We start from the raw sequence: 57,471 nt of genomic DNA, 5'->3' as shown, positions 1-57,471 counted from the left end.
TGGAGTCCATGCACAAGGTCATCGACAGGGTCCCCGACACCCTGGCGGACCGGGTCGAGGCAGGGGTGAGCGAGTACATCCGTTTCGTCACCGAGGACAGGCGCCGGGCGCGGATCCTGCACCTGGAGGTGCGCCGGGCGGGCGACTGCCTGGTCACCTCCCGGCAGATGGGAGTGGCGGCCTTCGCCGACGCGATCAAGATGAACCTCGGCGACCTGCCGGAGACCACCAAGGCCAACCGGCACCTCCTGGCGCTGGGCATGATCGGAGCGGTCCAGGAACTGCTCATCGAGTGGGTGCTCGCCGACGACCCCCCGTCGGTCGACAGCCTGATCGACGCCGCCACGCACATCTACCGGCGGTCCTTCGTGACCTGAGCGGGACCCGGGATCCGCCGGAGGGCGCCTCCCGGGAACGCGGCCCGGTCCCGGAACCACGGGGCCGGGTCCCGGCACCACGCCGGGTCCCGGAACGGCCCGGGACGCGGGGCCGGTCAGGCCACCGCCGCCTCCGCCGCCTCCGCGACCTCCGCCGCCGTGAGCTCGACGGTGAGGACCCGGTTGAGGCGGGTCACCGCCAGCACCCGCATGATCCTCGGAGGCACCCCCCTGAGGACGAGGCGGCGTTCCGCGCCCATGGCACGGCGGTGCGTGCCCACCAGCACCCCCAGCCCGGTGGCGTCGATCATCTCCAGCTCGGAGAGATCCACGACCAGGTCACCGTGCCCGGAGTCGACCGCCTCGTGCAGCCGCGGCCGCACTCCGGCGACGGTCCCGGCGTCGAGACGATTCCCGACTCCGACCACCTGAGCCCGGTGATTACCAGGGACGCGCATGCCTCCTCCTCCCGCCTGACCGCGCGGCGGACGCGGCCGGGCACAGCGGCGGTGCGTCTCCTCCGTCAGCTCTCACGCACCGCGTTCACACACTGTCACAGCGTACGAGAGGGGGCGAATCTCCCCGCTCACGAACGCGTCCTTCCGGTGAGCATGAGAGTCCCTTGCCCGAATCAACTGAGAAAACGCGGTTTAAAGCCAACCTTTTTGCTGGGCCGCCCGGATCGCAGTGATCCGGTTGGTCGCGCCCAGTTTGGTGATGGCGCTGGACAGGTAGTTGCGGACGGTGCCCTGGGTGAGGTTGAGCGCGGCGGCGATCTCGGCGACCGAGGCCCCCCGCGCGGCCAGCTCCAGGGAGCCGCGTTCGCGCTCCGTGAGGGGGCTCTCCCCCGCCATCATCGCCGAGGCGGCCATCTCCGGGTCGAGATAGCGCCCGCCCGCGTGGACCCTGCGGATCGCCGTCGCCAGCTCGTCGGCGGAGGCGTCCTTGGGGACGAAGCCGCGCACCCCGGCCGCGAGCGCCCGCCGCAGGTACCCGGGCCGCCCGAAACTGGTCAGCATCAGCACCGCGTGGCCCGGCAGCGTCTCGGCGACGCTCAGCCCGTCCATCCCCGGCATCTCGATGTCCAGCACGATCACGTCGGGCCGGTGCTCCAGCACGGCCGCCGCCACCAGGTCCCCCCTGCCCACCTCGGCGACCACCTCGACGTCGGGCTCCAGGCCCAGCAGGGTGGCGATCGCCTTCCTGACCAGGTGCTCGTCGTCGGCCAGCAGCACCCGGATCACCGTGCCGCCCCGGCCGGACGGCCCGGCGCGGCGGCCGTCATCCCGATCATGACTCTCCCTCCAGCGGGACCGTCGCCCGCAGCCTGAACTCCCCGGGGCAGCCGGGGCCCGCCGTGACGGTCCCCCCGGTGGCGGCGACCCGCTCCGACAGCCCGACGAGGCCGGTACCGCCCCTGCCGTCCAGCCCGTTCACCCCGTCGTTGGTCATCTCCAGCACGACGCCTCCCTCACGGACGACGATCGTGATGCGGCACACCGTGGCGGAGCTGTGGCGCAGCACGTTGGTGGTGCCCTCCCGGACCACCCAGGCCAGCAGGGTGGCCGTCCCCTCGGGCATCGCCTCGGGCGGCGTCTCCAGCGTGCAGCGGATGCCGCTCGCCTCCAGCACCGCGGTCATCGCGCGCAGCTCGGCGGCGAGGTCGACCGTCCGGTAGCCGCGCACCGCCGCGCGGATCTCCTTGAGCGTCTGCCGCGCCAGGACCCGTACCTCGTCCATCTCCTCCGCCGCCCGCGTGGCGTCCGTCCCCGACAGCCTGACGGCCACCTCGCTCTTGACGGCGATCGCCGAGAGGCTGTGCCCGACCAGGTCGTGCAGGTCGCGGGAGAAACGGAGCCGCTCCTCGGTGACGGCCAGCCTGGCCCGCGCCTCCTTGCCCTCCTCCGCCGCCCGCACCATCCGCCAGAACCAGAGCTGGAACCGGTTGGCCCACGGCGCCGCCGCGGCCACCCCGAGGTAGACGCCGAGGGCGGGGAAGACGTCGTCCGGGTGCGGCACCAGGAACACCTCGGCGAGCCCCGGACCGGGATCGACGCGCGGAGGCGCGAGAAACAGGCTGACGGCGGTCGCCACGACGGTGACGGCGACCGTGGCGGACCTGCTCAGCAGCAGCGCCGCACCCGACGCCCAGGCCGGGCCCAGCAGCCCCCACGACCACGGGTGGCCGTCCAGGGTCAGCATCAGGACCACCGCGACCACGGCCGAGGCGACGATCTCGCCTCTCGCGGAGGTGCCCGCCACGGCCGCCCGGACGATCCTCATGTAGAGGACGGTGAAGCCCACCAGGCCCAGCACTGCGGCGGCCACCACCAGGGGAGGCCGGGGTTGCCCGTCGGGGTCCCCCAGCGCGCTGAGGGGGCCCACCCAGGCCAGGACGAGGCCCAGGGTCAGGGAGAACACGGTCATCCGGCGGAGCCGCTGGACGGGCGACCGCTGCTTCCGGGGGAACGCGGAGGGGACGAGGCGCGCCAGGCGCCTCATCCCCTTCTCGCTGACGTCGATCGGCATCTCGTGGTGAACGTTAGCCGTGCCGGGGTTCCCAGCGGAACAACCACCGGGCCAGCAACCCGGCCACCACGATCCACACGAGCAGGATCGCGAAGGAGGGCAGCGCGGCCGCCCACTGCCCGCCCGTGCTCAACGCCTCCCCACCGCCGGCGATGTGGTCCCCGCCCAGGAGGGCGGTACGCGCGATCTCCACGACCGGGGTCGCGGGAAGCAGCGCGGAGACGGTGCTCAGCGCGCCGGGCAGCGCGTCGGAGGGGAACGCGATCGGGGCGCCGACCATGACGAGCAGGAGCACCGGCAGCACCGTGACCTGGGCGAGCTCGGCGTTGGGCGTCAGGCCCGAGAAGGCGGCGGCGAACAGGCAGAACAGCGCGACCCCCAGGACGGCGACGACCACGAGCATCGGCACGTTGGCCACCGTGACCCCCTCGTACCGCCACATCCAGACGGCCAGGAGCGCCAGCTGGGCGAGATAGAGCACGAGCGCCCCCAGGGCGCTGCCGCCGAGGATCGCCGGGCCCGACGGCTGGCCCGCGCGCAGCCGCTTGAGCACCAGTTCCTCGCGCCGGGCGGTGAAGGAGTTCACCAGGTTGATGAAGACCGCGAACACCAGCAGCAACCCCGGCACGCCGGCCAGGACGAAGAGTTTCCCGGTCACGCCGTTGATCTTCTCGGCGCCGACGGCCTGGGTGTACAGCCAGGCCATCAGGATCGGCAGCAGGACCACGTTGAACAGGACCATGGTGTTCCTGCTCACCAGGGCCAGGTCCAGCCTGGCGAGCCTCATCGCGTGCAGCACGTCGGTTCTCACGTCACTCGCCCTCTCTCGCCGTTCCCGCCGTCGCCGGCCCGCCGCCGGGCCCTGCGGCCCTTCCGTCCTCGCCGCCCGTACCGCCCGTGCCGCCCGTGCCGCCCGTGCCGCCCGTGCCGCCCGTGCCGCCCGTGCCGCTCTTCTCCCCGTCCGCCGGTATCTCCCCGGCCACACGCATGAAGGCGTCCTCCAGGGTCCCCCGGCGCACAACCAGCCACCGCAGGGTCTCGCCCCGCGCGTCGGCCCAGGCCAGGAGCTGCCGCACCGCCGCGTGCGCGCGGGCCTCGGCCCCCGCGCCGGTCAGGGTGTACGTGACCTCCGTGTCGCCGCCGTAGGTCAGCACGGGGGCCACGCCGTCCAGCAGGGGAAGATCACCGAAGGCCCGGGAGATGCCGGGCAGGCGGAAGGAGACGCGGTCGCCCGACCCGGCCACCACCTCCTCGACGGTGCCCTGGAGGTGGATCCGGCCCTCGTGCATGATGGCCAGCCGGCTCGCGAGGCGCTCGGCCTCCTCCAGATAGTGGGTGGTGAGCAGCACCGTGGTGCCGCCCGCCCGCAGGTCCTCGATCACCTTCCAGGTGGCGCGGCGCGCCTCGGGGTCCATGCCGGTGGTCGGCTCGTCCAGGAAGAGCACCTCCGGCCGGGAGATCACCGCCAGCACGAGGTCGAGCCTGCGCCGCTGGCCGCCGGAGAGCTGCCGCACCTTGGTCCTGGCCTTCCTGCCCAGCCCCGCCGCCTCCAGGGCGTCCACCGCCCGCCGGTCCGCGCCCCCGCGCCGGCCGAGGAGGGAGAACGCCCCGGAGGGCCCGGCGGGGACGTCCCGGCGGCCCGCGTCCCGGCTCAGCCCCTCCCACAGGCGGACGGTCTCGGCGACCGTGAGGTCACCGAGGAAGCCGCCCTCCTGCAGCATGATCCCCACGCGGGGCCGCAGTTCCCGGCGCTGCCTGACCGGGTCGAGCCCGAGCACGCGGACGACGCCGCCGGTGGGGGTCCTGAAACCCTCCAGGACCTCCACGGTGGTGGTCTTGCCGGCGCCGTTCGTGCCGAGCAGCGCGAACAGCTCGCCCCTCGGGACGCCGAAGGAGACGCCGCGGACCGCCTCGAAGTCGCCGTAGGCCTGCCGGAGCGCGCCGACCTCGATCACGTTCTCGATCATGTCGTCGAGGCCGGCGGCCGCGGCCCCGGCCGGTTCCGTCGCCTGTGGTGTTCTCATGGGACGATCGTCGCCGTCCGGCGTCTCACCAGGTAGTCGTCGATATCACCGGAAAGAAGTGATCTTTACGACGTTCTCGATGACAAATGTCATCTACGGCCGGGGCGGCAGCGGGGGACGCCGGCGGGAGGGCCGGGTGGAGGGGTCCGGCGGGGTCGCGGCCGGGCGCTCCTCCAGCGCGGCCAGCGTCAGCCGTACCGCCTCCTCGATCTGCGGGTCCCGGCCGGCCGCCCAGTCGTCCGGGGCGATGTCGACCTCGACGTCGGGGTCGACGCCGTGGTTCTCCACCCCCCAGCCGAGCCCCTCGAACCAGAAGGAGTACCGGGGGACGGTGATGCGCGAGCCGTCGGCTAGGCGGTGGGCGTCGTCGATGCCGATGACGCCGCCCCAGGTCCGGGTGCCCACCACCGGGCCGAGCTTGTGGATCTTGAAGGCCGCGGTGACGATGTCGCCGTCGGAGCCGGCGTTCTGGTCGGTGATCGCGACCAGCGGGCCGCGTGGCGCGTCCTCCGGGTAGGTGATCGGTGCCATGCCCCGGGGCAGGTCCCAGGCGATGACCCGGCGCAGCAGCTTCTCGATGACCAGCTCGGAGGTGTGGCCGCCCCGGTTCCCCCGCACGTCCACCACCAGGCCCTCGAAGGTCATCTCCCGGCGCAGGTCGCGGTGGAACTGCGCCCAGCCCTCGGCGACCATGTCCGGGATGTGCAGGTAGCCGAGGCGGCCCCCGCCGAGTTCCCTGACCCGCGCCCGGCATTCGGCCACCCAGTGCTGGTAGCGCAGCCGGCGGTCGTCGCGGAGCGGCGTGACCACCACCCGGCGGCCACCGCCCAGGGTCAGCTCGACCGGCTTGTCCGCCGCGCCCACCAGCAGGGGCGCCGGCCCGTGCGGCGGCACCGGGCGGCCGTCGACCGCGAGCAGCGTCTCCCCCGGCCGCACGCCCGCCCCGGGCACGGCCAGCGGTGAGCGGGCGTGCACGTCGGAGGACTCCGGCGGCAGCACCCGGTCCACCCGCCAGCGGCCGTCCTCGCCCCGGGACAGGTCGGCGCCGAGCAGGCCGACCGGTTCGGACGCCGCGTGCCCCCAGGGGGCGGCGTCGACGTAGGCGTGCGAGCTGCCCAGCTCGCCCAGGACCTCCCACAGCAGGTCGGCGAAGTCGTCGGCGGTGGCGACGCGGTCCACCAGGGGCCGGTACTCCTCCAGCACGCCCTCCCAGTCCACGCCGGCCATGTCCTCCACCCAGAAGTCGGCCCGCATCCGGCGGCCCGCCTGGGCGTAGGCGTGCCGCCGCAGCGCCCGCGGGTCGGCGGTGACGCGGATCCTGCTCAGGTCGACGGTCGTGTCGTCGCCGTTCTTGCCGCCGGGCTTGCCGTCGGCCGGGCGGACGGTGAGCGTTCCCTTGTCGCTGACGACGAGCTGCGTGCCGTCCCCGCTCACCCGGTACCAGTCGAGCTTGTCGACGACCTCCTCCCACTTGCGCCTGACCAGGTCGTAGCGGTCGAGCGCGGGACGGGGCGGGTCGCCGCCCACCTCGTCGCGGTCCTCGCCGAGCTCACCGGCCAGCGGCTCGCGCAGCCAGACGAACCCGCCCTTGATCGCCCGGAGGTCGGAGTAGCGGCCCTCGGGCACCGGCACCTGGACGACCCTGCCCGCGATGCCCTCCAGGTCCACGACGATCGTGCCCTCCTGCCGCTCCTCGTCGTCCTCCCGGGGGGCCGCCGTGGCCCGGCCGTCGGGGCCGGGCGCGAACGGGGAGGGCGTGGAGGCCGACAGCGGCACCAGGTAGGGCCGGTAGCCGAAGGGGAAGGACATGTCGAAGGAGTGCGCGTCGTAGACCGGGTCGAACCCGCGCCGGGACAGGAACGCCAGGTGGTCCCCGGCGAACGCGGGCGAGACGTCCACGAAGCGGCCGTCGGTGACGTCGGTCACCGCCCGGTCGGCGATCCTGGCCAGCCTGATCCGGCGCAGCTGGGGGCCGTCCGGGTGCGACCAGGCCAGCCAGGCGGAGTCCGGCGACCAGGCGAGGTCGCGGATCTCGCCGTCGGCCCGCGTCAGCTCCACGACCTCCCCGGAGGCCACGTCGACCAGGAACAGCCGCCCGTCCCTGGCCGTCGCCGCGATCGCGTTCCCGTCGGGCGCGACGGCCAGGTCGCCGACCTCGCCCAGCCCGCCCACGGCGATCCTGCGGCCCTCGCCGCCGCCCACCGGGACGATCTCCAGCCCCTGCGCCCGCCCGTCGTCGGCCACCCAGACCACCCGGTCGTCGCCCAGGACGCGCGGCAGCGCGGCCGACAGGCCCTCGCTGAGCTGCCGGGCCGGACCGTCGCGGTGGGTGAGCCAGTGCACGGTCCCCTGGACCTCGACCGCGCTGGCCCGCCCGGTCGCGTCCACGTCGAGGTCGTGCAGCCGCCGGGAGACGTTGACCCGGTAGGGTCGCGGTCCCGACAGCGGGGAGCCGAGCGTGACGTCGAGTCTGCGGGCCTCGGCGTCGAGGTCGTCAAGCAGGTACAGGTCACCGGCGCTCTGGTAGACGATCCTGGTCCCGTCGGTGGTCGCGTGCCGGGCGTAGAAGGCCTCGTGGTCGGTGTGACGGCGCAGGCCGGTGCCGTCCGGCTCGCAGGAGTAGAGGTTGCCGACGCCCTCGTGGTCGGAGAGGAAGGCGATCCGCCCGCCGACGAGCATCGGGGAGGCGAGGTGGCCGTTCAGGCCGTTCAGGATCCGGGTGAAGCCGCCGTCCCCGCGCCGCACCCACAGGCGGCCCGCCGTGCCGCCCCGGTAGCGCTTCCAGACCGCCGGGTCGCGGGCCAGCCCCCCGGTGAGCAGCACCACGGTCTCCCCGGCGTCCCCGGCTCCTCCGGCGATCGCCAGGTCGTTGACCGGGCCGTACGGCAACCGCTCGACGAGGACCTCGGGGACGCCGTCCGGGCCGGGCCCCTCGCCCGGCCCCTCGCCGGGGTCCTCGCCGAGGCGGTAGGCCCAGGTGTGCGACACGAAGGGGCGGCCGGTCGCGCTGACCGCGAGGATCCCGCCGTCCGCGGTCCAGCCGCGGGTACGCGTCCGGGCGTCCCCCCAGTAGGTCAGCCGCTCGGACGCGTACCCGCGGCCGGACTCCAGATCGGCCAGGTAGATCTCGGGGGCCCCGTCCCGGACGCCCGTCCAGGCGATCCGGTCGCCGGCGGGCGAGAGGCGGGGGTGGCTCACCGGGGCGCGGTCCGTGGACAGGCGCCAGGCCCGGCCCCCCTCCGCCGGGGCCGTCCAGACGTCGTCGTCGGCGACGAACGTCAGCGTCTCGTGGGAGATGTGGGGGAATCGCAGGTAGAAACCAGAAACCATCGGCAAATCATATTGTCCGCGTCCGGACCGATCAGGAGCGATCCAGGGTCGATACGCTGAAACGATGACGCGAGCTGACAGAGACAACCCGGTGGTGCTTTCCAAGATCTACACCCGTACCGGGGACGACGGTACGACCTCGCTCGGGGACATGAGCCGCACCCGCAAGACCGACCCGCGCCTGGCCGCGTACGCGGACGTGGAGGAGGCCAACGCGGCGATCGGCGTGGCCCTGGCCGCGGGTTCCCTGGCCGAGGACGTCACCGCCGTCCTGTCCCGGATCCAGAACGAGCTGTTCGACCTCGGGGCCGACCTGTGCGCCCCGGTCGCCGAGAACCCCGAGTTCCCGCCGCTGCGGGTCGAGCCCTCCTACGTCGAGTGGCTGGAGGCGCGCTGCGACGAGTTCAACGAGCGCCTCGCCCCGCTGCGCAGCTTCATCCTGCCCGGCGGCACCCCGGCCGTGGCCGCGCTGCACGTGGCCAGGACCGTGGTCCGGCGGGCCGAGCGGAGCACCTGGTCGGCGCTGGAGGCCCACGACGACGTCAACCCGCTGACCGCCACCTACCTCAACCGGCTGAGCGACCTGATGTTCATCCTCTGCCGGGTCGCCGCCGACGGCGACGAGATCCTGTGGAAGCCCGGCGGGACCCGCTGAGAGCGGTCCTGGGGCCCGCGGGGGCCCACCCGGGAGAGAGAGGTCAGGCCACGTCGAGGTAGGCGCTCGGCGGGGCCGACTCCAGCCAGGCCACGAAGCCCGTCAGGGCCCGGTACCCCATGGCGAGCTCGTAGGCGCTGTCCCCGCTGCGGCACTCGATCGCCGTCACGCCCTCGATGAACCCGTAGAACTCCCCGGGCCCGACCTTACGACGCCCGGAAACGACAAGGCCGCGCCTCACGATGACGTGGCGCGGCCTTGGCAGCAGACCTATGAGCGGGATCCAGTTGAGATGCCCGTCGGCGTAGCGGGCCACACCGACCCGCCATCCTCGCTCCCTGGACAGGGAGCGGAGACAACACAGCACCGATCCTCGCGAGCGGGTCAGGACGAGCACCCGGAGCGCCAGGAGGGCGACGAGGGCGGCGAGCAACCCCACCACGATGAGTACGTCCGGTATCACCATGTCTGCTCGCCCCCAAAAACCCGTACCGCTAAGAAGCAGAATTTATCCGACTTCTTCCCCGGCCGCGCGCAACCTGGCCCTGGCGCGCTTGGCCCCGGCGGTCGCGTCCTCGGCGTTCTCGCCGTCCTGGCCGCCCTCGACCGAGGACTGAGCCCGCTCCAGCGCGCTCTTGGCCCGGGCGACGTCGACCTCGGAGCCGAGTTCGGCCAGCTCCGCCAGGATCGACACCTCGTCGTCGGCCACCGAGAGGAAGCCTCCGTGGACGGCGGCGACGAGATCCGACTCGCCGTCACCCCGCTTGATCGTCAGCAGGCCGCCCTCGACGAGAACGCCGATGACGGGCGCGTGTCTGGGCATGATACCGATCTCGCCGTCGACGGTCTTGGCGATGACCATGTCGGCCTCACCGGACCAGATCTCCCGTTCCGGCGAGACGACGCCTACTCGCAGCTTCGCCACGTTCTCTCCAGTTCCTTATCGAACCAGGCGCCGGTGCGACCGCGAGGCCGCACCGGCGCCGAAGGCGACTAGCGGGCGAGTTCCTTGGCCTTGGCCACGGCCTGGTCGATGCCGCCGACCATGAAGAACGCCTGCTCGGGCAGGTGGTCGTACTCGCCGGCGCACAGGCCCTTGAACGAGGCGATGGTCTCGTCCAGCGGCACGTTCTCCCCGGGCTGGCCGGTGAACGCCTCGGCGGCGTACATCGGGTGGGAGAGGAAACGCTCGATGCGGCGGGCACGGTTGACCGTGACCTTGTCCTCCTCGGAGAGCTCGTCGATACCGAGGATCGCGATGATGTCCTGCAGTTCCTTGTACTTCTGCAGGATCCGCTTGGTCTCCTGGGCCACGCGGTAGTGCTCCTCGCCGACGATCAGCGGGTCGAGGATCCGCGAGGTGGAGTCGAGCGGGTCCACCGCGGGGTAGATGCCCTTCTCCGAGATCGGCCGCGAGAGCACGGTCTGCGCGTCGAGGTGCGCGAACGCGTTGTGCGGGGCCGGGTCGGTGATGTCGTCCGCGGGGACGTAGATCGCCTGCATCGAGGTGATCGAGTGACCGCGGGTCGAGGTGATGCGCTCCTGCAGGACGCCCATCTCGTCGGCCAGGGTCGGCTGGTAGCCCACCGCGGACGGCATGCGGCCGAGCAGCGTGGAGACCTCGGAACCGGCCTGGGTGAAGCGGAAGATGTTGTCGATGAACAGCAGCACGTCCTGCTTCTGCACGTCGCGGAAGTACTCCGCCATCGTCAGCGCGGAGAGCGCGACCCGCAGGCGGGTGCCCGGGGGCTCGTCCATCTGGCCGAAGACGAGGGCGGTGTCCTTGAGGACGTCCGCCTCCTCCATCTCCAGCCACAGGTCGTTGCCCTCACGGGTGCGCTCGCCGACGCCGGCGAACACCGAGGTGCCACCGAAGTTACGGGCGACCCGGCGGATCATCTCCTGGATCAGGACGGTCTTGCCCACGCCCGCGCCGCCGAACAGGCCGATCTTGCCGCCCTGCACGTACGGGGTGAGCAGGTCGATGACCTTGATGCCGGTGGTCAGCATCTCGGTGCGCGACTCGAGGGTGTCGAAGGCGGGCGAGGGGCGGTGGATGCCCCAGCGCTCGGTGATCTGGAGGGAGGAGGTCTCCACGTCCAGGGACTCGCCCAGGGTGCTCCACACGTGGCCCTTGACGACGTCGCCGACGGGGACCGAGATGGCCGCGCCGGTGTCGGTCACCGGGGCGCCACGGGTGACGCCGTCGGTGGGCTGCATGGAGATGGCCCGGACGAGGTTGTCGCCCAGGTGCTGGGCGACCTCCAGCGTCAGGACCCTGTTCTGGCCCTGGAGGCTGACCTCCACGGTGAGGGCGTTGTAGATCTCGGGCATCGCCTCGACGGGGAACTCCACGTCGACGACGGGACCGGTGACCCGCGCGACGCGTCCCACGCCGGTCTCAACAGTCTGTGCGGTCATTTCACTCTTTCCCCGCTGCGGCGTCAGCCAGCGCGTTCGCGCCACCGACGATCTCGCTGATTTCCTGGGTGATCTCGGCCTGGCGGGCCTGGTTCATCTGCTGGGTGAACACGCGGATGAGCTCGTTGGCGTTGTCCGTCGCCGACTTCATGGCCCGGCGGCGGGCGGCGTGCTCGGAGGCCGCCGACTGGAGCAGCGCGCTGAAGATGCGCGACTCCACGTACCTCGGCAGCAGCGAGTCCAGCACCTCTCCGGCGGTGGGCTCGAACTCGAAGTACGGCAGCGGCGTGTCGGGCTTCTCCGGGGTCTCCTCGACCACCAGGGGAAGGATCCGCTTGACCACGACCTCCTGCGTCAGCATCGAGACGAACTCGGTGGAGACGATGTGGATCTCGTCCACGCCGTCCTCCGCCGAGAACGCCTGGATCAGCGTCTCGGCGATCCGCTTGGCGTCGGCGTAGGAGGGGTTGTCGGAGAACCCGTCCCAGTGCCCGCCCATCTCGCGGCCGCGGAAGGTGTGCCACGTGATGCCCTTGCGGCCCACCACGAAGGGCACGGCCGTGACGCCCCTGCCCTTGAGCAGGTTGCCCAGGGCCTCGGCCTCGCGCAGGATGTTGGCGTTGAAACCGCCGGCGAACCCGCGGTCACTGGTGACGATGAGCACCGCGGCCCTGGTGGACTGCTCCTTCACCAGGGTCAGCGGGTGGTCGACGCTGGCGGTGTTGCTGACGACGCCCGTGACGGCGCGGGTGATCTCCCGCTCGTACGGCACGGCCGCCTGCATCCGCTGCTGCGCCTTGATGATGCGTGACGAGGCGATGAGCTCCTGGGCACGCGTGATCTTCGCCGTGGACCTGACCGACTTGATCCGCCTGCGGAGAAGCCTTAGCTGGGCACCCATCGGCTACTTCGTCTCGCCCGTGCGGACCTGCTTGGTGATCTTCTCCTGACCGACCTCGCCCTCGCCGAGCGCGGCGACCGGCTCGTCGTTGACCAGGTACTCGCCCGAGGAGGTCTCGAAGCCCTTCTTGAACTCGGTGATGGCGTCCTTGAGGGCGGTCACCGTGTCGTCGGACAGCTCCCGCGTCTCGCGGATGCTGTCGAAGACGCCCTTGTTCTCGCGGCCGAGGTGGTCCAGGAACTCCGCCTCGAAGCGGCGGATGTCCTCGACCGGGACGTCGTCGAGCTCACCGGTGGTGCCGGCCCAGACCGAGACGACCTGCTTCTCCACCGGGAACGGGCTGTACTGGGCCTGCTTGAGCAGCTCGACCAGGCGCTGGCCGCGCTCCAGCTGGGCGCGGGAGGCCGCGTCCAGGTCGGAGGCGAAGGAGGCGAAGGCCTCCAGGTCACGGAACTGCGACAGCGACAGGCGGAGCGTACCGGCGACCTTGCGCATGGCCTTGACCTGCGCGGAGCCACCGACCCGGGAGACGGAGACACCGACGTTGATGGCCGGGCGCACACCCGCGTTGAACAGGTCGGTCTCGAGGAAGCACTGGCCGTCGGTGATGGAGATGACGTTGGTGGGGATGAACGCCGAGACGTCGTTGCCCTTGGTCTCGATGATCGGCAGACCGGTCATCGAGCCCGAGCCCATGTCCTTCGACAGCTTCGCACAGCGCTCCAGCAGGCGGGAGTGCAAGTAGAAGACGTCGCCGGGGAAGGCCTCACGGCCCGGCGGGCGGCGCAGCAGCAGCGAGACGGCGCGGTAGGCGTCGGCCTGCTTGGTCAGGTCGTCGAAGACGATGAGGACGTGCTTGCCCTGGTACATCCAGTGCTGGCCGATGGCCGAACCGGTGTAGGGCGCCAGGTACTTGTAGCCGGCCGGGTCGGAGGCCGGGGCGGCGATGATGGTGGTGTACTCCATCGCGCCCGCCGCCTCCAGGCGGCCCTTGACCTGGGCGATCGTGGAGCCCTTCTGGCCGATCGCGACGTAGACGCACAGGACCTGCTTGTCCGGGTCGCCGGAGAGCCAGTTCTCGCGCTGGTTGAGGATGGTGTCCACGGCCACGGCGGTCTTGCCCGTGCCACGGTCACCGATGATGAGCTGGCGCTGGCCGCGGCCGATCGGCGTCATGGCGTCGATCGCCTTGAGGCCGGTCTGCAGCGGCTCCTTCACCGGCTGGCGCTGGACCACCGAGGGCGCCTGGAGTTCGAGGGCTCGCATGCCCTCGGACTCGATGGCGCCCTTGCCGTCCATGGGCACGCCCAGCGGGTCGACGACCCGGCCGAGGAAGCCGTCGCCGACCGGCACGGACAGGACCTCGCCCGTCCTGCGGACCGACTGGCCCTCCTCGATCTTGCTGAAGTCGCCCAGGACGACGACGCCGATCTCCCGGACGTCCAGGTTCAGCGCCAGGCCACGCGTGCCGTCCTCGAACTCGAGCAGCTCGTTCGCCATCGCCGAGGGAAGGCCGGAGACATGGGCGATGCCGTCGCCGCAGTCGACGACGGTCCCGATCTCCTCGCGCGCGGCACCTTCCGGCTCGTACGCCTGGACGAAGCGCTCAAGTGCGTCCCGGATCTCGTCCGGTCGGATCGTAAGCTCCGCCATCTCTCTTCAGTCTCCCTATTCGCCTAGCCGGCCAACCGGCGGCGGACTTCTTCGATTCGTCCCGCGATGGTGGTGTCGATGAGGTCGTCCCCGATGCGCACCGAGAACCCTCCGAGCACTCGCGGATCCACCTCGACGTTCAGATGAACGTCGCGGCCGTACGAGGCGCGCAGCCACGTGGCCAGTCGCCTCTTCTGCTCCTCCGAGAGCGCGACGGCGCTGCGCACCACCGCGACGAGGCGCTGCCGCTGGGCCGCGACCAGCCTGCCGAACTCCTCCAGCCCACCGTCCAGGCTACGTCCTCGCGGATGCAGCACGACCTGGCTCACCAGGCGGAGGGTGGTGGGGGCCACCTTGCCGGCCAGCAGGGAGCCGAGCAGCTCCCGCTTGGCCCCCTCGGGCGCCGCCGGCGCGGTCAGGGTCCGGTGCAGCTCCAGGTTGGAGGCGGCGATGCGCCCGAACCGGAACAGCTCGTCCTCGACCTCGTCCAGCCTGCCCTGGGCCTCGGCCTCGGCCGAGGCCGCCACGACCCCGAGACGCTCCAGGGAGTCGGCCAGGTCGGCCGAGCGGGTCCACCGCGCGGACACGGCCGCGGCGACCGTCTCGAGCGCGGCTTCGCTGATCTTGCCTTCCAGCAGCACCCGCGCGATCTGCGTCTTCTGTGCCGCGGGACGCGCGGCGTCGGAGAGGCTCCGGCGGAGCCCGTGCTCGCGGTCGAACAGGTCGGCGACCGAGAACAGCTCGTCGGCCAGCGTGCCGAGGTCGGCGCTTCCCGCGACCGCGTTGAAGCGCTCCTCGACCTCGGCCAGCGAGGCCCTGCTCAGACCTCTCATCTGTCGATCACCGCTCCCCGGGCGGCGCGACGGGTTCGCCGGCTCATCAGCGAACCGCCGCGCTGCTGCTGCTCGACTCGAGCTCCTCGAGGAACCGGTCGACGGTACGGCGCTGACGCGCCTCGTCCTCCAGCGACTCCCCGACGATCCGGCCGGCCAGCTCGATCGAGAGACGGCCGAGCTCGGTGCGGAGCTGGGCGAACGCCTGCTGACGGTCGGCCTCGATCTGCAGGTGCGCGGCCTCGATCAGGCGGCGGGACTCGGCCTGGGCCTCCTCGCGGAGCTCGGCCTTGATCTGCGCGCCCTGCTCGCGGGCCTCCTCACGAAGCCGCGAGGCCTCGTGCCGGGCTTCGGCGAGCTGGTCCTTGTACTGCTTGAGCAGCGCCTGGGCCTCGGCCTGAGCGTCCTCGGCTCGCTTGATGCCGCCTTCGATGGCGTCGGTCCGCTCGACCAGGGTCTTCTGGATGCGCGGGGTGAGGATCCGACCGACGACGAAGAGGACGACGAAGAAGGCGAAGCCGCCGACGACAAGCTCGTAGGTGTGCGGCATGAGGGGCCCTAGCCCCTCCTCCGCCGCCAGGAGCGAAGCTGCCTGAATCATTTGTGCAGCCTTCCGTCAGAGGTTTTCCTGCGTCTTACACGCCGAACATGAACGGCGCGACGAGGCCGATGAGGGCCAGCGCCTCGGTGAGGACGAAGCCGAGCAGCATGTTCTGGCGGATCAGGCCGTAGGCCTCGGGCTGGCGGGCGATGGCCTGCACACCCTGACCGAAGATGATGCCGACGCCGATGCCGGGGCCGATCGCGGCGAGGCCGTAACCGATGGAACCGAGGGAGCCGGTGACCTCAGCGAGGATTCCCATGAGTGTTTCCTTTACAGGTCGGCCGGTGAAGGGTCACCGGTCTGGATTTTCGAGGGAGGTCTGTGCGTCTAGTGGTCGGCGTGGAGCGAGTTGCCGATGTACATCGCGGCGAGCATCGCGAAGAGGAACGCCTGCAGGAACTGGATGAACATCTCGAAGCCCGTCATCGCGATCGTCATGATCACGCCGACCACGCCGAGCGGCATGCCCAGCGGGGTGGGCTTCTCGAAGAGGAACCAGAAGCCGACGAGGCTGAAGAAGGCCAGGATGATGTGGCCGGCGAACATGTTGGCGAACAGTCGCACCGCGTGCGTGAAGGGCGCGATGATCATGTTGGAGAGCAGCTCGATGGGGGCCAGCAGCACGTAGATCGGCTTGGGCAGCCCCGGGGGGAACATCATGTTCTTGAAGTAGCCGATCGGGCCCTGGTGCTTGACGCCCACGTAGATCTTGAGGACGTAGACGCTGAGCGCCAGCACGACCGGGAAGGCGATGTGCGAGGCGACCGGGAACTGCAGCCCCGGGATGACGCCCATCAGGTTCCAGACCCAGATCATGAAGAACATGCTGAGCAGCAGGCCCATCCACCGGTCGGCGTCCTTGCCGAGGAACGGCCGGGCGACCTGGTCGCGGACGAACATGTAGCCCATCTCGCCGACGTTCTGCACGCCCCGCGGCACCAGCTTCGGGTTGCCGAAGGCCGACCAGCAGAAGGCGATGACGATGAGCGTGCTCAGCATGGCCAGCAGCACCGGCTTCGTGAACCAGGAGACACCGGCGATGATCGGGGCGGCGTCGAAGAGTTCGAGTCCCGGAGGCTTGAACTCGTCCCCGGGAGCGAGGAGCGTCAGCGTGCTCACGCGGCGTTCCCTTCAGCGTGGTAGTTGATCGAAATGGCTTCGTCAGCGAAGCGACCGCCGCCGAGGGCTAGCGACCGTACTTCCGGTAGACCAGGTAGACGGCTAGAGCGACCCCGAGAAGCAGTCCGATCGGGGTGAAGGCGACCACGCCTGTCCACTTGGACAGCAACCAGCCCGCACCGCCGTAGAGGATCATCCCGGAGAGGAGATAGCTGGGGATCGACCAGGCGGCGCTGGCGAAGTCGCGACCGTCGTCCTCGGGCCGGATTTTCTTTTCGCTCATCGCGGGCATGACGATAGCAGCCGTGGTGAGGACTAGTCATATCGGGTAGGGCACGATGTGCCAGCGAGATCATACGCCTCATCGCGGCCCGCCCTGACCCGGAACGGGGGCCTCGGGGTCGACGTAGAGCATCTTGAGCTTCATGAAGCCGCGCATCTCACCGATCGTCCAGGCGATCGTGCACACGATGACGGCCCAGCCGAACGCCTTGGGCTCGAACGCGGTGGCGCCCTCGAACGCCTTGAGCAGGGCCATCACAATGATGATCTTCACCGCGTAGGTCAGCACCGCGGCGGTCATCATCATCATCGGCGACACGCGTCCCGCCACGGAGACCGCGACGACGCCGAGGGTGAAGAAGACACAGACGACCAGCGTCCCGATCGCGGCGCCCAGCGCCCCCTTGCCTCCGGCCAGCAGGGCCGCGACGCCGATCACGATCAGCCCCACGAGCACCGTGGGCATCGCGGCTCCCTTGAGGAGACGCATGTCGTTGGCCTGCATCGACACTCCCGGTGACTGTTATCAAGCGAGCGATTGCTACCCTGCGGGGCGGAGACCGCCCGGCGCCTGCTAGTGAAAGCTATCACAAGCTCAGGGAAGACCGCCTTTACCTGCCGTTTCAAGTGAACGATCAAGCCCCCGCCGCGGGGCTCTCACAGGGGCGTCTCAGGATTCGAGAAGACCTGGCGGGGAGCGGTCAGTGACAGGTCCGGCAGCACCCCCAGCGGCGTGGTGTCGTCACCCGCGACCGAACGGGGACCCGGCGGCTGCGACGGGTAGGGGTGGGGACGCGCCTGGACCGGTGGCCCCGACGACGGCGCCGGGGCCTGGGGCACCGCCGGCGCCGGCGGGCCGGATGGGGACACGGGACGGGCGTGCCGCCCCGGCCCGTCGGCGGGCCCGACCGGCCCGGCCGGGCCGGTCGGGCCGGTCGGGCCGGCGGGCCGGAGCGGGCCCCGGCCGCCGGGCCCGCCCGCTCCGCCGGTGTCGCGGCGGGCGCGCAGGCGGGGCAGGGCCATCAGCACCAGGACGCCCACCGCGAGCAGCACGATCAGCGGGAACACGATCAGCGGGACGCCCTCGATGGACAGGCCCACGACCGCGAAGGCGAACAGGAACGTCCACGCGTACATGATCAGGACGCTGCGGCGGTGCGAGTGGCCGAAGTCCAGCAGGCGGTGGTGCAGGTGGCCACGGTCGGGCGAGAACGGCGACAGGCCGTTGGACGTGCGCCTGACCACCGCCATGATCAGGTCCATGAGCGGGAGCACCAGGATCGCGACCGGCACCAGCAGGGGCAGGATCACCGGGAAGTTGTTGATGTCGGTGGAGTCGAGCTGGGTGACGGTGATCATGGTGGAGGCGAGGACCAGGCCGATCAGCATCGCCCCGGTGTCGCCCATGAAGATCTTCGCCGGGTGGAAGTTGTGCGGCAGGAAGCCCAGGCAGACGCCGATCAGCACCGAGGCGATCAGCGCCGTGACGTTGATGCTGGTGGCGCCGAACTCCTTCGACAGCTGCACCGAGTAGGTCCAGGTGGCCATGGCGGCGATGCCGATGATCCCGGCGGCCAGCCCGTCCAGCCCGTCGACGAAGTTCACCGCGTTGATGATGACGACCACGATCAGGATCGTGATGATCGGGCTCAGCGTGGAGTCCAGGACGATGATCCCGCCCATCGAGGAGGGGAACGGCAGCCACGGCAGGGTGACCCCGAAGGCGACCAGCACCCCGGCCGCGCCGATCTGCCCGGCGAGCTTGACCAGGGCGTCCATGCCCAGCCAGTCGTCCAGGAAGCCGGTCAGCGTGATCAGGCCGCCTGCGGCGATCAGCGCGATCGCCGTGTTGCCCTGGCCGACGGCGGCCAGGTTGCCCCCGGAGTAGGGCAGTTCGACGGCGATCAGCAGGCCCGCGACGAGGCCGCCGTACATCGCCAGGCCGCCGAGTCTCGGCGTCGGCGTGGTGTGCACGTCACGGTCGCGGACCTCGGGCATCGCACCGATGCGGATGGCGAAGACGCGGACCAGCGGAACCAGCAGGTACGTCACCGCCGCGGCGACCAATGCCATGAGTAGGTATTCGCGCACGGAACCAGTTTCGCGGATAGTCCGGCCGCCTGTGACCGGAAAACGACACAGAACAGCTCATAGTTCGCTGGGATATATCGGGTGGGCCCGCGTCAGCGCGGCGACGCGCTCCCGGATCTCGCCCACCGCGTCCGGGCCGCGGACGACCTGCGCCACCATCGAGGCCACCTCCTTCATCTCCTCGACGCCCATCCCCTGGGTGGTCACGCACGGTGTGCCGACCCGGATGCCGGAGGTCACGGTGGGCGGTTCCGGGTCGTAGGGGATCGCGTTGCGGTTGAGGGTGATCCCGGCCTCCTGGCAGCGCTGCTCGGCCGTCGCGCCCGAGATCCCGGTGTCGCGCAGGTCGATCAGCGCCAGGTGGGTGTCGGTGCCCCCGGAGACCGGCCGCATGCCCTCGGCGGCCAGCGCCTCGGCCAGCACCCGGGCGTTCGCCACCACCTGCCGCGCGTACCGGCCGAACTCCGGCCGCAGCGCCTCGCCGAACGCCACCGCCTTGGCCGCCACCGCGTTCATCAGCGGGCCTCCCTGCACGAACGGGAAGACCGCGCGGTCGATCCTGGGCCCCAGCTCCGCCGTGCACAGGATCCCGCCGCCCCTGGGACCGCGCAGCGCCTTGTGGGTGGTGAAGGTCACCACGTCCGCGTACGGCACGGCCGAGGGCAGGGCGCCGCCGGCCATCAGGCCCACGGTGTGCGCGACGTCGGTGAGCAGCCAGGCGCCCACCTCGTCGGCGATCCCGCGGAACGCGGCGAAGTCGATCTCCCGCGGGTAGGCCGTGGCACCGCAAATGATCATCTTGGGCCGGTGGCGCAGCGCCAGTTCCCTGACCTCGTCGTAGTCGATCAGCTCGGTGTCGCGGCGCACGCCGTAGGCCACCACGTCGAACCACCGGCCCGAGAAGTTGACCTTGGACCCGTGCGTGAGGTGGCCGCCGTGGGAGAGCTCCATCGCCAGCGCGGTGTCGCCCGGCCGCAGCAGCGCGGCGTAGGCGGCCAGGTTCGCCGAGGCGCCGGAGTGGGGCTGCACGTTGACGTGCTCGGCGCCGAACAACCGCATGGCCCGGTCGATCGCGAGCCGCTCGGCCCGGTCGACGACCTCGCACCCGGCGTAGTAGCGCCTGCCGGGATAGCCCTCGGCGTACTTGTTGGTGAGCGTCGAGCCGAGCGCCGCGAGCACGGCGGGCGAGGTGAAGTTCTCGCTGGCGATGAGCTGGACGCCCTCACGGAGCCGGTCGAGCTCGTCGAGGAGCACGCACGCGATCTCCGGGTCCTCGCGCTGCAGGAGACCGAAGTCCGGCCCGTAGTACGGCTCTGCGCCCATGACTCACATCCCGCGTCCCGGAGACGACGACTCCCCCACTGTAAGCCGGACCGGCCCGGATGTCCCAGGTCAGGAGCGCATTCCCGGGGGGAGGCGTGTCGCCGCGCGGCCGGGCGCGCGGCCGGATCCCCTCCGGCCAGGCGGCCTCGGCGCCTAGGAGAACGCGTGCGGGGCTTCGGAACCGGCGGGGATCCACCTCGGCGTGTCGGCCGCCTTGTCACTGATCGAGGTCAGGATCGCCTTCCGGTAGCGCTTCAGGCGGTTACGCCACTCCGTGATGTCCTCGACGTAGCGCTTGGAGACCGGGGCGTCCCAGACCATCGGGTTCACGGCCGCCCGATGGGCCTTGTCCAGGCTGGCGGCCAGTTCGTCGAGCTCGGGCAGCACCTGCCTCCACATCAGTACCAGCCGTTGGTAGTCGGGGTTGAACCGCCACGACGTGGCGTCCGAGGTCGCCACCCCGCCACTGGAGGTGAGCGGCGGGGTCTCCCCCAGCTGCATCGGCTGGGGTGCGGGTGGATCCTCGTACATCACAGGCTCCTCACCCTCGCTGTCACGCTCCCTGCGTCCTGCTCACCGTACTGGCCGCTCATCGTCCGCCCCCCGGAGGCGGTACGGGCCGCACCGGATCTCCGGGGTCCACGTCGCCCGCCGGACCGTCGGGCCCCACGTCCATCGGAGCCCATGCCCCCTCGCCCCATGTTTCCCCGTCCGGCACCTGAACGCCGGGCATCTCCAGCGGCTCGACCTCGCGGGCGTTCTCGGTGAGTGTCCTGAGCGCGTCCAGGTCCAGCCGGTCCGCCGGCGCCGAGACCACCTCGTCACCGTCGTCCATCCAGCCGAACGAGGGGCCGGCCGAGCCCTCGGCCGGCCGGGCGGCGGGTTCGGCGGGAGCCGTACCGGCAGCCTGGACGGCGGGTTCGGCGGAGGCCGTGCCCGCCGGGCGGGGCACCTCACCGGAGGTCGTGCCCGTGGAACCCGAGGCGGTCTCGCCGCCCGTACCGGGAGGCTGGACGGTCTGGTCGGTGGTCGGGCCCGCCGTGTCGAGGAGGGGGTGGTCGGGTCTGGCGGAGTCGAGCGGGCCGTGCGGCTCGACCCAGCCGGGCTGCGCCGCCGTAGTGGAGACGCTCTCGGCGGAGGGCATCTGCAAGGGCGGTATGTCCTCGATGTTCTTGAGCAGCTCCTCGACCTCGGCCACCGTGGGCGAGTCCAGCGGGATCTGGAGCACCTTCACCCCGTCGACCTCCACGACCTTCGGCCGGGGATCGCCACCCTGATCGGTGTCGTCGGGGTGATCCTTGGCCGGACCGTCGAGGACAGGACCGCCGGAGGTGCCGCCCTCCTGCCGGGGGGAACGCTCGTCGCCCTTGCCGCCCGGGGCGTCCTTGGCGTCGGGATCGTTCACCGGCGCGGTCCCGGTGGTGTCGCCTGTCCCCGGCCCTCGATCGTTCACGTCGACGATCTCCGGCCGTGTGGCGTCGATCCCGGGGGCTCCCGGAGCGGGGGCCTGCGGGGCGGGGGCCGAGTCCTGGCGGGGCGGCTCGGGCATGGAGTCCTGCCGGGGCGCCTCGGGAGCGGGGGCCGAGTCCTGCCGGGGCGCCTCGGGCGCCGGTGTCCGAGGCGCGGCATCGCGTTCGGGTGCCTGAGGGGCGGGGGTCGCGTCGCGCTCCGGGGCCTGCTGCCGGGAGTCCTCACCGCGCGGGACCTCGGGTCCGGAGTCGGGCCCGGGGGCCTCACGAGGTGCCGTGTCGACGGGATGGCCGCCGTTCTGCCCGCCCTCGCCCGGTCCCGGGACGGCGGGCTTCAGGTCCTCGGCCCGGGGCGTCTGCGGCCGGGCGTCGTCGGCCCGGGGCGTCTCGGGGGCAGGTGCCTGCGGGGCGGGCGAGGAATCCTGCCGGGGCGCCTCGGGAGCGGGGGCCGAGTCCTGGCGGGGCGCCTCGGGGACGGGGGCGGGGTCCTGGCGGGGCGGCTCGGGCATGGAGTCCTGCCGGGGCGCCTCGGGCGCCGGTGTCCGAGGCGCGGCATCGCGTTCGGGTGCCTGAGGGGCGGGGGTCGCGTCGCGCTCCGGGGCCTGCTGCCGGGAGTCCTCGCCGCGCGGGACCTCGGGTCCGGAGTCGGGCCGGATGGTCTCGCGGGGGGTGGGGTCGGCCGGCTTGATGGTCTCCCTGGGAGTCGTGTCCCCGCCGCGCGGGGAGGTCTCGTCGCCCTTCGACCCGGTCTCCGGCTTCCGGTCGTCCGCCGCCGGGGAGTCCGGTTTCCGATCGCCTGCCCCTTGCGGGTCCTGCCTCCGATCCTCCGCACCCGGGGAGTCCGGCTTCCGATCACCTGCTCCCTGAGGCTCCTGCTTGCGGTCGTCCGCTCCCTGCTCCGGCAGCTTTGCGGAACCGTCCCGCGGGGAGGTCTCGTCGGCCTTCGAACCGCTCTCGGGCTTGGTCGCCTCGCTCTTGGGCGTGTCGGCCCCGCCGCCGGACCTGGAGTCGGCCCCGGGGCCCCGCGTGGAATCGGAACCGGTCTCGGGCCGGTTCCTCGGTTCGTCACGCTGCGTGCTCTCGGCCGACTGGTCCCCGACCCGCGGCCTGTCCCCGGGTTCCTTGACCGCCGCGTCCGAACCCCCGGCCGTGGGGCTCCCGCCCTTGGAGGCATCCCCCTCGCGCCCGTCCGCCTCCTCCCGGGCGCCGGTCTCGGGCCTCACACCGTCGTCCCGGGCGCCGGTCTCGGGCTTGGCGTCCCCGGCCGCCGGGCCGGTGGACGGCGCCGTCGCGTTCTGGTCGATCCTCTTCTCCAGCAGCTCCACGCGACGGGTGACGTCCCGGACCATTTTGTCGCACTCGTCAGCGATCTGCACGGGTCTGTGGGCCGACTGCGAGGACAGGCCCGCCCCGCTCATCAGGCTGCTCACCCTGCCTTCGGCCTCACGCATCCGGGTGGCCGCCTGCTTCACCTCGGTCAGCAGGTCGCGGACCAGCTGGGGGTCCATTCCTTCGAACTTGCCCATGCACGTCTCCCGGAAGTGTCGGCCCATTTCAAGGTACCGGGGAGATCGCCTCGCGTCACGATGATAATCAGACGGCATGGATCACGGCATATGCCCATGCTCGCCCCTGTCGGCCGGTCAGGCGGTGGGCTCCGGGCCCGTGTCCGTCGCCACGTAGCCGATCACGCCGCGCAGCCTCTCCACCGAGATCGCCCCCCGGCGGAGCAGCCGGGGCACCGCCGTGGTCAGGTCGAGGATCGTCGAGGGCACATCGCTCTCGCACGGCCCGGCGTCGAGGTACACCGAGACCGACTCGCCGAGCTGCTTCTCGGCGTCGACGGCCTCGACGGCAGGGGGTGCGCCGGAACGGTTGGCGCTGGAGACGGCCAGCGGCCCCGTCTCCTTGAGCAGGTCGAGGGCGACCTGGTGCAGCGGCATCCGGACCGCGACGGTGCCCTTGGTGTCACCGAGATCCCACGACAGGGACCGGTTCACGCGGCAGATCAGCGTGAGCGGGCCCGGCCAGAAGGAGTCGACGAGATCCTGGCCGTACGGGCCGAGGTTCTCTACCAGGGCATTGGCGGCGCGGACCGTGCCGACCAGCACGGGCACCGGCATGTCCCGGCCGCGCCCCTTGGCCTCCAGCAGCGCGGAGACCGCGGTGGGCGTGAAGGCGTCGGCGCCGATGCCGTAGACGGTGTCGGTCGGGAGCACCACGAGGTCGCCTCGGCGCAGCGCGGACGCGGCCTCGGTCAGGCCCTCGGCTCGCTGCTCGGCATCGGTGCAGTCATAACGTCGGCTCACGGCGTGCATCCTATTCCTGGCCGAATCGAGCGGTGACGAAGCGGTCCCTGCGGGTCAGGTCCTGGCGGCTGCGGACGTCGCGCCAGCCGTTCTCCTCGGAGAAGATCAGGTAGACCGGGGTGCCCTGCTGGTCGGCGTGTTCCACGGCGACGAAACCGCCGGGGCGCAGCAGCCTTCTCGCGGTCCTCTCGACAGCCCTGACCTCGTCCAGACCGTCACTGCCCGACCCGTACAGGGCACGGCGCGGGTCGTAGTCGCGGACCTCGGGGTCGCGGGGGACCGCGCCCGGGGGGATGTAGGGGGGGTTGGAGACCACAAGGTCGACCTGGCCGTCCAGCTCGGCCAGGGCGTCGGCGAGGTCCTCGGGGTGCAGGTGGACGCGGCCCTGACCGTGCTCGATGATGTTGCGCTTGGCCCAGCTGTAGGCGTCCGGGTCGACCTCGACCGCGTGCACGGTGGCCAGCGCGACCTCCTGGGCGATGGACAGCGCGATGGCGCCGGAGCCGGTGCCGAGGTCCACGACCACGGGCGAGGCGACGTCCATCTCGCGCAGCCGGTCGATGGCCCAGCCCGCCACGACCTCGGTCTCCGGGCGCGGCACGAACACCCCGGGCCCGACCTCCAGGGACAGGTAGCGGAAGTAGGCCCGCCCGGTGATGTGCTGCAACGGCTCGCGCGACTCCCTGCGGGCGACCCCCTCCCAGAACAGGGCGTCGAAGTCGGAGTCCTTGACGGTGTGCAGCTCGCTGCGCCGTACGCCGTGCACACACGCGGCGATCTCCTCGGCGTCGGTGCGCGGCGACGGCACACCTGCCTCGGCGAGCCGGGCGGTGGCGAGGGCGATCTCGTCCAGCAGAAAGGTCATGGGCGCGTTCTATGAATGGGCGGCGAGCTTCTCCGCCATCTCGGCGTCGAGCAGGGACTGGATGACGGCCGTGAGGTCTCCGTCGAGCACCTGGTCGAGGTTGTAGGCCTTGAAGCCGACACGGTGGTCGGAGATCCGGTTCTCGGGATAGTTGTAGGTGCGGATGCGCTCGGAGCGGTCGACCGTGCGGATCTGGGACTTGCGCTCGGCCATGGCGGCGGCGTTGGCCTCCTCCTCGGCGATGGCCTGCAGGCGGGCCCGCAGGATGCGCATGGCCGACTCCTTGTTCTGGAGCTGGCTCTTCTCGTTCTGGCAGGAGGCGACGACACCGGTCGGGACGTGCGTGATCCGCACGGCCGAGTCGGTGGTGTTGACGCTCTGCCCGCCCGGACCGCTGGAGCGGTAGACGTCGATGCGCAGGTCGTTCGGGTCGATCTGGACGTCGACGTCCTCGACCTCGGGGTAGACGAGCACGCCCGCGGCGCTGGTGTGGATGCGCCCCTGCGACTCGGTGACCGGCACCCGCTGGACGCGGTGCACCCCGCCCTCGAACTTCAGCCGTGACCAGACGCCCTCGTCGCCCCTGGCCTTCAGGGCGATCGTGACGTCCTTGTAGCCGCCGAGGTCGGAGTGGGTGGCGTCGATCAGCTCGGTCTTCCAGCCGACCCGCTCGGCGTAGCGCAGGTACATCCGCAGCAGGTCCCCGGCGAACAGGGCCGACTCCTCGCCGCCCTCGCCCGCCTTGATCTCCATGATGATGTCCTTGTCATCGTTGGGATCGCGGGGCACCAGCAGGTGGCGGAGCCTCTCCTCCAGCACGGGGACGCGGGCCTCGAGCTCCTTGGCCTCCTGGGCGAACGCCTCGTCCTCGGCCCCCAGCTCCCTGGCCGTCCCGAGGTCGGACAGCACGCCCTCCAGCTCGCGGTAGGCACCGATGATCGGGGTCAGCTCGGCGTAGCGCCGGCCGAAGGTACGCGCCTGCTTCTGGTCGGCGTGCACGGAAGGGTCGGCGAGCTTGAGTTCCAGCTCGGCGTACTCACTGAGCAGCTCGTCGAGATTCACCGTGCGTCCTTCCTTGAAAACCCTCGTGTGCCCGCCTCATCACCACGAACGCCGACCCGGGCCCCCAGAAGGGGCCTTTCGGGCCGGCGTCGGGATGAGGGCTACTGGCCCGAGGGCTTCTTGCCGAAGCGCTTCTCGAAGCGCGCCACCCGGCCGCCGGTGTCCAGGATCTTCTGCTTGCCCGTGTAGAACGGGTGGCAGGCGGAGCACACGTCGGCGTGGATCACGCCGTTCTTGGCGGTGCTACGGGTGGTGAAGGAGTTACCGCAGGTACACGTCACCTGGGTGGCGTTGTACTCGGGGTGGATGTCGGCCTTCATGTCGTCTTTCCTCTCCAAAACGTGGTCGCCGGGTCGCCACTGTCTCTCGCCTGTGGGGCTTGCGCGCTTGGCACACGGGGTGCGCGCGGGCGGGAACCGGAACCACTACGGTTCGGCTACCAGTGTGCCAGATCCTCCAACCATCCCAGGCCACAAGACATTCCCCGGCCACGGCCGCCTGGAGCTCCCGGCCGGGCCGTCAGCGTCCCAGGTAGGCCAGGACGGCCAGGACCCGGCGGTGATCGTCGGTGGCGGGTCCCAGGCCGAGTTTGCAGAAGATGCTGGAGATGTGCTTCTCCACGGCGCCCTCGGTGACCGTCAGCCGCCCGGCCACCGCCGTGTTCGAGCGGCCCTCGGCCATCAGCGCCAGGACCTCGCGCTCCCTGGGGGTCAGCGACTCCAGCGGGTCGTCCCTGCGGCGGCCGCTCAGCAACTGGCCGATGACCTCGGAGTCGATGACCGTCCCTCCCGCCGCCACCCGGCGCACCGCGTCGAGGAACTCGGTCACGTCCGCTATCCGCTCCTTGAGCAGGTAGCCGACCGCGACGCCGCCGCCGCCGATCAGCTCGGTGGCGTACTGCTCCTCGACGTACTGCGACAGCACGAGGATCGGCAGGCAGGGCCGCGCCGCCCTGGCCTCCAGCGCGGCGCGCAGCCCCTCGTCGGTGTGGGTCGGCGGCATCCGCACGTCCACGACGACCAGGTCCGGATCATGCTCGGCGACCGCCGCGACCAGTCCGGGACCGTCGCCCGCCACCCCGACGGTCTCGATGCCCCCGTCCGCCAGCAACCTGGCCAGCCCCTCGCGCAACAGTACCGAGTCCTCGGCGATCACCACCCGCACGCGTCCGGATCCTCACCACTCGCAGGGCAGCTCGGCCCTGACCGTCGTGGGGCCGCCGAGCGGGCTGTCGACGGTCAGGGTGCCGTCGATGGTCGCCGCCCGGTCGGCCAGCCCGGCCAGGCCGCCCCCCGGCCTCGGCACCGCGGCGCCGACCCCGTCGTCGTGGACCTCGACGACCACCCGCTGCCCCCTGCGGCTGACCCGGATGAACGCCTCCGTCGCCTCGGAGTGCCGGGCCAGGTTGGTCAGGCACTCGGCGACCACGAAGTAGGCGATGCTCTCCACCGCCGGCGGCGGACGGTGGGAGATCTCCACCGACAGATCCACCCGTACGGGTGCGCGGGAGGCCAGTGAGGACAGGGCGGCGTTCAGGCCACGGTCGGTGAGGATCGCCGGGTGGATGCCCCGGGCGAGGTCGCGCAGCTCGGCGATCGCGGCCTTGGTGCCCCGGTGCGCCTGGGCCAGGAGTTCCCTTGCCTCCTCGGGGGCGGAATCCAGTTTGGCCTGGGCCCGCCCCAGGTCCATGGCCACCGACAGCAGCCGCTGCTGGGCGCCGTCGTGCAGGTCGCGCTCGATCCGGCGTCGTTCGGCCTCGGCCGCGTCCACCCCGCGCGCCCGGCTGGCCCGCAGGTGCGCCGCGCGGGCGGCCAGCAGGCTCTTCTCGCTCGCGCCCAGCAGGGTGGCCCCGAGCATGCCGTGCAGCCAGGCCATCCCCCGGGTCGCGTACAGGGCGGCCAGCAGGAAACCCGCGCCGGACAGCATGCACAGCAGCGCCTCCGGCACGGTGTCGAGCACCAGGTCGCCGACGGGGTTCATCGGCTCCCCGGCCAGCATCAACGGCAGCGGCGTGGCGATCAGGGTCAGCCCGAGGGTCCACAGGATCACCGAGACGGTGAACTCCCCGATCCCGATGGGCAGCAACAGCAGCAGGTAGAGCAGGTCCTTCCAGGTCGCCGGGTCGACGAACATGTCCTTCCAGCGCAGGAACAGGTTGTCGCCCTCGGAGGGACGGTAGGGGTCGGGGATGTCGACGCCGAACGCCATCCGGAGGAACCGGCGCTCCAGCATCGCCGCCCCCCGCCAGGCCAGCATGGTCAGGGCGAGCAGCGGCAGGCCGATCCAGACGATCGCAAGGAGCAGCGAGAACGGGACCGCCCACGCCAGGAACGCGCAGCAGGCCAGCCCGTGGAACACGCTCACCAGCAGGTACGGAACGGCCCGCCAGGTCATCGGGTCGAGCAGCGTGCCCAGGGGGCCGTCCGGACCGAGTGGCACGCGCCGCCGGAGCGGCACCCTGGCCGTGGGGGCACCCGTCACCGTCTCGGCCGTCATGAGCCTCCCGTCTCCCGCTCCCGCCCGCCTGGGCCGCCCCGGCGGGCCGGAGCACGGCCGCCCGCACGGGCCACCCGTCCGGGCGGGTCCCGATCACCGTCCGCGTCCGCCGCCGCTCCGTACGGGGCGGTCCGTCCCCGGCCGGGGCGTGCGATGTGAAAAGCCGTCCTGAAGCAGGGATATCCCGAAGTGCGCGACCGGACAAGGGCTTTGGGGAGGCCGAGCGCCCCGGCCTCGCGCGGTCGGGGACGTTCGTGTCGTCTCGGGCGATAAGTCCCACCCAGAGGACACCCGGAGCCACCCGGCGAGGCCCAGAGGAGAGGTCCAGAGATCCGGAGAGGCTTGGGGGTTCGGGGAGGTTCGGGGGTTCGGAGAGGTTCGCAGACGAGTGGCAGACGCCCGGAGGCGCGGAGGACGCGCGCGGAGAGGCTCGGAGAGGCCGGGACGCCCGGACGCCCGGACGCCGGGACGCCCGGACGCCGGGACGCCGGGACGCCCGGAGGCCGGGACGCCGGGACGCCCGGAGACGCCGAACGCCCCGGCCTCGCGTGAGGCCGGGGCGTTCGTGTGGAGCGCCGGCGATCAGTCCCGGTCGGAGCTGACCGTCGTCTTCTGCACCTGCAGGAGGAACTCCGCGTTGGACTTGGTCTCCCTCATCTTCTCCAGGAGAAGCTCGAGGGCCTGCTGCATGTCCAGGGCGTGAAGCACCCGGCGGAGCTTCCAGGTGATCTGGAGCTCGTCCTTGCCCATCAGGATCTCCTCCTTACGGGTGCCGGACGCGTCGACGTCCACCGCGGGGAAGATCCGCTTGTCGGCGAGCGAGCGGTTGAGCTTGAGCTCCAGGTTTCCGGTGCCCTTGAACTCCTCGAAGATGACCTCGTCCATCTTCGAACCGGTCTCGACCAGCGCGGTGGCCAGGATCGTCAGCGAGCCGCCGTTCTCGATGTTGCGGGCGGCTCCGAAGAAGCGCTTCGGCGGGTAGAGCGCGGTGGAGTCGACACCACCGGACAGGATGCGTCCGGAGGCCGGGGCCGCCAGGTTGTAGGCGCGGCCCAGACGGGTGATCGAGTCCAGCAGCACGACCACGTCGTGGCCCAGCTCCACCAGGCGCTTGGCCCGCTCGATCGCCAGCTCGGCGACCGTGGTGTGGTCCTCGGCCGGACGGTCGAAGGTCGAGTGGATGACCTCGCCCTTCACCGACCGCTGCATGTCGGTGACCTCTTCCGGACGCTCGTCCACCAGGACGACCATCAGGTGGCACTCGGGGTTGTTGCGGGTGATCGCGTTGGCGATCGACTGGAGCACCATCGTCTTGCCCGCCTTGGGCGGGGAGACGATGAGGCCGCGCTGCCCCTTGCCGATCGGCGCCACCATGTCGATGATGCGGGTCGTCAGGATGTTCGGCTCGGTCTCCAGGCGCAGGCGCTCCTGCGGGTAGAGCGGGACGAGCTTGTTGAAGTCGGGCCGCTGGCGGGCCTGCTCCGGGTCCATGCCGTTGACCGTGTCGAGGCGGACCAGCGCGTTGAACTTCTCGCGGCGCTCACCGTCGCGGGGCTGGCGGACGGCGCCGGTGACCACGTCGCCCTTGCGCAGGCCGTTGCGGCGGATCTGGGCCAGCGAGACGTAGACGTCGTTGGAGCCGGGCAGGTATCCGCTGGTCCTGACGAACGCGTAGTTGTCGAGGATGTCGAGGATTCCGGCGATCGGGATCAGGACGTCGTCGTCGCCGACCACGGGCTCGTTGCTGTCGAAGCGGTCGCGGCCGCGGCGGTTGCGCTCGCGGAACCGGCCGCGACGGCCACGGCGGTCGTCGTCGTCGCCCACTCCGTGCTGGTCGTTGCGGTCCTGGGGGCCCCGGTTCTGCGGGCCACGGTCACCGCGCTCGCCGCGCTCGGAGCGGTCGTTGAGACGCTCGGAACGGTCACCGCGGTCGTTCACACGCTCGGAACGCTCGGAGCGCTCACCGCGGTCGGAGCGGTCGGAGCGGTCGGAGCGGTCGTTGAGACGCTCGGAACGGTCGCCACGGTCGTTCACACGCTCGGAACGGTCACCACGGTCGTTGAGGCGCTCGGACCGGCTCTGACCGGCGTCGACGGCGCGCTGGTCACCGCGGTCACCGCGGTCGCCGCGGTCACGGACCCGCTCGCCCCGCTCGCCTCGCTCGCCGTTGCGGCCACGACGCTCACCGCGCTCACGGCGGCTCTCGCCGCGCTCGGCACGGCCCTCGGCCGGGGTGGTGTCGATCGTCTGCTGCTCCACGACGGGTTCGGGCGCAACGACGGCGGCCACGGGCTCGGGGGTGGGGGGCGCCTGCTCCACGACGGGCTCGGGGGCCACGGCGGGGCGGGAACGTTCCCTGCGGGTGCGCGCCGGCCGCTCGGTGACCGGTGCGGCCACGACGGCGGGAACGGCCGCGGCCGGGGTCTCCGTGGCGGTGACGGGAGCCTGGGCGCTCTCGGTGGAGACGCCCTGCTTCTCCTGGATGGCCGCGATCAGCTGGCTCTTGCGCATCCGGCCCGTCCCGCTGATGCCGAGGCCGGAGGCCATGGCCTGCAGCTCGGGCAGCACCATGGCGGACAGGCCGGTGCCGGAGCGACGGCGCGGCTTGGCCGCGGGGCGGGTGGGGGTGTCACCGGCCGCCGGCGGCGTGCCGGTGACGTCGGAGAGGAGTTCGGTGGTGTCGCTCACTAATGGGTCCTTCCCAGGGGTCGGGCGTGGCCATGATCAGCCAATCGTCCCGGTGGTGCCATCGACCCGGTGGGACAGACCGGGTCGGGTTGCACGTCGCGATCCTCGACGGCCCAGGGAGGGCCGCCGCCACTGTCGGAGAAGGCGTATCCAGGCCGTCACCATCGAGAATCGCCGACGGTGGGACTTGGAGGACACCCCCCGGATTGCTACCGGCAACCAGATGTCGAGGTAGATCGAACGCGCATGTCCCCGAAAACGCCGCTTCTCGGTGCCCCAACCGAATGTGGAGCGTTCGGAGGCGGCGGATTTCGGGGAGGCCACTGCGGCGCTCACGCCTCACAGGTGAGACATGGTGCAGCGATGTGTGGCTGACAAGCACGCACCCAACGCGGGGCACCTGGTGCGGCTATCAGCCTAACATCACCAGCGCACACAGCTATTCCCTGAAGGTCGAAGAGACGTCAGCGTGTCTCGGGAGAAACAACACGGGCACCCCGGGTTTCGACATCCAGTGGCTGGATGTGCCAGTCATTACCCACTTCCGCCGCTATCGAATCCTGCGTATTGGGCGTCGAGAAAGCAAGAATCGTGGGACCGGCTCCTGAGACGACCGCGGCGACCCCCGCCTCGCGCAGCCGGCGCACCAGGTCGGCCGTGTGCGGCATCGCGGGGGCGCGGTACCCCTGATGGAGACGGTCCTCGGTGGCGGCCAGCAGCAGTTCCGGTTCCGGCCTGGCGGTCAGCGCGGCGATCAGCAGCGCGGCCCGCCCGGCGTTCGCGGCGGCGTCGGCGTGCGGGACGTCCTTGGGCAGCAGCCCCCGGGCGATCTCGGTGGAGAGCCGGAACCCGGGGATCAGGACGACCGGACGGACGTCGGGGTGCGGGAGCAGCCGCACCAGGTGCGGCACGCCCGCGCCGTCCGTCCACGCCACGGTGAGCCCACCCGCCAGGCACGGCGCCACGTTGTCGGGATGGCCCTCGATCTCGGTGGCCAGCGCGAAGACGTCGTCGTCGGTGAGCCCGGCCGCTCCGCCGGCCGATCCCCCGGACGGGACGCCGCCGGACGAGAGGCCGCCGAAGGGGACGCCGCCGGAGGGGACGGCCGGGACGTCACCGGGCAGGGGTGCGTCGTGATCGCTCGCGGGGTCGCGCGGGGGGCCGGCGGCCGCCAGCGCGCGGGCCGCGAGGATCCCGGCGCAGATCGCCGCGGAGGAGGACCCGAGGCCGCGGGCGTGCGGGATGCGGTTGAGACAGCGCAGCCGGATGCCGCGCGGCTGCGGGAACCCCATCCTGCCGAAGGTGGCGCGCATCGTCGTGACGATGAGGTGGCCCTCCCCGCCGTCGAGTTCGCCCGCCCCCTCCCCCTCGACCTCGATGACGACGTCGCGGGAGCCGGGGCCCCCGGAGGGCTCGAACAGCTCGGCCTCGACCTCGTCGTACAGGCCGAGGGCCAGCCCCAGCGTGTCGAAGCCCGGACCGAGGTTGGCCGACGTCGCGGGGACCCGGACGACCACCCTGCCGGCGGTCATCGGCGTCCCGGGGCGTGACGACCCCCCGATGTGGCCATGACGGACACCTCACCTCTCCTCTCCACCCCGCTCGGCGGGGTGTCTGCTGCCGTAAGCGATCTTCGTGCCGGTCCCACCGCGTCGCGCCGGGGTCGCCTCACCGTGCCCGTCCGTGCGCGTCCGTACGCGTCCGTGCGCGTCCGTGCGCGTCCGTGCGCGTCCGTGCCCGGCCGTGCGCGTCCGGCCGCGTGGAGCCGTGCGGCGTCGCGGGGCCGCCGGGCGGCGGGTCCGGGCGTGCCGGGAACGTCAGGCGAGTTCGAGGGCGGTGGCCGCGGCGTGCGCGTCGATCGGGATCGTCACCGGGGTCGGGGCGCCGGAGATGGCCCAGTCGGGGTCCTTGAGGCCGTTCCCGGTCACCGTGCACACGATGCGCTGCCCGGGCTCGACCAGCCCCTGCCCGTGCGCCTGGAGCAGGCCCGCCACGCTGGCGGCGGAGGCCAGCTCGACGAACACGCCCTCCTCCTGCGCGAGCAGCTTGTACGCGGCGGCGATCTGGCGGTCGGTGACGGCCTGGATGACGCCGCCGGACTCGTCCCTGGCGGCCTCGGCGAGCCCCCACGAGGCGGGGTTGCCGATGCGGATCGCGGTGGCGATCGTGTGCGGGTGGGTCACCGGCGCGCCGCCGACGATCGGCGCGGCGCCGCTGGCCTGGAAGCCGAACATGCGGGGCGTCCGGGTCGCGACACCGTCCCCGGCGTACTCGGTGTAGCCCATCCAGTACGCCGAGATGTTGCCGGCGTTGCCGACCGGGATGCAGTGGATGTCGGGGGCGTCCCCGAGCGTGTCGACGATCTCGAAGGCGGCGGTCTTCTGCCCCTGGAGCCGGAACGGGTTCACGGAGTTGACCAGCGCGATCGGGTAGCTCTCCGAGAGCTTCCTGGTCATCTCCAGGCAGTCGTCGAAGGAGCCCTCGACCTGGAGCAGCTTCGCCCCGTGCACCAGCGCCTGGGCCAGCTTGCCCATCGCGATCTTGCCTCGGGGCACCAGCACGGCACAGGTCAGGCCCGCGCGGACCGCGTAGGCCGCGGCGGAGGCGCTGGTGTTGCCGGTGGAGGCGCAGATGACGGCCTTCGCGCCCTCCTCCACGGCCTTGCTGATGGCCATGGTCATGCCGCGGTCCTTGAAGCTGCCGGTCGGGTTGAGACCCTCGACCTTCAGGTAGACCTCGCAGCCGGTCAGCGCCGACACCCGGTTGGCCGGGACGAGCGGTGTGCCGCCCTCCAGGAGCGTGACGACAGGCGTCGTCGCGGTGACCGGCAGCCGGTCACGGTACTCCTCGATGAGGCCACGCCACGCCCTGGTCATGATCACTCCTCCCGCGCCCGGCCGGTCCGGGCGCGCCACCTGCGGTGTTGAGAATGGAGTCTACGGGCAACCCGCTCGGTTCCGGGATCCGTCGTCCACCAGATGGACAGACCGCGCGTCCTGCCTACAGGAAGTCCTCAGAATGGGCGGGTATGGTCTGCGAGGTTTGACGGGCCTTGACGGGGGCTTGACTGATCGTGGGACGCAGGTTTCCGACCGGACGAGGGGTTTTCACATCATGAGGGGCGGGGCGGCCGATCTGCCGCCGATCCGGCACAACGACTACTCGCCGCTGATCCCGCCCGCACTGGGCGGGTGGGACCCGGAGCTCCCGGTCAGCGTGATCATCCCGGCCCGGGGCGGGCAGCACAGGCTCGATCTGGTCCTCGCCGCGCTGGCCGCGCAGACCTACCCGGATCACCTGATGGAGGTGATCGTGGTCGACGACGGCAGCGAGCCGCCGCTGCGGCTGCCCGAGATCGTTCCCGCCGACACCAGGATCGTGCGGGCCGACCCGTCGAGGTGGGGCATCTCCCACGCGGTCAACACCGGCGCCGCCCTCGCGCGGGGGCGGATCCTCCAGCGTCTGGACGCCGACATGGTCGTCTGCCGCGAGCACATCGAGGCGCTGGCCCGCTGGCACCACCTGGCCGGGTACCTGGTCACCATCGGCGCGAAGAGGTTCGTCGAGGAGCCCGTCCTGACGGCCGCCCGGGTGCACGAGGGCGTGCGCGCGGGGTCGCTGGGCTCGGTCCTCGACCTGGCGGGCGCGCTGCCCAGCTCCACCGAGCAGACGATCTCCCGCACCGACGGCCTGCGGGCCAGCCGCAACCCCTACCACGTGTGCACCGGGCCGACGGTGTCGATGCGACGGGAGATCTTCGAGGCCGTGGGCGGGCTGGACCCCGCGGTGCTGAGGGGCGAGGACACCGAGTTCGCCTACCGGCTGGCCGCGCACGGCGTGGTCTTCGTTCCCGACATGGCCGCCCAGGCCGCCCACCTGGGGCTCCCCGCCCAGCGACGGGACCGGGACCGGGCGGTGCGGCTGGTGGCGCCCTACCTGGCGCACCGGGTGCCGCTCCGCCGGGACCTGCGCAAGGACCGGGGCCGGCACTGGCTGGTCCCGTACGTGGAGGTGGTGATCGCAGCCGACGGGCCCGCCGAGCCGGTCCGCGAGGCGGTGGGCGCGGCGCTCGACGGGTCGCTCGGCGACGTGATCGTCACGCTGGTGGCGCCCTGGTCGCGGCTGGCCGACGACCGCCCGGCGCCGGACGACCCCCTGTTCGACCTGCGGCTGCTGCGCGAGCACTTCGCGCACGACGAGCGGGTACGGTTCGCCGACGAGGTCTCCCCCACCCCCGCCCCGATCCCGTTCCGCTACGCGGGCCCGGTCTCGGTCCCGCTGGGCCGGGACTCGCTGGAGCGGATGATCGCCCGCATGCAGGAGGACCGGTCGGGCCGGCTCGTCGTCGATCTCGGCGGGGCGGGCGTGGCGACGCTGGACCGGACCGAGGCGCTGGGCCGGGCGAGACTGCTCGGCGCCGGCCACACCGGCGGCACCGGCGGCACCGGCGGCACCGCTGACGCGAACGCCGCCGACCGCGCCGACCGTGTGGCCGCGTCGATCGAGGCCACCCATGGCGTCCGGCGGGGGGAGCGGGCGGAGTTCTGGCCGGTCAAGGCCTCCGGGGCGCGGGTCTCCGGGGGATCTTCCCGCCCCGCCGGGGCACCGGTCTCCTCCGAGGGGGGAGCCCCTGGGGCGGGCGCGTCCGTTCCCGGCCGGGTCGCGGGCCCCGTCCCCGCCGCCCTCCCGCCCTCGTCCCAGGGTCCGCCCTCGTCCGGGGCTCCGGCCTCGGGGCAGGCTCCGGAGCAGGTCTCGGGCCCGCCCGAGAGCCCTGCCCGGTCCCGGCCCCGGTCCCGGGAGGGACGCCCCTCCCTTCTCGGCAGGCTGCGCACCGCGCTGAAGAACTGACCCGCGTCCCGGGCCGGGCCGGCCGCGGCCGCGCCGCCCCGCCGCCAGGCCGTGAGGGTCAGCGGCGGCGGGAGATGGCCCGTCTCACCGAGGACAGCAGCCCGTACTGGACGACCTTCCTGGCGGCGGCCAGGTCCTTGCGCAGGGTTCCGACCTCGCGTCTCAGCTCGACCGTGCTCCTGCGCCAGCGGCTCGCCTCGTCGCGCCACTTGGTCACCTGGCCCCTGAGCCGCTCGGCCTCCCTGGTGAGACGGGCCACCTCGGCCTCGGCCTCGATCCTGGCCCGGTAGGCACCGCGACGGCCGGTGACGGGCCGGGGTCCGGACGTGAATCCGTAGCTCTCGCCGTCCACCCAGATCACGCCGAAGGTGTCCTCCACGGCGTCGTCGAGGTCCTCGCCCTCCTCCCGCACGATCGCGGCGCGGGCGAAGGCGGCGGCCCGCTCCAGGCGCGCCGTGACGATCGCCGGCGGTACCGCGGGGGCGGTCCCGGGGTCCGCGACGCCGCCGGCCCCGCTGACTCCCCCGCTTCCCCGGCGGCCGCCGGTGTTCCCTCCCTGCTCGCCCTCACCGGGTCCCCCGGCCCTCCGGGTTCCTCCGGCGACCCCGGTCCCCGCGCCCTCGCCGGTGATCCCTGTCCCCTCGGCCAGCAGCACCGCGACCAGGCCGTACCCCTCGTCCCGTGCCAGGTCGAGCAGGCGGGCCAGGGTGTCCTCTCCCGGCACCCATCCGGCGGGCAGCCTGAGCCGGAACGGGACCGGCCCGACGGCGGTCCCGGCGGCGGAGTCGTCGGCGGAGTCGTCGGCGGAGTCGTCGGCGAAGCGGACCCGGGGCTCGTGGGCGTAGTGGCCGCGGATCAGCACCAGGTCCAGGTCGGGGTCCCTCAGGGGCGCCCGCCCCTCGGCGCCGACGCGTCCCCACGGCCCGACCAGGGTCACCGCCACGTCGGGCACGGTGCCCGCCAGCACGGCGTCGACGGTCGCGCGGACCTCGTCGTAGCCGTATCCGCGGCCGCCCGGTCCCGATCTCGTTCCCGGCCCGGTCCCGCTCCCCGCTCCCGGCTCGGCCACGGGTCCCGGCCGCGCCCCCGGCTCCGGCCCGGACGCGGGCTCGGCGGCGGGTCCCGGCCAGGCCGCGGGCTCGACGACCACCTCGACGTACGGCACCTTCCACTGCCTGGCCGGGTGCGAGCGGAGCCAGCGGTAGGACGGGATGCGGTCGGCCACGAAGGCGTGGCTGACCCGGTCGATCGGGGCCTTGTCGCGCATGCGCATGGTCGGGCCCAGGTGGAAGGCGCGCGAGCGCGGCTCGGGGACGAAGACCGCCCCGGCCTGGGCGAGCCGGTAGCCCATCTCGGTGTCCTGACCGAGGATCAGGTCGGTGTCCATCGGCCCGGTGGCGGCGAGCAGCGCGGCGTTGACCGAGGTCGCGCCGCCGACGTGCAGGCTGAAGGCGCGGTGGGGGTTGGCGGTGAGACCGTCGGTCCGCTCGACGAGATCGACCAGCCAGGCGTGCGGCTCGGCCGGTTCGAAGATCGCCGCGAGATCGTCGGTGGCGGCCACCGTCCCGGGCGAGGGCAGCGGGGCCGGGGTGAAGCGCAGGTATCCGGTGACCACCAGGTACGGGGCGGCGTGGTGCCAGCGCATGTGCGCCTCGACCGACCCGCGGTCGAGGACCACGTCGGAGTCCAGCCAGTGGATCACGTCTCCGGTGGCGGCCGACAGCCCGGCGTTGCGGGCGTGGGCCCTGCCCGGCACGGGACAGACGATCAGGCGCGTCCCGGGCGGGCGGAGGCCGGGCAGGCGCAGCGGCGGTTCGCTGCCGTTGTCGACCACCACGACCTCGGTCAGATCGGCCGGGTAACTCTGTACGGCCAGACCGGCCAGCGCCAGGTCGAGTTTCTCCTGGTCACCGTAGGCGGGTACGACCACGCTGACCCGGAGCGACGGCGTCCAGTCCCCCGGCCCGGGGAGCGTGAGGCCACGGTAGTCGTTGCCGGTGATCCGTGCTGTCATGGCGATTCCAGGATCAGGCTCGGGCGGAAGCCGCGCCACTGGTTCGACGCGACGCGCAGGAAATGGGCGAGCGGGAGCCGCCAGGTGTGCTCGGCCTCGATCGTGCGCCGCAGGACGTAGCCCAGGCCGTGGGTGCGGTAGGCGCGCGCCCCGGCGGCGTGGGCGGCCTTGAGCAGCCCGGCGTCGACCGCCCTGGGCAGCGGGGGGAAGCCCCCCAGGTCGGCGAAGTCGTCCCTGCGGATCAGGATCGTGCCGCCGGCGACGTGCTCGGACCAGACCTCGCTGCTGTAGTCGGTACGGCGGATCGTGACGTTCAGCGGTTCCAGGTGGAAGAACTCGGCGGCGGTGCCCACGATCTCCGCCCCGGAGTAGGAGCGGGCCAGGAGCAGGTCGGCCAGGTGCTCGGGGCCGTACCAGTCGTCGTCGTCCCACTTGGCCAGGTGGTCGCCGCCGGCCCGGGAGGCCGCCAGGTTGAGCACCTGCCCGAAGGGGACCTCCCTCGACGCCTCGACCACCGTGACGGGCAGGCCGCACTCGCCCACCGCCCGCCGTACCCGCTCGTCGGCGGCGGGCACGCCGTGCAGGCCCAGCACCACCTCGACCCGGACCCGGCGCTGCCGGGCGATCTGGCCGAGCGCGAATCCCAGCAGGTGCGGTCTCCTGCTGGCCATGACGACGCTGACCTCGGGTTCCGCCGCAGCGGTCCCGCCGTCCCCGGCGTGGTCGCGCAGGCCGTGACGGCGCAGCCGCACGCTCTGCTCCTCCCTGCGCAGCGCGGTCACCGACCTCGGGCCGCCGGCGTCCTCCTCGGGCGTCCAGGCGGCGAGCAGGCGGGCCAGGGCGGGTGGCGTCCAGCCGGGCGAGGTCTCGGCGTACAGCGGCACCCCGGCCGCGGCCAGCGCGGTCACCGCCCCGACCGGCACCGGGAAGGTGGGCCATCGCACACCCAGCCCACGCAGCGGGCGCAGGCGGGCGACGTCAGCGGCACCGACTGCACCGACTGCACCGACTGCACCGACGGTGTCGACGGCCCTGTCGCCGTCGGTGCCGTCGGCGTCGCCGGCGCGGTCACCGAGCGGCTCCCCGGCCGCCAGCCATCGCCGGCCGTCCCATGACAGCTCGGCGGTCTCCCCGTCCGCGGGGCGCAGGAAGCCCTCCGGCGTCGCGGATACGGAGGGAGCGAGGGAGGGGGACGGCGCAGGCACGTGCGAAGGATAGCGAGCCCGGAAGATCCCTTCTCACCCCGCTTGGTATTGATCCGTACGAGCACCCGCACCGCCCCGCGTATGCCAGGCAGGTCGTTTAACCACTGCCACGCGGGTCACAGCAACCTCCGAATTTCTTACTTATCGTCATATTTGCTATTCAGACCCCGATAGCCTCGCTTGTCTCCCCCATAACGATAGGTAACACCAGGAAAGACAGAGCGGCACGGAAGGTGAGCGCGGATGCCCACGCCCCGAAAACTGACGCTTCTGGCGGCGATCGTCGGCCTGCCGACACTGATCGCGCTGGCACTGCTCGCGAGCATCGGAATCGTCTCGGTCACCGGGGCCGTCGTACTGGGCGGCCTGGCGACGGTCCTCGCCGTCCAGTTCCTGATGATCGCGACCGTCCGCAGGGTCGACGGCAAGGCCCTGCGCATCGACGCCCGCGTCAAGCGTCACGAAGCGGAGATGGCCACGGTCAAGACGGTCGCGGAGCGGCTGGACCGGAGGCTGGACGAGATCACGGCACTGCTCGGAGAGCAGGAGAGCAGACGGGACGAGGATCTGCGGGCGATCCTGGTCTCCCTCGGCGAGGACCGGCTGGCCTTCGCGCCGGGGCGCCGCCAGATCGAGGAGACGGTCCGCGACCTGCTCGCGCACCCGGCCGCCGCGGAGACCGCGCGCCGGCCCTCGGAGGCGGGAGCATGACCGGCCCCGACGACCACCCGGCCCTCGCGAACGCCCCGGACGGACATCCGGCCCCCGTGACCGGCCCCGCCGGGCACCCGGCCCCCACGACAGACCCCGCCGGGCACCCGGTCCCCGCGAACGCCCCGGACGGACTTCCGGCCGTCCCCCGCGCCATGGTGAGGCGGAACGACCACGGATCGCTCCTCCCTCCCGAGATCGGGGAGTGGGAGCCCTGGCTCAGGGTGAGCGTGGTGATCCCGGCGCACGACTGCCAGGAGGCCCTGGAGCGCACGCTCGCCGCCCTGGCCGCGCAGACCTACCCGGCGCACCTGACGGAGGTGGTCGTCGCCGACGACGGCAGCGACCCGCCGCTCCGCCTCCCCGCCCTCGCCCCGGCGGCCACCCGCTCCGTCCGGGTCCCGGACGGCCGCTGGGGACGGGGCTGGGCGCGCCAGACCGGTGCCGCCGCCGCGGCGGGCGACGTCCTGCACTGGGTCGACTCCGACATGGTCCTGGACCGCGAGCACGTCGAGGCGCACATGCGCTGGCACCACGTCGTCCCCTACGCCGTCGTGATGGGCGACGTCCGCTTCACCCCGGAGGCGACCGGGCCGTCCGCCGGGGAGGTCTTCGAGGCCGTGTCCGCGGGGGACGCGGAGAAGCTGTTCGACGAGTCGGCGCCGCACGCGTGGCGGGCGGGCGTGCTGGAGGAGACCCGCCGGCTGCGGGACGCCGGCGCCGGCGCGTACCGGCTCCACTCGGGGGCCAGCACGTCGGTCCCGGCGGCGCTGCTGCGCTCGGTGGGCGGCGTGAACACCGCGCTGAACATGGGCGAGGACACCGACCTCGGCTTCCGCCTGGCCCAGGCGGGCGCGGTCTTCATCCCCGACGACCGGGCGCGGGCCTGGCACCTGGGCCCGTCCACGGTCATGGTCAGGGAGAAGGAGGTGCACCGGCACAACTGGTCGGTGCTGCCCGACCTCATCCCGGACCTGCGCTGGCTGCGCACCCATCCGCGCAGGAACTGGCTGGTGCCGTACGTGCACGTGATCGTCGACGTCGGCGGCGCCCGCTACGAGGACGTGCGGGGATGCGTGGACGCCGCGCTCGCGGGGACACTGACCGACGTCGCCGTCACCGTGGTCGGTCCCTGGTCGGAGCTCCCGGCCGGGCGCCGGCACTCCCTGGACGAGCCGCTGCTCGACCTGCGCCTGACGCGCAACCTGTACGCCCACGAGCCGCGCGTCTCCTTCACCGAGGAGGTGCCCGCCCGCTCGGCGCCCGCGCCGTTCCGCCTCACCCTCCCCGCCGGCTGGGCGCTCGGTCCCGACAGCCTGGCGGCGCTGGTCTCCCTCGCCGAGAGCGAGGGGTACGGCCTGCTGAGCGTGGCGCTCGACGAGGGCCCCGCCGGGGTCGGCGCGGCCAGGCTCGAACGGACCGCCGCCTTCGCCAGGGCGGTCCTGGTGGCCGGGGAGCCGGGCGAGCCGGTCCGCCCGGACCTCGACGGCGTCGTCCACGAGCTGTTCGGATCGCTCTGGGTGGGCGCCGCCGAGTTCGGCGTGACGACCGTCGCGGAGGCCGGGCCCGTCTCCGGGGACACCGCGAAGTGGCGGGCCGACGCGACCCGCTGGAAGCGCGAGGCACGGCGCCTGGAGGGCGAGCTGAGGAGCGCGCGCGCCGAGGCCGACCGGCTCCGCGCCGAGACCGGAGGCCCGCAGGAGGAGCGGCGGCGCGGCCGGCTGGGCAGGATCATCGCGACGGCCGGGCGCCGCACGGCCGCTCCACGGGGGAAGACCGGCTGATGTCACTCCTGATCGATCTCGTCCGCGCCGCCGTGGAGCGGAACGGCGGGCGGCGCGTCCTGGTCTACCACGCGGGCTTCGAGACGCCGGGCGAGCTGGAGGCGTACGGGGCGATGGACCTCGACGGCGACACCGAGGGCCTGCCCGGCGCCGAGGAGGGCGCCGCGGAGATCCTGGTCCTCGCCCGCACGCCGACGGACGTCCGCGCGGCCGCGAGCCTGCAGTCGCTGCTGGCCATGGCACCCCGGGTCGTCGTCGCCGTGCGGGAGACACCGCGCCGGTACACCGCGCCGGTGCTCTCCCCGACTCCCGCCCACCGCTGGCGCGCGCTCGTCGATCTGCGCGTCCACCAGCCGGAGAGACCGGCCTGGGTGGTCGAGGCCACGTTCTCCAAACCCGTCCCCGCAGGCCGCGTGCTCGCCGCGACCGCCAGGGCGTTCGCCGGGTACCGGGTGGACGCGGTGGCAGCGCCCGTCGCCGCCGTGGCCGGTCCCGGGGCGGCCTGCTGGCGTCCCGGCGACCCGAACGCGGCCCCCGCGCCCCTGGCCGGGCCGGTCCCGGACAGGTTCGGCGCCCGCGGGGCCGACCTGGTGGTGCGCGCGGTCGGGCAGGAGCCGCCGGACTGGGACGGCGACCGGCCCCCGGACGACCGCCCCGAGGCCGGCCTGATGAGCTGGGAGCGGCTCGGCCGGCCCGGCGGGGGCGCCATCGCGCGGAGCGCCCTCGGTGACCTGTCGGAGCCCCGGACCATCCCGCCGGTCGACGACCGTTCGGTCAACCCGACGGGGTTCGTCACCGTACCCTCCCTCGGCATGGCCGACCTGTCGGTCCGGTCCGGCCGCTGGGCGATCACCTGCGAGGACCGGACGCTCACCGCCTTCGACGCCTCCGGCCGCGTCACCGACGTGGACGTCGACCGGATCCGGCAGGTCAGGGGGGTGCGGGTGGACTGGCGGCGCGCCCACACCGGGCCGGTGGCCGCGCTGCGGGTCGTGACCGGGCTGGCGGCGGCCGGGGTGCCGCTGGTCTGCGAGACCGTACCGCACTGGGCGGGCGCCCTGGGCGCCGGGCTGACCGGGCTGATCACCTCGGTCGGCGAGCCGGGCCTCAAGGACGACCTGGAACGCGAGGAGCACAGCGTCCGGCTGCGCCGGGAGGCGTTGCGCGTGCACGGCGTCCGGGCCCGCTGGGAGCAGCTCGGCGCCCCGGCCCGGCCCCCCGCCCCGGTCTCGGTGCTGCTCGCCACCCGGCGCGCGGAGATGGTGGGCTTCGCCCTGGGGCAGCTCGCCAGGCAGCGCGGCGCCGTCTTCGAGGTGATCCTGGCCCTGCACGGCGTCTCCCCGGAGCACCCGGGCGTGGCCGGGGCCCTGGCCTCCTTCGACCACCCGGTGACCGTGTTCGAGCCGGACGCGGGCACCGTCTTCGGGACCGTGCTGAACCAGGCCGCGGCCAGGGCGTCGGGGTCGTTCCTGCTGAAGATGGACGACGACGACTGGTACGGGCCCGACTTCGTCTCCGACCTGCTGCTGGCCCACTCCTACTCGGGCGCCCAGGTCGTGGGCATGGTCCCGGAGTTCGTCCACCTCGCCTCGATCGGCGTGACCGTGCACCGCGAGCAGGTCACCGAGCAGATCACCAACTTCATCGCCGGAGGGACCATCTTCTCCGAACGTTCCGCCTTCGAGGCCGTGGGCGGTTTCCGTCCCCTGCCCGGGACGATCGACGCCCAGTTCCAGCACGCCGTGCAGGCCGCGGGCGGGCAGATCTACCGTACCCAGGGGCTGGGCTACATCCTGCGGCGCGGCAACGTCGCGAACCACACCTGGCGCGAGCCGATCGGCACGTTCCTTCGGCGCAACAAGCGCCAGTGGCGGGGATTCCGGCCCAGCGCGCTGATGGAGCTCCCGGCGGAGGCGCCGTGAGCACGCCGTGGACACCGGGCGCCCCGGGCGCGCCCCGGGACCCGGGCACCGCGAGCGCGCCGCGGGACCCCGTCGTCGTCCCGGACAGGCCACGGATCCCGGGCAACGACCACGGGGTGCTCTCCCCTCCCGAGGTCGGCGCGTGGGAGCCGCACCTGACCGTGAGCGTGGTCATTCCCGCCCGGGGGCGGCAGGACAGGCTCGATCTCACGCTCGCCGCGCTCGCCGCCCAGACCTACCCGTCGCACCTCCTGGAGGTGATCGTCGTGGACGACGGCAGCGCGCCCCCGCTGCGGCTGCCCGAGATCACCCCCGAGCGGACCCGGATCGTCGGCACCGAGCCCGGCCGGCGGGGCATCGCCTGGGCTTTGGAGACCGGCACCGCCGCCGCCGACGGCCAGGTGATCCACCGCTTGGACGCCGACATCGTCGCCTACCGCGAGCACGTCGAGACGCACCTGCGCTGGCACCACCTGGCGGACTACCTGGTGGTGACGGGCACCCTGCGCTTCACCGCCGCCGAGGGCACCCCGCCCACCCCCGCCGAGGTGCGGATCGCCGTCTCCAAGGACCGGGCCGACACCCTCTTCGAGGAGGACCCCGACCACGGACACGGCTGGATCGACGAGCTCGTCGCCACCCACCGCGGCTTTCGCGACGCGCCCGCCGCCCTGCTGCACCGCGTCCACGTGGGAGCGACGGTCTCGCTGCCCGCCGCCCTGCTGCGCGAGGCGGGCGGGCTGGACACCTCGCTGGTCCTCGGCGAGGACACCGAGCTGGGGTACCGGCTGACCCAGGCGGGCGCGGTGTTCGTCCCGGAGACGGGGGCGCTGAGCTGGCACCTGGGCACGACGACGGCCATGCGCAGGCCCGCCGAGGTCCGGCGGCACAACGAGCCGTTCATCGCCGACCGGATCCCCTACCGGCGCACCCTGCGCACCGACTCCGGACGGCAGTGGCTGGTCCCCTACGTCGACGTCGTGGTGGACGCCGGGGGCGGGGCGCGGTTCGAGGACGTCAGGGCGAGCGTGGACGGGTCCCTGGCCTCCACCCTGCCCGACGTGCGCGTCACGGTGACCGGCCCGTGGGAGTCGCTGGAGGGCGAACGCCCCGCGCCGCTGGACGACCCCCTGCTCGACCTGCGGCTGCTGCACGGCCAGTACGCCCACGACGGCCGCGTCTCCTTCGCCGGGCAGGTCCCCGCGACCTCGGCGCCCGCGCCGTTCCGCTTCGTCTGCCCGGCCGGGTGGGTGCCGGGGGCGGAGTCGCTGGACATGCTGACCGAGCGGGCCGAGAAGGGCGGCGAGGGCCTGCTGCTGGTGGCGCTGGACGAGGACGAGACGGGTGTCCTGGCCGCCCGGCTGGAGCGGACCGCCGCCGTCGCCCGGGCGCTGCGGGTGGCCCGCGAGGGTGAGCCGCTCGACGACGTGATCGCCGAGCTGTACGGGGTGACCTGGCTGGACGCCGAGTCCTGGCGGCTGCTCCCGGCGGCGCGCGCGTACCCCTCCTGGGCCAGGAACCGCAACCGGGAGGCGGCGCGCTGGCGGGCGGCGGCCGAGGCGGGGGAGCGGGAGGCCGAGCGCGCCCGGGGCCGGATCGCCACCCTCAGGGCCGAGGTCAAAGAGCTGCGGGCCGCCGCCGCCAAGGGCCGCCGTGACGCCGCCCGGTGGAGGGAGAAGGCCGAGCGGCACCGCCTGGAGGCGGTCGCGCTGCGCCGGGCCCGGCAACGCTCCCTGCTCGCCCGCGCCGCCCGCCGGCTGCGCGGGCTCGCGGGCGGCTCGGACTGAGGATCCGACCCGGCCCGGCCGCGGGTCCGGCGTTCGGCGTCCGGCGTCCGGCGTCCGGCGTCCGGGAAGAGGATCACCGGGCGTCCGGCCCGGGGCGGATCATCGGCTGATGATCGCCCCCGGGTGGGATCGTCCGGTGCTCAGCCCGTGGTGGCCGCGAGATCGTCCGGCGCGGGCAGGGGACGGTGGCGCGCGCCGACGGCGTCCTTGAGCGTCTTCACCACCGTCCCGCGTGACCTGCGGTCCTTGAGCCAGACGAGGAAGTCGTTCATGCGCCTGGGGGGGACCGAGTAGAGGCCGCAGTCGTCGCAGACCCGGTGGAACACCAGCGGCACCACGCCGCCGGTCCTCTCGGCGTTGAGGACCTGCTGCCTCATGTGCCGCAGCAGGGTGTCCTCGCGGACCGAGCCCGGCGTGCGGATGTCGTAGCGGTCCCGCGGGCGGACGGGCTCGGCCCCCGGGCAGGTGGGACAGGACCACTCCTTGAGCCCGCCGACCCCGCGGGCCGCGTCGTAGCCGCACCGCCGGGCCACCGTCTTGGCGTCGGAGTCGACCGCGCCGAACGGGTAGGCGAGGGTGACGGGCCGGTACCCCCAGGAGACGAGCCTCCTGCGGTCGTCGCAGATCTGCCTCTCCTGATCGCTCTGGGTCAGCTCGGTGAGGCGGATGTGGGTCAGGGTGTGCCCGCCGATCTCGTGCCCCGCCCTGGCGATCGCGGCCAGGCCGCGCCGGGTCAGCTTCTCCTCGCCGCCGACGGTGTCGGTGTTGACGTAAAACGTTCCACGCATGCCGTGTCTCTCCAGCATGCGGGCCACGGCCGGATGGGTGGAGTCACCGTCGTCGAAGGTGAGCGAGACGATCGTTCTGATCTTCTTGGGGGCGCGCGCGTCCGCCGCGTGGGCGGCCGGGGCCTGCGCCGCCATGACGGCCAGCGCCGCGGAGAGCGCCGTCACCCGGCGGAAGACCCTCACGGCGGACCCCTTTTCGCGGAACGGCAGACCGGGCATGAAAGCACCTTATAAGCCAGTAGGGCTTACCAAACACGTCGTTATGAAACGCGCAGGAACCCGTGCCCGGCCGGTATGGCGCGGCGGGCGCGGGGACCGGATCCGTGACGGCGCCGAGGGCGGGGAACGGGCCGCCGGGAGCGTCGCCCGCCGCCTCTCCCGCCTCTCCCGCCTCTCCCGGTGCTCCCGGTGCTCCCGGTGCTCCCGGTGCTCCCGGTGCTCCCGGCGGCCCGGACGCTCAGGGCCGTCCCGCCGCCATGTCGAGGACGAACCGGTAGCGGACGTCGTTGCGGGCGAGCCGTTCCAGGGCCTCGTTGACCTGGTCCTGCCGCATGAGCTCGACCTCGGCGACGATGCCGTGCTCGGCGCAGAAGGCGAGCATCTCCCGCGTCTCCACCGTTCCGCCGCTTCCGGCGCCCGCCAGGTTCTTGGCCCCCACGATGAGGCTCATGGGGTCGATGCTCAGCTCCCCCTCGGGGATGCCCACCACGCAGAGCGTCCCGTCCATGGCGAGCGCGGACAGGTAGGGCTCCAGCGCGTGCGGCGCGCCGGCGGTGTCGAGGATGAGATCGAACCTGCCCGCCTGCGCGGCCATCCGCCGCTCGTCGGTGGACAGGACCACGTCGTCCGCGCCCAGTTCCCGCGCCTCGTCCGCCTTGTCCGCAGACCTCGTGAACTGCACGACCTCGGCCCCGAGCGCGTGGGCCATCTTCAGCGCGACGTGGCCGAGCCCGCCCATCCCGACGATGCCCACCGTCCTGCCGGGACCGGCCCCCCAGCGCCGCAGCGGCACGTACGTCGTGATGCCCGCGCACATCAGGGGGGCGGCACCGGCGGGGTCGAGCCCGCCGGGCAGGGGATGGACGAACTTCTCGGTGAGCACGTACTCCGACGAGTAGCCGCCGCGGGTGGGGTTCCCGTCCCTGCGGTCGAGCCCGCCGTAGGTGAGGGTGGGGAACTCCCGGCACCAGTTCTCCCGGCCGGCCAGGCAGGCCGGGCAGACGCCGCAGGAGTCGATGATGTTGCCCACCGCCACCGCGTCGCCGACCGCGAACCGCGTGACCCGGTCGCCGACCGCCGTGACCTCCCCGACCATCTCGTGGCCCGGGACCAGGGGAAGGTCGCTCGCGTGGCGGATCGCGGAGATGTCGCTGGAACAGACGCCGCAGTAGTCGATCCGCACCGCCACGTCCTCGTCCAGCAGGTCCCGGCGCTGGAAGTCCCAGGGTTCGAGCGGGCCGCCCGGCTTCGTGGCGGCCCATCCGCTGACGTCTCTCATGATCTTTCGCACCTCTCGGCTCTTCCGGCGAGGCCGGGTTCCGGACTCCCCCGCGTTTTCGGCCGGGGGACCCATGCGATGGCGCGGCCGGGCACCGCGCGGTGCGGGGCGGGGGAAGGCGAACTCGCAGGGGACAAACCAACTGGTTGGTCTTCTTCGTTGAACCATAGGTACCGGGCACGCGCGTGTCAAACAAACCGGTTGGTTTATGCTGGGATCATGAACGCCGCCGGACAGGCCACCAGACGCCGCCTGCTCGACGCCGCCACCGCCGAGTTCGCCGCCCACGGCATCGCGGGGGCGCGCGTCGACCGGATCGCGGCCGACGCCCGCGCCAACAAGGCACAGCTGTACGCCTACTTCACCAGCAAGGACGGGCTCTTCGACGCCGTCTTCGGCGAGCACATCGACATGATCGTCAACACGGTGCCGCTCGACGGCGGGGATCTGCCCGGCTACGCCGTCCGCCTCTACGACGCCTACCTCGAGCACCCCGAGCTCGTCCGGCTGGCGACGTGGGCCCGGCTGGAGCGCACCCCCACGGGCGCCCTCTTCACCCCGGCGGAGCCTCCCGCCACCGCGGAACACGCCTCCACGGCGGAGCACCCCGACGCGCGGAAGCTGCGGGCGATCGCCGACGCGCAGGACAGCGGCCACATCGACCCCTCGCTCGCCCCCGCCGACGTGCTCTCGATCGTCACCGCGATGTCGATGACCTGGTCACCGGCGAGCGCCGTCCACGCCGCCCACAGGGACGAGGACGCCGCCGAGCACGAACGGCGCCGGCGCGCGCTCTCCGAGACCGTGCGCCGCGCGTTCGCCCCCTGAGACCCACCCGAGACCCACCCGAGACCCACGCGAGGCCCGCGCGAGGTCCACGGCGACCACGGCGGCACCCGTGGCGGGGGCCACGGCGAGACCCCGTGGCGGGCCCCACGGCGGGACCCACGGCCCGGCCCCCGGCCGGTCACGGCGGACCGGCCCGGTGGGGCACGCTAGGAGGCGTCCTCGCCCTCGACGCGCATGACGCTCACCACGTTGCGGACGATCTCCAGCTCGCGCAGGGCCTCGATGGTGGCCGAGAGCGCGGCGTCGCTGGCCCGGTGGGTGACCAGGACGAGCTGGGCGTCGGCTCCGTGCCCCTCCTGGCGGACGGTCTGGATGGAGACGTCCTGCTTGGCGAACATGTCGGCGACCCGCGCGAGCACGCCGGGCTTGTCGGCGACGTCCAGCGAGACGTGGTAGCGGGTGACGGTCTCGCCCATCGGGTGCACGACCAGGTCGGCGTAGGTGGACTCCTCCGGGCCCCGGGTGCGCGCCAGCGCGTTGCGGCCCACGGCCACGAGGTCGCCCAGCACCGCGCTCGCCGTGGGGGCGCCGCCCGCGCCCGCGCCGTAGAACATGAGCTGCCCGGCGGACCGCGCCTCGACGAACACCGCGTTGTAGGCCTCGCGGACCCCGGCCAGCGGGTGCGTCCTGGGGATCATGGCCGGATGCACCCGTACGCCGAAGGAGCGGCCGTCGTCGGAGCGGGCGCAGATCGCCAGCAGCTTGATCACGTAACCCATCGCCTTGGCGCTGGCCACGTCCGCCGCGGTGATCTCGGTGATGCCCTCGCGGTGCACGTCGGCGGCGGTCACCCGGCTGTGGAACGCGATCCCGGCGAGGATCGCGGCCTTGGCCGCGGCGTCGAAGCCCTCCACGTCCGCCGTGGGGTCGGCCTCGGCGTAGCCCAGCGCCTGCGCCTCGCCCAGCGCGTCGGAGAAGGAGGCCCCGCTGGAGTCCATCTGGTCGAGGATGTAGTTGGTGGTGCCGTTGACGATGCCGAGCACCCGGTGCACGTGGTCCCCGGCCAGCGACTCGCGCAGCGGCCTGATCAGCGGGATCGCGCCCGCGACGGCCGCCTCGAAGTACAGGTCGGCGCCACCGGCCCTGGCGGCGGCGTGCACGGTCGCGCCGTCCTCGGCGAGCAGGGCCTTGTTGGCCGTGACGACCGACTTGCCGGCGTTCAGCGCGGTCAGGATCAGCGACCGGGCGGGCTCGATGCCGCCGATCACCTCGACGACGATGTCGATGTCGTCGCGGGTGACCAGCGCCTCGGCGTCGGTGGTGAGCAGGGCGGGGTCCACGTCGGCGTCCCGCCTGCGGCCCAGGCGCCGCACCGCGACCCCGGCCAGCTCCAGCGGGGCGCCGACACGGGCGGCGAGATCGTCGGCCTGCTCGTGCAGCAGCCTGACCACCTGGGATCCGACGACGCCGCATCCCAGGAGCGCGACTTTCAGTGTCATGAGGTCACACGCCCCTCTCGTTCGCACGGCCGGCGGGGCCGTCGGCCGCGAGGGCCGCCCCCGCCGCTCCAGGTCGTTTCACAGCTGTCCTCTCAGCAGGTCGTCCTCGGTCTCCCGGCGGACGATCACGCGGGACGCCCCGTCCTTGACCGCGACCACGGCGGGCTTGGGGAGGTAGTTGTAGTTGTTGGCGAGCGAGCGGCAGTAGGCGCCGGTGCCGGCCACGGCGACCAGGTCGCCGACCGCCAGGTCCGCCGGGAACCACAGGTCGCGCACGACCATGTCGCCGCTCTCGCAGTGCTTGCCGACCATGCGGGAGAGCATCGGGCCGGCGGCGCTCTCCCGGGAGGCCAGCCGCGCGGTGTACTCGGCCCCGTACAGGGCGGTGCGGATGTTGTCGCTCATGCCGCCGTCGACGCTGACGTAGGTGCGCAGGCCCTCGACGTCCTTGATCGTGCCGACCTCGTAGAGCGTCACCCCGGCGAGCCCGGCGATGGCCCGGCCCGGCTCGACGGTGAGCCTGGGCACCGGCAGGCCGGCCGAGGTGGTCACCTTGACGACGATCTCCCTGAGGCTGTCGGCGATCTCCTTGACGTCGAGGGCGGCGTCGCCCTCGACGTAGGGGATGCCGTAACCGCCCCCGAGGTCGAGCTCGGGCAGCACGACGTGGTGCTCGTCCTTGATCTGCACCAGCAGCTTGGCCAGGCGGCGCGCGGCCACCTCGAACCCGGCGGTGTCGGTGATCTGCGAGCCGATGTGGGAGTGCAGGCCGACGAGTTCGAGCTGGGGCAGGGCCAGGATGCGCCTGGCCGCCTCGGCCGCCGCGCCGCTGCTCAGCGAGAACCCGAACTTCTGGTCGTCGTGGGCGGTCGCGATGAACTCGTGGGTGTGGGCCTCGACGCCCACGGTGACCCGGATCATGACCTTGGGACGCGTGCCGTGCTTCTCGGCCAGGAAGCCCAGGCGGGCGATCTCCTCGAAGGAGTCGGCCACGATGTGCCCGACACCCGCCTCGACGGCCCGCTCCAGCTCGGCGGAGGACTTGTTGTTGCCGTGCAGGGTGATCCGTTCGGCCGGGAACCCGACGCTGAGCGCGACGGCGAGCTCGCCCGCGCTGCACACGTCGAGGCCGAGGCCCTCCTGCATGAGCCAGCGGGCGACCTCGCGGCACAGGAAGGCCTTGCCCGCGTAGTGGACGTCGCCGCCGGCGAACGCGCTCGCGTAGTCGCGGCAGCGGGAGCGGAAGTCCTCCTCGTCCACCACGTAGAGCGGGCTGCCGTGCTCGGCGACCAGGTCTCTCACGTCCACGCCGCCGATCGTGATCGCGCCGTCGGCGCGGCCCGACGTTCGCGGCCAGATGGCGGGGTCGAGCGTGTTCAGATCGGCGGGTGCGTGCGGAGGGCGCTCCTCGGGCAGCACTTCGGCATGCCGGTCACCGGCGGGATGGGCGAATCGACTCACCCGAACGAGGCTATCGGACGCGGTGATCCCTCTGAGACGATTGCCCACCCATCGAGACGGGATCACCCACCGGCACGCGAACTTTTTACGTTATTTACCCATTTCACGACATATTTTCGCGGTACGGGGTCGTGATCCGCCGCCGGGCACCGGAACCGCCGCCGGGCGGAGCGCCCGAAGACCTCAGGAGACCTGACCGGCCGGGGCGCCCCAGGTGTTGCAGGCGGCCACGCTGCCCTCCTCCTGACCGCGCCGCATCCACTCGGCCCCGCTGGCGCCCGAGCCGTGCGAGCGCCGGTGATCGGCCCGTACGTCGTCGTCGGCGTCGGCGTCCCGGCTCCCGGCCAGGGCGCGCAGGCGCTCCAGCCGTCGCGGGGCCACCGTCCGCAGCGTCGCCGCGGCCAGGCAGTCCGCCTGGAGCTCCAGGCGTCGCGACCACGCCTCGTCGAACGTCTCGGAACCACGCCGGTCGGCCAGCCCGGTGACCTCCTGGACGTGGTGGGCGTACTCGTGGGCCAGCGTGAACATCATCGGGAAGACGGCGCCGTCCTCGACCAGCACGTTGACGACCCGGGAGTCCGAGCAGTAGATCCCGGCCCAGTCGTGCTCGCCGGTCCCGCACGCGGCCCGCGAGGGGGAGGTGACCAGCCGCACCTGCTCGGGTGGCGCGTACTCCGTCCCGGCCCGATCCAGGGTGGATGTCCACATCCGGTCCAGGCAGCGGCCGAAGGCCGTGAGGGACGCCTCGGCGTCGGCGTCCAGGTCCTTCGGGAGCCCGGCGCAGCGGGCGTCGATCGGCTCGGCCCGCTCGTGCAGGCCGTGCGTCGCCGCCCGTGAGCGGGGCGAGCCGGGCGCGGTGCCGAGGAGTTCGCGCAGGTCGTCGCCGAAGTACGCGAGCCCGCCGAGGACGACGGCGAAGGCGAGCAGGACCGGCAGCGTCCTGCGGACCGTCCGCCGGACCGGACGCGCGTGCCGGTCCGGGTACGGATTCGGGTACGGATGCCGGTCCGGGTACCGGCCCTCCCCCGCGGGCGCGGGCCCCGCCGTCCCGCCGGGACGCGGCCGGTAGGCCTCCCGGTCCCCGGAGCCGCCCATCGCACCCCTTCCGCCTTCTTCATTTTTCCGGAGATTCATTACATCCTGTCGGGGGCCGTCCCGCCAACGGCCGCGAGCGCCTCGGCCAGCACGTCCCGGACCGCCCGGGCCAGCCGCACGCGGGCGGCGTGCAGGGGCGAGGGCTCCTCGTCGCCCACCGGGAGCGCCCCGGCGCCCTCGAACGCGTCGTGGTAGGCCAGGGCCAGCCGGCCGGCGTAGGCGGCCCACCCGGGGTCCCGGCTCGTCCGCCTGCCGTACGCCTCGGCCAGCACCCTGAGCACGGCCCGGTCCAGGCGTCCGTCGAGCAGTTCCGGCCGGAAGCGCCCGCCCACGCCCAGCTCCGCCGCCCAGCGCTGCACGGCGACCGCCCGGACGTGGGCGTACCGGACCACGAATCCGGGGTTGGCCCACGTCCCGGGCAGGTCCTCCCACGGGGGGACGCCGGTGACAGGGGTGCCGGGGACGGCGGCGGGGGCGATCTCGGTGACGAGCTCGCCCGGCACGGCCACCACGATCTCCAGGAAGCCTCCCGGGCGCACCCGGACGTCCTCGATCCCGGGCAGCGCGCGCAGCCGCCCGGCCGTCGCCTCCGGGTCCCGCCCCCCGCGCGCGGCGGCCGGGGACAGGTAGACGGCCTCGCGGGCCCACGTGCCCCGGGGGATCGGAGGCATGCCGAGAAGCTCGTCGAGCCGGGCGGGCGTCATCCCGGCAGCCTAGCCCCGGCCCCCCACCGGCCCGGACGGGCGCCCGGACGGGCCGGGGCCCTCAGACGAGGGCGTGCGGCTCGGCCGGGCCGTAGTCGACGAGCTGGGCCGAGCCCAGCAGCCAGCGGTCACGGTCGCGCAGGCAGACGTAGCCGAAGCGGTCGGCGGAGAACACCTTGACCCCGTCCGCGCGGCACTGGCGCATCAGCACCTCGGCCCAGCCGTCGGAGACGTCGGGGAACCCGATGCCGCGCAGCACCGTGCGGCGGGCCAGCAGGGTCGCCCCGGCCACGTCGGGCAGGTAGGAGTACTCGGCCGAGGGCTGGCGCAGCACGGTGGCCGCGACGTCGCGCAGGTGGGCGTAGTAGGCCGCCTTGCCGACGATGTCGGCGGTGGTGAACAGGAAGGCCCTGCTCAGGTCGGCCAGGTAGTGCTCGCCGTACCGGTCGCGGGCGTCCATGACCGCCACCAGGTCGCCCTGGCACAGGTCCAGCGCGCGGTCGAGCATGCCGCCGACGGTCAGGCCGGGGTCGGTACGGCGGACCGTGACCTCCACCCCGTCCGGCATGGCCTCGCGGGCCCGGCCGGGGGCGTCGGGGGCGTCCGAGAGCAGCACGAGCTGGACGACGCCCCTCTGCGGCGCGACCTGGGCCAGGGTGTGGTCGAGGTCCCCCCGGTCGATCATGATCACCGAGATGTTCAGGGTGGCCCGGCCGCTGGGCAGCCCGATGGCGTCCAGCAGGTCGTCGACCTTCTCGGTCATCGTGCCCGAGGCGTAGGCCTGGCGCAGCGCCAGGTGCGCCCGGGCCGGGTCGGGCTCGGTGCCGATCGGGGTCCCGCAGGCGGCCAGCTCGGCCATCCGCCACTGCTCCGTGCCCGGCGGGCAGTCCACCGCGACCGGCCAGCGGTAGGAGGTGAGCACGTCGGGGTAGGACAGGTGCCCGGGGAGCAGCTCCTCCAGCGACAGCACGCGCTCGAACCGGTCCCCGGCCAGCGGCAGCGGGTTGTGCACCCGCGGCTGGACCGCGAACGGCAGGATGCCCAGCGAGGGCGCCCGGCGGCCGGGCTCGGGCTCCCGGGCCGCCAGCGCGGCGCCCCACGCCTTCACCGACGCCGGCAGCGCGGTCACCACGTGCTCGAACAGCCCGGCCGCGCCGGCGAGGTCGCCGACCGAGCCGCCGGTGTGCCAGAAGACCGTGCGGATGCCCCGCTGCGCGCACCAGGACAGCAGGCCTCGCAGCCCCTGTCCCGGCCGGCGCAGTTCCTCGGCCCACGGCCCCTCGGTCACCGACTCCACCAGCAGCAGGTGCGGCACCTCGGCGGCCAGCACCCGGGCGAAGTCGCGGGGCGTGAAACCGGTGGTCTGGCGCCACTCGTAGCGCAGCAGCGCCTCGCCGTGCGGTTCGGCGACCACGGCGGCGGTCAGGTGCGGGCGGTTGTTCGGCCCGGTCGGGACGCGGAACGGCTTGAGCTTCACCGACCTGCCGCCGACGGTCCTGACGGAGCTGGTGGCCTGGAAGGACGCGCCGGGGGCGGCGGGCTTGGCGGCGGTCTTGCGGGGGACGGGCTGGCGCTTGGGGGCGGTCGGGCGCTTGGCGGGCTTGGCCGCGCCGCGCAGACCCCTGGCCAGCCGTACCGGGTTGCTCTTGCCGGTCTTGATGGCGTCGCCGAGCCTGGACCAGCGGGCCACCTGCACCGACGACAGCTTCCACTTGGCCACCTCGGCCTGGTAGCGCTGCTCGGCCAGGTCCTTGCGGAGTTTCTCCTCGGCCGCGTTCGCGGCCTCCAGGCGCTCCTCGGTCTCGCTCAGCCGCTCCCGCAGCGCACGCAGCTCCTCGGCCGCACGCTCCGCCTCGGCGACCCTGGCCTGCGCCGCGTCCAGCAGCCGGGCCAGCTCGGAGGCCCGTTCCGCGTGGGCCACCGCCTCGCGTAACGCCTGTCGTGTGCTTTCGAGTTGGTCGCCCGCCACGCCGTCCTCCGTTTTCTCAGCCGGCCGAAAGGATACCCTTTGCTCAATCGCGACATAGAGGAGTCAGCACGGTGCAGTGGCCGACGTTCAATGTGAGGCCGTACGTCTGCGGCGGCATCGGACACCTCGACGAGGCCGTCCTGGAGGCGCTGCGCGGGGCCGGGCCGCGGGTCAGACCCGCCGTCCAGGACCCCGGGGCGGCCCTGTTCAGCTCCTCGCCGCTGCCGCCCTACCGGCGGGACGAGCGCACCTGGGCCTTCGCCTGGGGCGAGCGCGCTCCCGAGGGCGCGGCTCAGTGGATCACCGTGGCGGAGACCTACGAGACGCCCGGCCTGATCGACGACGGCGAGCGGGTCGTCCTGCACGCCGGCGGTCTGGGGCTGGTGGACGTCTACCACCTGGAGCGTGACGGGGCGGTCTACTTCTCCTCGTTGCTGGAGCCGCTGCTCGCCGTCGCGCGCGGCCCGCACGGGGTGAACTGGGAGGCCTGGGCCTCGATCATCCACCTGACCTTCCCGCTGCGCGACGACACCCCCTACGCCGGGGTGAGGCGGCTGGCCGGGTCCAGCGCGCTGGTCTGGGACCGGGCGAGCGGCCGGATCTCGGCCGAGCGGATGCTGCCCCGCTGGCTGCGCGAGGAGCCCTACGAGGCCGGGCGGACGGCCGGGGAGATCCTGGACGTCCTGCACGAGGCCTACAAGGAGTTCGACGGGCGCCCGCTGCTGGTGCCGGTCAGCGGCGGCTACGACTCGCGGCTGCTCTGCTCGGTCGCGGTGGCGCGCGGGGCCGACGTGGAGTCGTGGACGACCAGCCCCGACGACGGCACCGACACCGACATCGTCTTCGCCAGGGCGATCACCCGCGAGCTGGGCGTGCGCCACCGGGTGATCCCCCAGGACGCCGCCGCCTACCCCGACGACGCGCTGGCCGCGGCACGGCGACTGGAGTTCCTCACCCCCCACCACGCCTGGTACACCCCGTTCGCCCGCGAGGTGCACCGCTCGGGCCGGACCCTCGTCGACGGGCTGGCCGGCGGGCCGCTGCTGAAGAACTTCATGGTCAGCGGGGCCGCGCTGGAGGCGACCACGCAGGCCGGGCGCAAGGCCGCGCTGCTCGGCTCGCTGGCGCTGGGACCGGCCTCGACGCCGTTCCTGTCGGAGCGGGCAGAGGCCTGGATCACCGACACGGTCGGCCGGGCCTTCACGGAGTCGACCGCCATGCTCAACGGCCACCGGGCCGAGCTGCCGCTGTCGGTCCTGCACACCCGGACCGCGCGGGGCATCGCCCGCTCCCCGGTCAACCTGGTCGGCCCCGAGGCGTCGTTCGCGGCGCCGTTCCTGCACCCGGAGTTCTTCGACGCCGCGCTCTCGGTCGGCGTGCACCGCAAGGCCGCCGGGCGCTTCTACCGCGAGCTGCTGCACGCGGCCGACCCGCGGGTGGCCGCGCTGCCCTCCACCAACGTGGTCAAGCAGCCGCTCCAGCGGGTCCCGCTCCGCTCGGCCGCCGCCCCGGCCAGGGAGTACGGCCACCGGATGCTCGGCCTGGTCGCCGAGACCGTGCCCTCGCTGCTGTCGGAGCACCTGCTCTCCGTGATCGCCGACGGCCCGGACGCGCTGGCCCGGTTCCACGGCTGGAACGACCGCTTCTGGGTGCGGAGCCTGGTGCTGTTCGGCGCCTGGATCGGCGACCACCGCGACCACATGGGCGACCTCACCCCTCCCTGGGCCTGAGCCCCCCGCCCGCGCGGGCGGCCCCCCTCCCCGGGCCGGGCCCCGCGCGGGCGACCCGAACGCTTCCCTGGTCCGGGCCTCGCGACGGCGCCCGCCCCGGGTACGAGACCGGACCGGTGTTCTCTGTGTTCCCGGCGTTCTCTGTGTTCCCGGCGTTCCCGGCGTTCCCGGCGTGCCCGAAGTCCCGCCTGTTCCCGGTGTTCCCGGTGTTCCCGGTGTCCTCGCTGTTCCCCGAGTCCGTTGAGCGCGCCGTGTTTCCCGTGGGAAAACAACGGATGACGCGGCGATTACGCGGCCCCGGCGCGACCTCCGGGAGGATTACCTGGGAAAGGGCCGATCCACCTCGCCAAGAGGGCTTCCGACGGTTCGGTCGGCTGGTAGTGTTCGGCCCAGAAAGCGCCAGAACGGATGGACCAGAATCACAAATTCGGTCTGTCCAAGGGCACGGAGCCCATGGGGATGACGGCTCCCGCCGGCGCGGTCACCAAACATCATCAGCCGGAGCATCCGGTGACTTCGTCCTGCCTCCATCACCGTGAGCGAGAACACGATGAACGCATCCCCCCTTTTCCATGCCTCCGAGTCCGTGGCCGAGGACTTCGTCTCGGCGGATCCGCAGTGGTACAAGCGCGCCGT

49 protein-coding genes (2 of these 49 running past the window's edge) are annotated in these 57,471 nt (G+C 72.9%); 10 read left to right on the top strand and 39 right to left on the bottom strand.

Annotated elements, in window-relative coordinates; translation table 11 throughout:
• Window positions 1-377, top strand: partial view of a hypothetical protein gene (locus AB0G16_RS00465; protein WP_362797147.1) — the 3' portion only. 37 nt of this gene lie to the left of the window's left edge; only the last 377 of its 414 coding nucleotides appear in the window; its start codon lies off the left edge, out of view; it ends in the stop codon at window positions 375-377.
• A 116-nt stretch (window positions 378-493) separates the two neighbouring features.
• Here the strand turns inward: AB0G16_RS00465 and AB0G16_RS00460 are convergent, their stop codons facing one another.
• From AB0G16_RS00460 to AB0G16_RS00435, 6 genes are all read right to left on the bottom strand, one after another.
• Window positions 494-835 (bottom strand): STAS domain-containing protein, encoded by a 342-nt coding sequence (locus AB0G16_RS00460; RefSeq protein WP_362796942.1) that lies wholly within the window; start codon window positions 833-835, stop codon window positions 494-496.
• Between the two features lie 192 nt (window positions 836-1,027).
• Window positions 1,028-1,621 (bottom strand): response regulator transcription factor, encoded by a 594-nt coding sequence (locus tag AB0G16_RS00455; protein ID WP_362796941.1) that lies wholly within the window; start codon window positions 1,619-1,621, stop codon window positions 1,028-1,030.
• Window positions 1,622-1,667: 46 nt separating this feature from the next.
• Entirely contained in the window at window positions 1,668-2,906 is a 1,239-nt protein-coding gene (locus AB0G16_RS00450) for a sensor histidine kinase (RefSeq protein ID WP_362796940.1), read from the bottom strand.
• 13 nt (window positions 2,907-2,919) lie between these two features.
• The gene (locus AB0G16_RS00445; protein WP_362796939.1) at window positions 2,920-3,717 is read right to left on the bottom strand and encodes an ABC transporter permease; all 798 of its coding nucleotides are present in this window, start codon (window positions 3,715-3,717) and stop codon (window positions 2,920-2,922) included.
• A 1-nt stretch (window position 3,718) separates the two neighbouring features.
• The gene (locus tag AB0G16_RS00440; RefSeq protein WP_362796938.1) at window positions 3,719-4,930 is read right to left on the bottom strand and encodes an ABC transporter ATP-binding protein; all 1,212 of its coding nucleotides are present in this window, start codon (window positions 4,928-4,930) and stop codon (window positions 3,719-3,721) included.
• Between the two features lie 93 nt (window positions 4,931-5,023).
• Entirely contained in the window at window positions 5,024-8,260 is a 3,237-nt protein-coding gene (locus AB0G16_RS00435) for a S41 family peptidase (RefSeq protein ID WP_362796937.1), read from the bottom strand.
• Between the two features lie 64 nt (window positions 8,261-8,324).
• Here AB0G16_RS00435 and AB0G16_RS00430 point away from each other — a divergent pair, with 64 nt between their 5' ends.
• Window positions 8,325-8,915, top strand: a complete 591-nt coding sequence (locus AB0G16_RS00430) for a cob(I)yrinic acid a,c-diamide adenosyltransferase (RefSeq protein ID WP_362796936.1) — start codon at window positions 8,325-8,327, stop codon at window positions 8,913-8,915.
• Window positions 8,916-8,958: 43 nt separating this feature from the next.
• On the opposite strand, the gene AB0G16_RS00425 is transcribed toward AB0G16_RS00430, so the two are convergent.
• The 24 genes from AB0G16_RS00425 to thrC all read right to left on the bottom strand — a co-directional run bounded on the left by AB0G16_RS00425 (window position 8,959) and on the right by thrC (window position 33,907).
• On the bottom strand, window positions 8,959-9,381 hold the full coding sequence (locus AB0G16_RS00425; RefSeq protein ID WP_362796935.1) for a DUF2550 domain-containing protein: 423 nt from the start codon (window positions 9,379-9,381) through the stop codon (window positions 8,959-8,961).
• Window positions 9,382-9,423: 42 nt separating this feature from the next.
• Window positions 9,424-9,840, bottom strand: a complete 417-nt coding sequence (locus tag AB0G16_RS00420; protein ID WP_362796934.1) for a F0F1 ATP synthase subunit epsilon — start codon at window positions 9,838-9,840, stop codon at window positions 9,424-9,426.
• A 68-nt stretch (window positions 9,841-9,908) separates the two neighbouring features.
• The gene (gene atpD, locus AB0G16_RS00415; protein ID WP_362796933.1) at window positions 9,909-11,336 is read right to left on the bottom strand and encodes a F0F1 ATP synthase subunit beta; all 1,428 of its coding nucleotides are present in this window, start codon (window positions 11,334-11,336) and stop codon (window positions 9,909-9,911) included.
• Between the two features lies 1 nt (window position 11,337).
• Window positions 11,338-12,237, bottom strand: a complete 900-nt coding sequence (locus tag AB0G16_RS00410; RefSeq protein WP_362796932.1) for a F0F1 ATP synthase subunit gamma — start codon at window positions 12,235-12,237, stop codon at window positions 11,338-11,340.
• A gap of 3 nt (window positions 12,238-12,240) precedes the next feature.
• Window positions 12,241-13,890, bottom strand: coding sequence for a F0F1 ATP synthase subunit alpha (atpA, locus tag AB0G16_RS00405; RefSeq protein ID WP_362796931.1), 1,650 nt, complete (start codon window positions 13,888-13,890; stop codon window positions 12,241-12,243).
• A 23-nt stretch (window positions 13,891-13,913) separates the two neighbouring features.
• On the bottom strand, window positions 13,914-14,723 hold the full coding sequence (locus tag AB0G16_RS00400; RefSeq protein WP_362796930.1) for a F0F1 ATP synthase subunit delta: 810 nt from the start codon (window positions 14,721-14,723) through the stop codon (window positions 13,914-13,916).
• A gap of 46 nt (window positions 14,724-14,769) precedes the next feature.
• A complete protein-coding gene (locus AB0G16_RS00395) occupies window positions 14,770-15,324 on the bottom strand; it encodes a F0F1 ATP synthase subunit B (protein WP_362796929.1) in 555 nt (184 codons plus the stop codon).
• Between the two features lie 34 nt (window positions 15,325-15,358).
• Complete coding sequence (gene atpE, locus AB0G16_RS00390; RefSeq protein WP_362796928.1) at window positions 15,359-15,586, bottom strand: ATP synthase F0 subunit C; 228 nt, start codon at window positions 15,584-15,586, stop codon at window positions 15,359-15,361.
• Between the two features lie 68 nt (window positions 15,587-15,654).
• Window positions 15,655-16,446 carry a F0F1 ATP synthase subunit A gene (gene atpB / locus AB0G16_RS00385; protein ID WP_362796927.1) on the bottom strand — a complete coding sequence of 264 codons (792 nt, stop codon included), beginning with the start codon at window positions 16,444-16,446 and terminating at the stop codon, window positions 15,655-15,657.
• Between the two features lie 67 nt (window positions 16,447-16,513).
• Window positions 16,514-16,729, bottom strand: a complete 216-nt coding sequence (locus AB0G16_RS00380; RefSeq protein WP_362796926.1) for an AtpZ/AtpI family protein — start codon at window positions 16,727-16,729, stop codon at window positions 16,514-16,516.
• Between the two features lie 78 nt (window positions 16,730-16,807).
• The gene (locus tag AB0G16_RS00375; RefSeq protein WP_362796925.1) at window positions 16,808-17,233 is read right to left on the bottom strand and encodes a hypothetical protein; all 426 of its coding nucleotides are present in this window, start codon (window positions 17,231-17,233) and stop codon (window positions 16,808-16,810) included.
• 152 nt (window positions 17,234-17,385) lie between these two features.
• Window positions 17,386-18,819, bottom strand: coding sequence for an undecaprenyl/decaprenyl-phosphate alpha-N-acetylglucosaminyl 1-phosphate transferase (locus tag AB0G16_RS00370; protein ID WP_362796924.1), 1,434 nt, complete (start codon window positions 18,817-18,819; stop codon window positions 17,386-17,388).
• 57 nt (window positions 18,820-18,876) lie between these two features.
• The gene (gene glyA, locus AB0G16_RS00365) at window positions 18,877-20,142 is read right to left on the bottom strand and encodes a serine hydroxymethyltransferase (protein WP_362796923.1); all 1,266 of its coding nucleotides are present in this window, start codon (window positions 20,140-20,142) and stop codon (window positions 18,877-18,879) included.
• A gap of 153 nt (window positions 20,143-20,295) precedes the next feature.
• The gene (locus AB0G16_RS00360; protein WP_362796922.1) at window positions 20,296-20,673 is read right to left on the bottom strand and encodes a hypothetical protein; all 378 of its coding nucleotides are present in this window, start codon (window positions 20,671-20,673) and stop codon (window positions 20,296-20,298) included.
• Between the two features lie 58 nt (window positions 20,674-20,731).
• Window positions 20,732-23,137, bottom strand: a complete 2,406-nt coding sequence (locus tag AB0G16_RS00355) for a hypothetical protein (protein ID WP_362796921.1) — start codon at window positions 23,135-23,137, stop codon at window positions 20,732-20,734.
• A gap of 117 nt (window positions 23,138-23,254) precedes the next feature.
• On the bottom strand, window positions 23,255-23,920 hold the full coding sequence (locus tag AB0G16_RS00350) for an L-threonylcarbamoyladenylate synthase (protein ID WP_362796920.1): 666 nt from the start codon (window positions 23,918-23,920) through the stop codon (window positions 23,255-23,257).
• 10 nt (window positions 23,921-23,930) lie between these two features.
• Complete coding sequence (gene prmC / locus AB0G16_RS00345; protein ID WP_362796919.1) at window positions 23,931-24,785, bottom strand: peptide chain release factor N(5)-glutamine methyltransferase; 855 nt, start codon at window positions 24,783-24,785, stop codon at window positions 23,931-23,933.
• A 9-nt stretch (window positions 24,786-24,794) separates the two neighbouring features.
• Window positions 24,795-25,847, bottom strand: coding sequence for a peptide chain release factor 1 (gene prfA, locus AB0G16_RS00340; protein WP_362796918.1), 1,053 nt, complete (start codon window positions 25,845-25,847; stop codon window positions 24,795-24,797).
• Window positions 25,848-25,948: 101 nt separating this feature from the next.
• Window positions 25,949-26,167 carry a 50S ribosomal protein L31 gene (rpmE, locus tag AB0G16_RS00335; protein WP_362796917.1) on the bottom strand — a complete coding sequence of 73 codons (219 nt, stop codon included), beginning with the start codon at window positions 26,165-26,167 and terminating at the stop codon, window positions 25,949-25,951.
• Between the two features lie 199 nt (window positions 26,168-26,366).
• Window positions 26,367-27,011 (bottom strand): response regulator transcription factor, encoded by a 645-nt coding sequence (locus AB0G16_RS00330; protein WP_362796916.1) that lies wholly within the window; start codon window positions 27,009-27,011, stop codon window positions 26,367-26,369.
• 12 nt (window positions 27,012-27,023) lie between these two features.
• The gene (locus AB0G16_RS00325) at window positions 27,024-28,343 is read right to left on the bottom strand and encodes a sensor histidine kinase (protein WP_362796915.1); all 1,320 of its coding nucleotides are present in this window, start codon (window positions 28,341-28,343) and stop codon (window positions 27,024-27,026) included.
• Between the two features lie 582 nt (window positions 28,344-28,925).
• Entirely contained in the window at window positions 28,926-31,031 is a 2,106-nt protein-coding gene (rho, locus tag AB0G16_RS00320; RefSeq protein ID WP_362796914.1) for a transcription termination factor Rho, read from the bottom strand.
• 464 nt (window positions 31,032-31,495) lie between these two features.
• On the bottom strand, window positions 31,496-32,563 hold the full coding sequence (locus tag AB0G16_RS00315; protein WP_362796913.1) for a homoserine kinase: 1,068 nt from the start codon (window positions 32,561-32,563) through the stop codon (window positions 31,496-31,498).
• Window positions 32,564-32,848: 285 nt separating this feature from the next.
• Window positions 32,849-33,907, bottom strand: a complete 1,059-nt coding sequence (thrC, locus tag AB0G16_RS00310) for a threonine synthase (protein WP_362796912.1) — start codon at window positions 33,905-33,907, stop codon at window positions 32,849-32,851.
• Between the two features lie 238 nt (window positions 33,908-34,145).
• Between thrC and AB0G16_RS00305 the strand changes: the two genes are divergently transcribed.
• The gene (locus AB0G16_RS00305) at window positions 34,146-35,879 is read left to right on the top strand and encodes a glycosyltransferase (RefSeq protein WP_362796911.1); all 1,734 of its coding nucleotides are present in this window, start codon (window positions 34,146-34,148) and stop codon (window positions 35,877-35,879) included.
• 58 nt (window positions 35,880-35,937) lie between these two features.
• Here AB0G16_RS00305 and AB0G16_RS00300 read toward each other — a convergent pair whose 3' ends face one another.
• A complete protein-coding gene (locus AB0G16_RS00300) occupies window positions 35,938-37,893 on the bottom strand; it encodes a glycosyltransferase (RefSeq protein WP_362796910.1) in 1,956 nt (651 codons plus the stop codon).
• Complete coding sequence (locus AB0G16_RS00295; protein WP_362796909.1) at window positions 37,890-39,098, bottom strand: family 2 glycosyl transferase; 1,209 nt, start codon at window positions 39,096-39,098, stop codon at window positions 37,890-37,892. The genes AB0G16_RS00300 and AB0G16_RS00295 overlap by 4 nt, the downstream gene beginning before the upstream one ends.
• 243 nt (window positions 39,099-39,341) lie before the next feature.
• Here AB0G16_RS00295 and AB0G16_RS00290 point away from each other — a divergent pair, with 243 nt between their 5' ends.
• From AB0G16_RS00290 to AB0G16_RS00275, 4 genes are read left to right on the top strand one after another with little or no spacing between them, the layout of a single operon-like run.
• Entirely contained in the window at window positions 39,342-39,809 is a 468-nt protein-coding gene (locus AB0G16_RS00290; RefSeq protein WP_362796908.1) for a hypothetical protein, read from the top strand.
• Window positions 39,806-41,593 (top strand): glycosyltransferase, encoded by a 1,788-nt coding sequence (locus tag AB0G16_RS00285; protein ID WP_362796907.1) that lies wholly within the window; start codon window positions 39,806-39,808, stop codon window positions 41,591-41,593. Before AB0G16_RS00290 ends, AB0G16_RS00285 begins: the two co-directional genes overlap by 4 nt.
• Window positions 41,593-43,515 carry a glycosyltransferase gene (locus tag AB0G16_RS00280; RefSeq protein WP_362796906.1) on the top strand — a complete coding sequence of 641 codons (1,923 nt, stop codon included), beginning with the start codon at window positions 41,593-41,595 and terminating at the stop codon, window positions 43,513-43,515. The genes AB0G16_RS00285 and AB0G16_RS00280 overlap by 1 nt, the downstream gene beginning before the upstream one ends.
• Window positions 43,512-45,302 (top strand): glycosyltransferase, encoded by a 1,791-nt coding sequence (locus AB0G16_RS00275; RefSeq protein ID WP_362796905.1) that lies wholly within the window; start codon window positions 43,512-43,514, stop codon window positions 45,300-45,302. The genes AB0G16_RS00280 and AB0G16_RS00275 overlap by 4 nt, the downstream gene beginning before the upstream one ends.
• Before the next feature lie 140 nt (window positions 45,303-45,442).
• Here AB0G16_RS00275 and AB0G16_RS00270 read toward each other — a convergent pair whose 3' ends face one another.
• Both AB0G16_RS00270 and AB0G16_RS00265 read right to left on the bottom strand, forming a co-directional pair.
• Entirely contained in the window at window positions 45,443-46,309 is an 867-nt protein-coding gene (locus AB0G16_RS00270; protein ID WP_362796904.1) for a polysaccharide deacetylase family protein, read from the bottom strand.
• Between the two features lie 238 nt (window positions 46,310-46,547).
• On the bottom strand, window positions 46,548-47,588 hold the full coding sequence (locus AB0G16_RS00265; RefSeq protein WP_362796903.1) for an NAD(P)-dependent alcohol dehydrogenase: 1,041 nt from the start codon (window positions 47,586-47,588) through the stop codon (window positions 46,548-46,550).
• Window positions 47,589-47,807: 219 nt separating this feature from the next.
• On the opposite strand from AB0G16_RS00265, the gene AB0G16_RS00260 reads away from it, so the two are divergent.
• Window positions 47,808-48,416: a TetR family transcriptional regulator gene (locus tag AB0G16_RS00260; protein ID WP_362796902.1), complete on the top strand. Its 609-nt coding sequence runs from the start codon at window positions 47,808-47,810 to the stop codon at window positions 48,414-48,416.
• Between the two features lie 167 nt (window positions 48,417-48,583).
• On the opposite strand, the gene AB0G16_RS00255 is transcribed toward AB0G16_RS00260, so the two are convergent.
• The 5 genes from AB0G16_RS00255 to AB0G16_RS00235 form a co-directional block, all read right to left on the bottom strand.
• Window positions 48,584-49,876, bottom strand: coding sequence for a homoserine dehydrogenase (locus AB0G16_RS00255; protein ID WP_362796901.1), 1,293 nt, complete (start codon window positions 49,874-49,876; stop codon window positions 48,584-48,586).
• A 78-nt stretch (window positions 49,877-49,954) separates the two neighbouring features.
• The gene (gene lysA / locus AB0G16_RS00250; RefSeq protein WP_362796900.1) at window positions 49,955-51,337 is read right to left on the bottom strand and encodes a diaminopimelate decarboxylase; all 1,383 of its coding nucleotides are present in this window, start codon (window positions 51,335-51,337) and stop codon (window positions 49,955-49,957) included.
• Between the two features lie 183 nt (window positions 51,338-51,520).
• Window positions 51,521-52,432, bottom strand: a complete 912-nt coding sequence (locus AB0G16_RS00245) for a neutral zinc metallopeptidase (RefSeq protein ID WP_362796899.1) — start codon at window positions 52,430-52,432, stop codon at window positions 51,521-51,523.
• Between the two features lie 38 nt (window positions 52,433-52,470).
• Entirely contained in the window at window positions 52,471-53,136 is a 666-nt protein-coding gene (locus AB0G16_RS00240; RefSeq protein WP_362796898.1) for an anticodon-binding protein, read from the bottom strand.
• Between the two features lie 61 nt (window positions 53,137-53,197).
• The gene (locus AB0G16_RS00235) at window positions 53,198-55,105 is read right to left on the bottom strand and encodes a hypothetical protein (RefSeq protein ID WP_362796897.1); all 1,908 of its coding nucleotides are present in this window, start codon (window positions 55,103-55,105) and stop codon (window positions 53,198-53,200) included.
• Window positions 55,106-55,176: 71 nt separating this feature from the next.
• Between AB0G16_RS00235 and AB0G16_RS00230 the strand changes: the two genes are divergently transcribed.
• Both AB0G16_RS00230 and treS read left to right on the top strand, forming a co-directional pair.
• Window positions 55,177-56,835: an asparagine synthetase B family protein gene (locus AB0G16_RS00230; protein ID WP_362796896.1), complete on the top strand. Its 1,659-nt coding sequence runs from the start codon at window positions 55,177-55,179 to the stop codon at window positions 56,833-56,835.
• Between the two features lie 550 nt (window positions 56,836-57,385).
• On the top strand, window positions 57,386-57,471 hold the 5' end (the start) of the coding sequence (treS, locus tag AB0G16_RS00225; protein WP_362796895.1) for a maltose alpha-D-glucosyltransferase. It continues 1,609 nt past the right edge of the window; 86 of the gene's 1,695 nt are visible here — the first part of the coding sequence; its start codon is at window positions 57,386-57,388; its stop codon lies off the right edge, out of view.

Origin of the sequence: Streptosporangium sp. NPDC023615 (assembly GCF_040640155.1) — a bacterium.
Classification (GTDB): Bacteria; Actinomycetota; Actinomycetes; order Streptosporangiales; family Streptosporangiaceae; genus Streptosporangium.
This window is presented reverse-complemented; position numbering and strand designations above follow the sequence as displayed.

Bases quoted from the DNA above. Each gene is read 5' to 3' on its own strand.
- prmC (WP_362796919.1), bottom strand. From the start codon at position 24,785: ATGACCTTTCTGCTGGACGAGATCGCCCTCGCCACCGCCCGGCTCGCC.
- atpD (WP_362796933.1), bottom strand. From the start codon at position 11,336: ATGACCGCACAGACTGTTGAGACCGGCGTGGGACGCGTCGCGCGGGTC.
- AB0G16_RS00300 (WP_362796910.1), bottom strand. From the start codon at position 37,893: ATGACAGCACGGATCACCGGCAACGACTACCGTGGCCTCACGCTCCCC.
- AB0G16_RS00360 (WP_362796922.1), bottom strand. From the start codon at position 20,673: ATGTACGAGGATCCACCCGCACCCCAGCCGATGCAGCTGGGGGAGACC.
- AB0G16_RS00305 (WP_362796911.1), top strand. From the start codon at position 34,146: ATGAGGGGCGGGGCGGCCGATCTGCCGCCGATCCGGCACAACGACTAC.
- AB0G16_RS00410 (WP_362796932.1), bottom strand. From the start codon at position 12,237: ATGGGTGCCCAGCTAAGGCTTCTCCGCAGGCGGATCAAGTCGGTCAGG.
- AB0G16_RS00395 (WP_362796929.1), bottom strand. From the start codon at position 15,324: ATGATTCAGGCAGCTTCGCTCCTGGCGGCGGAGGAGGGGCTAGGGCCC.
- rpmE (WP_362796917.1), bottom strand. From the start codon at position 26,167: ATGAAGGCCGACATCCACCCCGAGTACAACGCCACCCAGGTGACGTGT.
- atpA (WP_362796931.1), bottom strand. From the start codon at position 13,890: ATGGCGGAGCTTACGATCCGACCGGACGAGATCCGGGACGCACTTGAG.
- AB0G16_RS00280 (WP_362796906.1), top strand. From the start codon at position 41,593: ATGTCACTCCTGATCGATCTCGTCCGCGCCGCCGTGGAGCGGAACGGC.
- AB0G16_RS00315 (WP_362796913.1), bottom strand. From the start codon at position 32,563: ATGACCGCCGGCAGGGTGGTCGTCCGGGTCCCCGCGACGTCGGCCAAC.
- AB0G16_RS00430 (WP_362796936.1), top strand. From the start codon at position 8,325: ATGACGCGAGCTGACAGAGACAACCCGGTGGTGCTTTCCAAGATCTAC.
- AB0G16_RS00380 (WP_362796926.1), bottom strand. From the start codon at position 16,729: ATGAGCGAAAAGAAAATCCGGCCCGAGGACGACGGTCGCGACTTCGCC.
- AB0G16_RS00265 (WP_362796903.1), bottom strand. From the start codon at position 47,588: ATGAGAGACGTCAGCGGATGGGCCGCCACGAAGCCGGGCGGCCCGCTC.
- glyA (WP_362796923.1), bottom strand. From the start codon at position 20,142: ATGGGCGCAGAGCCGTACTACGGGCCGGACTTCGGTCTCCTGCAGCGC.
- AB0G16_RS00255 (WP_362796901.1), bottom strand. From the start codon at position 49,876: ATGACACTGAAAGTCGCGCTCCTGGGATGCGGCGTCGTCGGATCCCAG.
- AB0G16_RS00440 (WP_362796938.1), bottom strand. From the start codon at position 4,930: ATGAGAACACCACAGGCGACGGAACCGGCCGGGGCCGCGGCCGCCGGC.
- thrC (WP_362796912.1), bottom strand. From the start codon at position 33,907: ATGACCAGGGCGTGGCGTGGCCTCATCGAGGAGTACCGTGACCGGCTG.
- AB0G16_RS00290 (WP_362796908.1), top strand. From the start codon at position 39,342: ATGCCCACGCCCCGAAAACTGACGCTTCTGGCGGCGATCGTCGGCCTG.
- AB0G16_RS00285 (WP_362796907.1), top strand. From the start codon at position 39,806: ATGACCGGCCCCGACGACCACCCGGCCCTCGCGAACGCCCCGGACGGA.
- AB0G16_RS00270 (WP_362796904.1), bottom strand. From the start codon at position 46,309: ATGCCCGGTCTGCCGTTCCGCGAAAAGGGGTCCGCCGTGAGGGTCTTC.
- AB0G16_RS00325 (WP_362796915.1), bottom strand. From the start codon at position 28,343: ATGACGGCCGAGACGGTGACGGGTGCCCCCACGGCCAGGGTGCCGCTC.
- AB0G16_RS00375 (WP_362796925.1), bottom strand. From the start codon at position 17,233: ATGCAGGCCAACGACATGCGTCTCCTCAAGGGAGCCGCGATGCCCACG.
- AB0G16_RS00240 (WP_362796898.1), bottom strand. From the start codon at position 53,136: ATGACGCCCGCCCGGCTCGACGAGCTTCTCGGCATGCCTCCGATCCCC.
- AB0G16_RS00450 (WP_362796940.1), bottom strand. From the start codon at position 2,906: ATGCCGATCGACGTCAGCGAGAAGGGGATGAGGCGCCTGGCGCGCCTC.
- AB0G16_RS00245 (WP_362796899.1), bottom strand. From the start codon at position 52,432: ATGGGCGGCTCCGGGGACCGGGAGGCCTACCGGCCGCGTCCCGGCGGG.
- AB0G16_RS00460 (WP_362796942.1), bottom strand. From the start codon at position 835: ATGCGCGTCCCTGGTAATCACCGGGCTCAGGTGGTCGGAGTCGGGAAT.
- atpE (WP_362796928.1), bottom strand. From the start codon at position 15,586: ATGGGAATCCTCGCTGAGGTCACCGGCTCCCTCGGTTCCATCGGTTAC.
- AB0G16_RS00260 (WP_362796902.1), top strand. From the start codon at position 47,808: ATGAACGCCGCCGGACAGGCCACCAGACGCCGCCTGCTCGACGCCGCC.
- AB0G16_RS00400 (WP_362796930.1), bottom strand. From the start codon at position 14,723: ATGAGAGGTCTGAGCAGGGCCTCGCTGGCCGAGGTCGAGGAGCGCTTC.
- AB0G16_RS00435 (WP_362796937.1), bottom strand. From the start codon at position 8,260: ATGGTTTCTGGTTTCTACCTGCGATTCCCCCACATCTCCCACGAGACG.
- AB0G16_RS00425 (WP_362796935.1), bottom strand. From the start codon at position 9,381: ATGGTGATACCGGACGTACTCATCGTGGTGGGGTTGCTCGCCGCCCTC.
- AB0G16_RS00355 (WP_362796921.1), bottom strand. From the start codon at position 23,137: ATGGGCAAGTTCGAAGGAATGGACCCCCAGCTGGTCCGCGACCTGCTG.